The organism is Cellulomonas gelida, assembly GCF_006538725.1.
GTDB classification, from domain to species: Bacteria; Actinomycetota; Actinomycetes; order Actinomycetales; family Cellulomonadaceae; genus Cellulomonas; species Cellulomonas gelida.
Genome location: NZ_BJLQ01000024.1, coordinates 1 through 57,671, shown reverse-complemented (window position 1 = coordinate 57,671; position 57,671 = coordinate 1). Strand labels below are relative to the sequence as shown.

Genomic DNA, 57,671 nt, shown 5'->3' with positions numbered 1-57,671 from the left:
TCGACGACGAGGGTGCCCTCCAGGTGCCCCGGCGCGATCGTGCCCGTGACCTCGACGTCCGCGACGCGCGCGCGCACCGCGAGCGGCGCGTCGCCGCCGGGCAGTCCCGAGCGCTCGACCGTGACGTGGAGCTCGGCCCGGCCCGTGCCGTCCGCGGCGAGCGTGACGAGCGGACGCACCTGCGCCAGGCGCGCGACGCGCCAGCGCTCGACGCGCGCGGGGCGCCACAGCCCGGCCGTCTGCAGGTCGGGCCCCCAGTCCCAGCCGAACGAGCAGGCCATCTTGCGGACCATGTTGTACGGCTGCGGGTAGGCCAGCGGGCGGTGCCCGAGCCGGGCCTCGAGCGCCTGCGCGTGGTGCAGCGCGGAGGTCAGGTCCACCCGGAGCTCGACCGCGGAGCCCACGAGGTCACGCACGTCGAACCGGAAGGAGCGGTGCTGGTTCGCGGTCCGCCCGACCTCGTGCACCGCGCCGTCGGCGCCGACGAGCGAGATCGTCGCGACGGTGTCGATGCCGTCGAACGCGAGGTCGACGCGCTCGTCGCCGTCGGGCGCGGCCTCCACGAGCGGACGCACGTAGCGCCAGTCCACGTGCCGCATCCACGCGAGGGCCTCCTCGTTGCGGTCGAGGTACGGGTCCGGGATGAGGCCCGCGTCGAGCAGGGCCGTGTGGCTCGTGCCGGGGACGGCCGCGGGGACGCCGGCGGCCAGCGCCGCCGCGAGGGCGTCGTCCAGGTCGTCGGGGGTGCCGGCGGTGGCGGTCAGGCGCCAGCCGTCGACGAGGTCGGTGTGCGTCATCAGGAGAGCTCCGAGTGGTGCGCGGTGAGCGGGTGGGCCGGGGCCTCGTCGTCGAGGCGGGTGCGTGGGCGCTACTTGGTCGCTCCCGCGGTGAAGCCGTTGTAGATGAACCGCTGCAGGAAGAGGAACAGGACCAGGATCGGGACGATCGTGATGACCACGCCAGCCGAGATGACCTCCCACTGCGAGCCGAACGGGCCCTTGAACGCGAACAGGGCGGTCGAGATCGGGCGCTTGTCCGGGTCGGTGATGTAGAGGAAGGGCAGGAAGAACTCGTTGTAGATGCCGATCCCCTTGATGATCACCACGGTCGCGATCGCGGGCTTCAGGTTGGGCAGGATGATCGTGAAGAAGATCCGCAGGTGGCCCGCTCCGTCGATCGTCGCGGCCTCGTCGAGCGACCTCGGGATGCTGCGGACGAACTGCAGGAAGATGTAGATCGAGATGATGTCCGTACCCATGAACAGCAGGATCAGCGCGCCCTGGCTGTCGTAGAGGCCGAGCCAGTTGATGATCTGGAACGTCGCGACCTGCGTGGTCACGCCGGGGACCAGGGTGGCCAGCAGGAACAGGTTGAGCACACCGCGCCGCCCGGCGAACCGGAACCGGTCGAGCGCGTAGGCCGTCGCGGCGCCGATCAGGATCGTGCCGGCGATGGCGACGCCGAAGATGACGACGGTGTTGACGAACCCGCGCATCATCCCGCCTCGCGTGAACGCGGTCGCGTAGTTCGAGACGTTGGTCCAGCTCTCGGGTGCCGTGAACGGGCCGGTCGTCAGGAACTCCTGGTTCGTCTTGAAGGACCCGACGACGATCAGCACGATCGGCAGGAGCATCACGATCGACGCGAGCACGAGGCTGACGTACTTCACGGTGCTGGTGGCGGCGCGGATCATGCGAGGTCCACCTCGTCGTCAGGCAGCACGAGCCGCTGGATCCAGGTGATGACGAGCACGATCAGCAGCAGCACGACCGCCATCGCGGAAGCGAGCCCGACCATGCCGCGGTTGAACGCCATCCAGACCGTGCGCATCACGAACGTCTCGGTGCCGTTGCCGCCGTCCGTCATGACCTTCGGGATCTCGTAGACCGACAGCGAACCCGAGATCGCCAGGATCAGCGAGAGCCCGACGATCGGGCGGATCGACGGCAGGATGATGAACCAGAACTCGTGCCAGCGGCTCGCGCCGTCGATCTCGGCCGCCTCGTACACCTCGCTGCTGATCGACTGGATCGCGCCGAGGAACATCACGAAGTTCAGTCCCATGTACCGCCACACGGAGACGCCCGCGAGCGTGACGTTCGCGATGTCGGGGTCGCCCGTCCACTGCCGCACGAGCGACTCGAGCCCGACCGCTGTCAGCGTGGAGTCGAGCCCGCCCGCGGGGCGCAGGAAGTTGAGGAAGATCAGCCCGATCGCGACGCCGTTGATGAGGTACGGGAAGAACAGGATGCCCTTCCAGAGGTTCTTGAACCGGATCCGGAACGACAGGATCGTCGCGAAGTACAGCGCGACGACCATCTGCACGAACGAGCCGACGAAGTAGTACAGCGAGACCCAGAAGACCCGCACGTTGTCCGGGTCCGTGAACACCTCGCGGTAGTTGTCGGCGCCGACGAAGGTCTTGACCTTGTCGAGGCCGTCCCAGTCGGTCACGGAGTACCAGAACATGTTCACGACGGGGACGTACGTGAGCAGGACCAGCAGGCCGACGGGGATCGCGAGGAACAGGTAGGGGACGAGGCGTCGGCGTCGGCGGGCCCCGCCCGTGCCACCCGGGTGCGGCTCCCGGGCGGCACGGGCGTCGGGCGTGTCCGCCGCGGTCGTCGGGCCGCGCAGGCCCGTGGCAGCGGTGGTCATCCTGCGGGACCTCAGGAGCCGACCTCCGCGCGGCCCTTCGCCCACGCGGCGTTGAGGTCGGTGAGGACCTGCTCCTTGGTCCGGGAGCCCGACCGGGCGTCGTCGACGATCTTCTGCCGATACTTCGGGTCGGTCGTCACGATGCCGGACGCGGTGTCGATGTCGGCGAACAGCGACTCCTTGCCCGCCGGTGCCGCGTTCATCGTGAGCAGCTCGACCTCGTCGACGAAGCCCTGCAGCGCGGCGGGCACGGGGCCGTCGACGAGCGGCGAGAGGCCCACCTGCGACTCGGAGAAGCCCGAGTCGTGGTTGAACCAGTCGATCCACGCACGCGCGGTGACCTTGTTCGACGAGTGCACGTTGATGCCGAGGTTGTAGTCGCCGCCCGCGACCGCGTGGAACGTCCCGTCGACCTGCGCGGGGAACGGCATGTAGGCGATGTCGTCGGCGCTCGCCCCCGCGGCCTCGGCGGCCGCCGCCATCTGCGGGATCGCCCAGGAACCGAGCACCATCGCCGCGATCTTGCCCGTGCCGAGCAGCTGCTTGGACTGCTCCCAGTTGGTGGTCGTCGGGTCGGCCTCGGTCAGGCCCTGCGCGACCACGTCGTACAGCAGGCCGTCGATCACGCCCGAGTCGGACTCGTCGGTCCACGGGGTGTCCGTCTGCGTCATCTTGTTGACGTAGTCCGGGTCCGCGGTGACCGCGCCGCGCGCGCCGTCCCACTGGGTCAGCGGCCAGCTGTCCTTGTAGTTGGTGTAGAGCGGCGCGATCTCGATGCCCGCGTCCTTGATCGACTGCAGGTCGGCCAGGAACTCCTGCGTCGTGGTGGGGAAGGCCGTGACGCCCGCGGCGTCCCAGACCTTCTTGTTGTAGACGATGCCCTGCACGTTGCCGACGACCGGGATGCCGTAGGACAGTCCCTCGAACGACTTGTCGTTGATCCAGCGGTACTCCTCGCCGAGCTCGTCCTGCGCGCCGAGCGGCTCGAAGAAGTCGCCGAGCTGGTCGGGGGTGACCGAGCCGGGGATCGCGAGCACGTCGCCGTAGTTGTCGGTGTTCATGCGCGTCTTCACCTCGCCCTCGTAGTCGGTGATGCCCTCGACCTTGACGTTCGTGACGTCGGGGTACTTCTCCTTGAACGCGGTGACGTACTCGTCGAACGTGCCGTCCTCGACCAGGTCGGTGCGCCAGGTCAGGACCGTGATCTCGCCAGCCGGCTCGGCGTCCGCGCCGGTCGCCGGCGTGGTGGGCTCGTCACCAGAGCCGCTGCCGCACGCCGCCGCCAGGGTGAGCACGGTGCCGATCGCGGCGAGGGACACGTACCTGCGGCGTCGCTTCTGAGGGAACATCGGTGATCCTCTCGTGGTCCCGGCACGTGCGCGTGCCGGCCGTGGGTGGAGGGGCGTCCTTGCCTCGTCGGTCCGGGGACCGTGCTCCGTGTGGCATTCTTAATCCACTGAACTAAGTAAGTCAACGGGTCGTGTCGGTCCCGGCCGGGGCGCGACGCGGCTCGTTACCATGAGGCCCGGCGGCGCGAGTCCCGCGTCGCCCGGCGGACAGGAGGGCCGGTGAACAGCTCCCAGCCGGGGCTCGGCGCCGTGCACGCGAGCAGCAGGTCGGCGATCCTCGACCTCATCAGAGCCGCGGGGACGATCTCGCGGGTCGAGCTCACCCGCGTGTCCGGGCTCACCGGCGCCACGGTCTCGACCGTGGTGCGCAAGCTCATCGACGACGGCCTCGTCCTGGAGGTGGGCCGCGCAGAGTCCACCGGCGGCAAGCCCCGCATGCTGCTCGAGCTCGACCCGTTCGCGCGCTACGCCGTGGGGGTGCACCTCGACCACGCGGGCATCACCTACGTGATCGCCAACCTGGGCGGCGCGATCGTCGCGCGCTGGCGCCGGCCCGGCGCGGGCGCCGACGACCCACGCGAGGTCGTCGCGCGCATCGCCGCCGAGATTCGCGCGACCGTCGCGCGCATCGGCGTCGACCCCGCACGCATCCTCGGGCTCGGCGTCGTCTCGCCCGGGCCGCTCGCGGTGCGCACCGGCATGACCCTGACCCCGCCCGTCATGCAGGCGTGGACCGAGTTCCCGCTCGCGGGCGCGCTCGAGCACGCGGTCGGCCTGCCGGTCCTGCTCGACAACGACGCGACCGCGGCCGCGATCGGCGAGTACTGGTCCGGCGGCGTCCCGACCGGCTCGGCGTTCGCCGCGCTCTACATGGGCACGGGCATCGGCGCGGGCATCATCGTCGACGGCACGGTCTACCGCGGGTCGAGCTCGAACGCGGGCGAGGTCGGGCACATCTGCGTCGAGGTCGACGGCCCCGAGTGCTGGTGCGGGAGCCGGGGGTGCGTCGAGGCGCTCGCGGGCCCCGCCGCCGTGGTCGCGCAGGCGCGTGAGCAGGGCGTCGAGCTCGCCGGGCGCTCCGTGTCGGAGGACTTCGCGCAGCTCGCCCGGGCCGCCGCGCGCGGCGACGAGGTGCCCATGGCCCTGCTGCGGCGGTCCGCGCGCTACCTCGCGGTCGCCGCGCAGACCCTCGCGAACGTCCTCGACGTCGCGCACGTGGTGCTCACCGGGCCGTCGTTCGCGCTCGCGGGCTCGCTGTACCTGCCTGTGATCGAGGAGCGCCTGTCCCGCTCGTTCTTCGCGCGGGCCAGCCACGCCGTCCGCGTCGCGATCTCGTCGAACGCGCCCGAGGCGGCGGCGGTCGGCGCGGCCGCGCTCGTGCTGCAGGCCGAGCTCGCACCGAGGGTCGGCGGCATGCGCATGGCGCTCGACGTGACCGAGACGGTGACGGCGAGCGCCTGATCGTCGGCGCGGCCCCTCGTCGGGCGGTCAGGCGTAGAGGTGCGGTCAGGCGCCGGACGTCAGCCGGTCGAGGCCCGCGAGCGGGATCGGGAGCCAGGCGGGGCGGTTGCGTGCCTCGTACACCGCCTCGTACAGCGTCTTGTCGAGCTCCAGGACCCGCGTGAGCAGCTCGTCCGACGCACCCGGCTCCGACGCGCTCGCCTGGCCGTACCCCGCGAGCAGCGCGGCGCGCGCGCCGGTCGTCCACGCGTGGGCCTCGTCGCCGGTCAGCCCGCCGACCGCGGCGGCGTAGTCGAGCGAGCGCAGCAGTCCGGCGACGTCGCGGACGGCGAGGTCGGGACGGGTGCGGGCCTCGAGCGGGGCGAGAGGCTCGCCCTCGAAGTCGAGCACGAGCCAGTCGTCGTCCACGGCCAGCACCTGGCCCAGGTGCAGGTCGCCGTGCACGCGCTGGCGCGGCGGGGTGCTCGGCAGGGCGCGGACGCGCTGCGCGACGCGCTCGACGGCCGGGCGGTACCGTTCGAGCTCGTCGACCGCGTCCCGTGCCCAGGCGAAGCGCTCGAGCAAGGCTTGCGCGAGCCGGTCGGGGCCGTCGGCGTCCGCGACCGTGGGGTAAGCGCGCGCGAGCGCCGCGTGCATGCGCGCGGTCACCGCGCCCAGCCGGTACGCGCCTGCGTCGAAGGGCTCGCGCGCACCCGCGAGCTCGCACGCCAGCTCGAACCCGTCGCGAGCGCCCGGGACGAACTCGCTCGTCACGCCCAGGTAGCCGGTGACGAGGGCGTGCGGCGAGGCGAGGTCGGGCCACGACGCGCGCAGCCACGCGACCGGCGCGGGGACGCCCGTGTACCCCTCGTCGACGAGCCGGCGCGGGACGTCGATGTCCGGGTTCTCGCCGGGCTGCAGCGCACGCAGGACCTTGAGGATCGCGCGGCCCGGCGCGCCGCCCTCGGTCGCACCGAGCACGACCGACGAGTTCGACTGCTCGCTCGTGATCGCCGCGACGTGCTCGAGGTCGACGGGTCCGGGCGGCCCCAACGGGCCCTCGGCCCGGTCGAACCAGGCGCGCAGGAACGCGGGGTGCGCCACCCCGTCGAGCGCGGTCCGGCCGTCGCCGAGGGGGGTGCCGGCGGGCTCGTCGGACGGGACGACCACGAGCGGGACCTGCAGGAGCGTGTCGCCGCCCTGCGCCGAGCGGGCGGCCACCAGCAGCACGCGCACGTCGGCCGCACCGAGCGGGTCGACGAGCGGGACCACCGCGTGCACGGTCAGGTCCGCGGCCGCGCCCTTGACCGGGAACCACCGCCGGGTGGGCAGGTCCGCAGCGACCGCGGCGAGCAGCCGCTGGTCGGAGGCGTCCGGCGCGCGTGCCGTCAGCATGGTCACGTCTCGGCCGGGAGCCGTGGGTCGACGGACGAGGTGCGGGCCGACCGCGGAGCCCGGCGGACGGTGAGCCAGAAGAACTCGCGCGAGCCGAGCGTGAACCGCGCCGAGCCGGTCTCGTCGAGGCTCCCGAACGACGCACCGCCGAACACGTCGTGCAGCTCGGCGCCAGGGGCGTCCGCGATCGTGACGCGCGCGGAGCGTGCGGTGGCCGCGAGGTTCGCGACGACCAGCACCGTCTCCTCGGCGGTGCTGCGCGTGAACGTCAGCACCGACTCGTTGTCGCTCGGCACGACGCGGAACTCGCCGAGCCCCATCGCCGGGTGCTGCTTGCGGACCGACAGCATGCCGCGGACCCAGTGCAGCAGGCTCGTCGGCTGGGCGAGCTGGGCCTCGACGTTGGTGTGGCCGTAGTGGAAGACGAGCGACTGCACGAGCGGCAGGTAGAGCTTGCCCGGGTCGGCGACGGAGAAGCCGGCGTTGCGGTCGGGCGTCCACTGCATCGGCGTGCGCACCGCGTCGCGGTCCGGCAGCCAGATGTTGTCGCCCATGCCGATCTCGTCGCCGTAGTACAGGCACGGGCTGCCGGGCAGCGAGAGCAGCAGGGCGTGCGCGAGCTCGATCTCCTTGCGCGAGTTGTCCAGCAGCGGCGCGAGGCGGCGGCGGATGCCCACGTTCGCGCGCATGCGCGAGTCGGGCGCGTACCAGCCGTACATGGACGCGCGCTCCTCGGTCGAGACCATCTCGAGCGTGAGCTCGTCGTGGTTGCGCAGGAACGTGCTCCACTGCGCGCCCGCCGGGATCGGCGGGGTGTCGGCCAGGATGTCGACGATCGGCGTCGCACGCTGGTCGCGGATCGAGAAGTAGATGCGCGGCATCACCGGGAAGTGGAAGCACATGTGGCACTCGGGCTCGCGCTCGGTACCGAAGTAGTGCACGACGTCCTCGGGCCACTGGTTCGCCTCGGCGAGCATGATGCGGCCGGGGAACTCGCGGTCGAGCATCTCGCGCACCGTGCGCAGGAACGCGTGCGTCTCGGGCAGGTTCTCGCAGTTCGTGCCCTCGGCCTCGAACAGGTAGGGCACCGCGTCGAGCCGGAAACCGTCGATGCCCAGGCCCAGCCAGAACCGCGCGACGTCGAGCATCGCCTCGCGCACGCGCGGGTTCTCGAAGTTGAGGTCCGGCTGGTGGCTGAAGAAGCGGTGCCAGAAGTACTGCCGGCGCACGGGGTCGAACGTCCAGTTGGACGTCTCGGTGTCGACGAAGATGATGCGCGCGTCCTGGTAGCGCGTCGCGTCGTCGGACCACACGTAGAAGTCGCCGTACGGGCCCTCCGGGTCGCTGCGCGACGCCTGGAACCACGGGTGCGCGTCGCTCGTGTGGTTCATGACGAGGTCGACGACCACCCGCATGCCACGCGCGTGCGCCTGCTCGACGAGCTCGACGAAGTCCTCGAGCGTGCCGTACTGGCTGGCCACCGCGGTGTAGTCCGCGACGTCGTACCCGCCGTCGCGCAGCGGGCTCGGGTAGAACGGCGGCAGCCACAGACAGTCGATGCCCAGCCACTGCAGGTAGTCGAGGCGGTCGATCAGGCCGCGCAGGTCACCGCTGCCACTGCCCGTGGAGTCGGAGAAGCTGCGGAGCATCACCTCGTAGAACACCGCCGTGCGGTACCAGTCGGGGTCCTCGACCAGGCCGTCGCCCGGCAGCGGCGGCACGGCCGGCTGGCGGCCCGTGGGCAGCTTGATCTGCGACGTGGTGGGCGCGGGCTCGCGCACGCGCGGCAGCGACCCCGTCGGGGGGCGGGCCGGCGCGACCGCGGACGTGGGGGTCTCGGTCACGGGTGCTCCAGGACGACGACGTGTGCGGGCCGTTCGGCCGGGTCGATGCGGACGTAGACCTGCGGGCCCCAGGTGTAGTGCTCGTCGCGCAGGACGTCGTGCGCGACGACCGGTCCGTGCGCGGGCAGTCCGAACGACGCGAGGTCGAGCTCGACCACGCCCTCGCGCACGTTCCACGGGTCGAGGGACACGATCGCGACGACCGTGCTCGCCCGGCCCGTCGGCGAGTGCTCGGCCGCGAGGTGCCGGGAGAACGCGAGCGTCGCGTCGTCGCTCGTCGGGTGGACCTGCAGGTTGCGCAGCTGGTGCAGCGCGGGGTGCGCGCGGCGGATCTCGTTGAGCTTGCCGATCAGGTCCGCCATGCCCAGGTGCTGCGCGAGCGACCAGTCCCGCGGGCGGAACTCGTACTTCTCGTTGTCGATCTGCTCGTCGGCGCCCGGCCGCGGCACGTTCTCGAGCAGCTCGTACCCCGAGTAGACGCCCCACGTCGGCGAGCCCAGCGCGGCCAGCACCGCGCGGATCGCCCACGCCTGCCCGCCCGCGCCCTGCAGGTACGGCGGCAGGATGTCGTGCGTCGTCGGCCAGAACGCGGGACGCATCCACGCACCCTGGTCGCCCGAGACCTCCTGCAGGTAGTCGCCGAGCTCCTGCTTGGTGCTGCGCCACGTGAAGTACGTGTACGACTGGTGGAAGCCGATCTTCGCGAGCGTCTGCATCATCGCGGGGCGCGTGAACGCCTCGGAGAGGAAGATCACCTCGGGGTGGTCGCGCGCGACGTCCGCGAGCAGCCAGTGCCAGAAGTCGAGCGGCTTGGTGTGCGGGTTGTCGACGCGGAACAGCGTCACGCCGTGGTCGATCCACACCTGCAGCACCCGGCGGACCTCGGCGTACAGCCCCGCGGGGTCGTTGTCGAAGTTCAGCGGGTAGATGTCCTGGTACTTCTTGGGCGGGTTCTCCGCGTAGGCGATCGAGCCGTCGACCCTCGTCGTGAACCACTCGGGGTGCTCGGTGACCCACGGGTGGTCGGGCGAGCACTGCAGCGCGATGTCGAGCGCGACCTCCATGCCGTGCTCGCGGGCGCGGGCGACGAACGCGTCGAAGTCCTCGAACGTGCCCAGGCCGGGCTCGATCGCGTCGTGCCCGCCGTCGGCCGAGCCGATCGCGTACGGCGACCCGGGGTCGCCCGGGAGCGCGCCGAGCGAGTTGTTGCGGCCCTTGCGGTTCGTCAGGCCGATCGGGTGGATCGGCGTGAGGTAGACGACGTCGAAGCCCATCGACGCGATGCGCGGCAGCTGCTCGGCCGCGGTGCGCAACGTGCCGGTGCGCCACTCCTGCGCGTGGTCGTCCCACGTGGCGCCGTGCGAGCGGGGGAACAGCTCGTACCACGCGCCCGTGAGAGCCAGTGGCCGGTCGACGACGAGCGGGTAGCTGGGCGAGGCGCTGACGAGGTCGCGCAGCGGCTCGCGCGACAGGGCCTGGCGCACGTGCGGCGACAGTGCCCACGCCAGGCGCTCGCCGGGGAAGCGGTGCGTGTCGCGCAACGCCTCGACCGCCTCGCGCAGCGTCGCGGCACCGTGCTCGCTCATCGCGTCGTCGCCCGTGCGGTCGGCCGCGCGGGCCAGCAGGCGCGCACCCTCCGCGAGCATGAGCTCGACGTCGATGCCCGCCTCGACCTTGATGGCCGCGTCGTGGGCCCAGGTCGCGTACGGGTCCGACCAGCCCTCGACGTGGAACGACCACAGGCCCGTCCGGTCGGGGACCAGGCGCGCCTCGTACCGGTCGAGGCCGGGTGCGATGTCGACCATCGCCGCACGCGCGTGCACCGCGCCGTCCGGGTCCACGAGCACGGCCGTCGCCGCGACCGCGTCGTGGCCCTCGCGGAACACGGTCGCCCGGACCGGGAAGGCCTCGCCGACGACCGCCTTGGCGGGGAACCGTCCGGCCTCGGCGACGGGGAACACGTCCAGGACCGGGATGCGACCGACGGGCGGGGCGCCGATGACGGTCGTCGCGCGGGGGGCGGGGGCGACGATGGTCGGGACGGGCGCGACGGGCGTCGCGGAGGGGGTGGCAGGCGTCGGGGAGGGGGCGGCGGTGGCCGGTGCGTCGGGGGCGGTCGCGGTGCTCGTCTCGCGCTGCGGCTCGGCCTGCGCGGCCAGTGTCGAGGCACGAGCGGTCCTGCGGCGCCGACCCGGTGCGGCGGGGGAGGTCGTCACGTCCCGAACCTATCCGCAGGTGCCCGTCCCAGGCATCTGCAGCGCGCGAGTCCGACGCACGAGCCGTGCTGCTCGCGGCGCCGGAAGCGCGGGCGACGTCAGGACACGTCGGACGCGAGTGCGCGGCCCACCGTGCGGCCCGTGAACAGGCAGCCGCCGAGGAACGTGCCCTCGAGCGCGCGGTGCCCGTGCACGCCGCCGCCGCCGAAGCCCGACGCCTCGCCCACGGCCCACAGCCCGGGCAGCACCTCGCCGTCGGGCGCCAGCACGCGCCCCTCGAGGTCGGTGTGCAGGCCGCCGAGCGTCTTGCGCGTCAGGACGGACAGCCGCACCGCGAGCAGCGGGCCGTGCGCCGGGTCGAGCAGGCGGTGCGGCTTGGCGACCCGGATGAGCTTGTCGACGACGTAGCGCCGCGCCTGCGCGGTCGCGACGACCTGCAGGTCCTTGGCGAGCCCCGACGAGACCTGGCGGTCGCGCTCGACGATCGTGCGCTCGAGCGCCGCCGCGTCGATCCGGTCATCGCCGGTCAGCGCGTTCATCTTCGCGGCGAGCTCGGCGGGCGTGTCCGCCCACAGGAACTCGGGCGACTGCTCGGCGAACGCCTCGACCGGACCGACCGCACCCGGCTTGACGCGCTGCAGCAGGAGCTTGACGTCCTTGCCCGTGAGGTCCGGGTTCTGCTCCGAGCCGGACAGCGCGAACTCCGATCCGAGGATCGTCTTGTCGAGCACGAACCACGAGTGGTCGTCGCCGCGCTGCGTGAGGTGCTGGAGCGAGCCGAGCGCGTCGAAGCCGGGGAACAGCGGCACCGGCAGGCGCTGCCCGTCGGCGTCCAGCCACAGCGACGACGGTCCGGGCAGGATGCGGATGCCGTGGCGGGTCCACACCGGCGAGTGGTTGGTGATGCCCTCGGGGTAGTGCCACATGCGGTCCGCGTGCACCACCGCGGCGCCGGCGTCGCGTGCGGCGGCGATGCCCGAGCCGTCGACGTGGTCCGGCACGCCCGAGAGCATGCGCGCGGGCAGGCGGCCCGCGTGCGCCGGCCACGTGGCGCGGACGAGGTCGTGGTTCGCGCCGATGCCTCCGGTCGCGATCACGACGGCGCCCGCGCTGAGCTCGAAGGTGTCGACGACCTCGCGCGACGACGGCACGGCGCGGGCCACCGCGTCGTCGCGCAGCACGTCGCCCCGTACGCCGGTGACGCGGCCGTCGGTGACGACGAGACCGGTCACGCGGTGCCGGAACCGGACGTCGGCCAGGCCCGCGGCCCGCGCGTCGAGCAGCGTGCGCACGAACGGCTCGAGGATGCCCGGCCCCGTGCCCCACGTGACGTGGAAGCGCGGCACGGAGTTCCCGTGGCCGCCCGCGGTGTAGCCGCCGCGCTCGGCCCACTGCACGAGGGGGAACCACCGCACGCCCTGCGCGTGGAGCCACGAGCGCAGGTCGCCCGAGGCGAAGTCGACGAACCCCTCCGCCCACGCCCGGCCCCACCGGTCCGAGCCGTCGTCGGAGAACTGCGCGGAGCCGAACCAGTCGGCCAGGGCGAGCTCGGCGGAGTCGTGCACGCCGAGGCGGCGCTGCTCGGGGGAGTCCACGAGGAACAGCCCGCCGAAGGACCAGAACGCCTGGCCGCCCAGCGACGCGGCGTTCTCGGCGTCGAGCAGGAGCACGCGGCGACCGGCCCTGGTCAGCTCGGCTGTCGCGACGAGCCCGGCGAGGCCTGCGCCGACGACCACGACGTCGTGGGTACCCATGGCGCGCAGCCTAGCCCGGCTGGACGGCCGTCCAGAAGGTCGGTGCGCGAGGTTCGCCCGGTCGGTCCGCCCGGCGGTCTCCGGTCCTCGTCCCGGCTGGTCCGTCAGTGCACGGGCGAGAGCAGGTGCGCCGCGAGCGACCCGCCCCACGCGCGTGCGAGCTGGAGCTGGGCGTCGTCGATCGTCGCCCGGCCGTCCTCGCCACCCTCGATGCCGAACGCCTGCGTGGGGGCGATGATCTCGGCGCCCCGGCGACGCAGGAGCTTCTCGATGCGCGACCCCGCCGAACCCGCGAACCGCGACCACGAGCGCGTGTCGAACACCGCGGTCGACCGGCCGCTGAGCCCCGGCAGCGCGTCGAGCCACTCGTGGACGCCCAGGTCGCCCTGGCCACCCCGGGCGCGCGCGAGCGCCCGGGAGCGCGGCGTGCTCAGCCCGCGCATGTGCGTGGGTGCGCCGACGACGAGCAGCCGGGCGCGGGCCACGACGTCGTCGTGCGCCAGGACGTCGTCGACGTCGAGCACCACCGTCGGGAGCCCGGCGGCGGTCATGCCCTCGGCGATCGACTCCGCGACGGCGCGCGTGCACCCGAACATCGACTCGAAGACCACGACCCCTGACATGCCTCCAGGATGGTCCTGCCGGGCGCCGCGGGGGTGGGCCCGAGGTCCTGACGACGGTGGTCAGGACGGCGTCGTCGGGGGCTCCTGACCTGGGACATCGGGGCGGTCGAGCACGTAGACGCGCAGGCTCAGCGGCTCCAGCACGGTGAGCTCGCCGGCCTGCACGTGCAGCACGCCCGCGATGGCTGACGAGCGCTGGTCGTCGGGCCGCTCCCACACCGAGTCCCACGCGAGCCGGAACCGGTCGCCGTCCTCGCCCGCGATCGTCACCTCGGACTCGTGCAGCGCGCCGTTGACGACGACGAGCACGACGTCCGGCGTCGCCGCGGCGTCCTCGTCCACGGCGCGCACCATCTGCAGCGTGCGGATCTGCGGGTCGTGCCACCGGGCGTGGTCGAACGCGGTCCCGGTGGCGTCGAACCACGCGAGGTCGACGCGGCCACCCTCGCGGGCGGGACGTCCGGTGTAGAACCGGCGCGGGCGCAGCGCGGCGTGCTCGCGCCGCAGCGCGAGCAGCCACCGTGCGCTCGCGAGCAGGTCCCGGCGCCACGGCGCGAGGTCCCACGAGACCCAGGTGAGCTCGTCGTCGTGGCAGTACGCGTTGTTGTTGCCCCGCTGCGTGCGCCCCATCTCGTCGCCCGCCGTGATCATGGGTGTGCCGGCGGCCAGCACGAGCGTCGCGAGCAGGTTGCGGATCGAGCGGCGGCGCAGCGGGACGATCGCCGCGGCCGGCGAGTCGGGTGCGACGTGACCCTCGGCGCCGTGGTTCCACGAGCGGTTGTCGTCGGTGCCGTCGCGGTTGTTCTCGCCGTTGTCGAAGTTGTGCTTGTGGTCGTAGGCGACCAGGTCCGCCATCGTGAAACCGTCGTGCGCGGTGACGAAGTTGACCGACGCGTTCGGGCCGCGCACGAGGGGCGGGTCACCGTGGCCGAACAGGTCGACCGAGCCGGACAGGCGCGTCGCCAGGTCGCGCACGCGGTGGCCGGGCAGGCCGTGCGCGGCGCGGGCGGGGTCGGCGAGCCAGAACGAGCGCACCGCGTTGCGGAACCGGTCGTTCCACTCGGCCCACGGCGGGATGAACTGCCCCGTGCGCCAGCCGCCCGGCCCCACGTCCCACGGCTCGGCGACGAGCTTGAGCCCGTGCAGGGACGGGTCGGTGCCCGCGGCGACGAGCAGCGGGTGGCTCTGCGAGTAGCCGTCGGGGCCGCGGGCCAGCGTCACGGCGAGGTCGAACCGGAAGCCGTCGACCCCCACGACGTCCGCCCAGTAGCGCAGCGAGTCGAGCGTCATGCGCACCACCTCGGTGCGCCGGAAGTCGAGCGTGTTGCCCGTGCCCGTGACGTCCGCGAGGTTCGCGGGGACGCCGCCGTCGTGCCAGTAGTACAGCGTGTTGTCCAGGCCCCGCCACGAGACGTGCTGGCCGGGGTTGCCGCCCTCGCACGTGTGGTTGTAGACGACGTCGAGCAGCACCTCGATGCCGGCCTCGTGCAGCGCGTGGACCGCGCCGCGCAGCTCGGCGAGCACGGCCGCGGGACCGGCGGCGCGCGCGGCTGCGGTCGCGTACCGCGGCTCGGGGGCGAAGAAGCCGAGCGTGCTGTACCCCCAGAAGTTGCGCAGGCCGCGTGCGACGAGGTGCGGCTCGGAGGCGCTCGCGTGCACCGGCAGGAGCTCGACCGTGGTCACCCCGAGGCCGCGCAGGTGGTCGATGACCGCGGGGTGCGCGAGACCCGCGTACGTGCCGCGCAGCTCGGGCGGCAGCAGGGGGTGCAGCCTCGTCAGGCCGCGCACGTGCGCCTCGTAGACGACCGTGCTCTCCCACGGGACCCACGGCCGGTTGGCGGCCGGGTCCGGCCCGGGCAGCGCCGCCTCGTCGACGACGACGCCGTACGGCACCTGGCCGGCGGAGTCGCGGGGGTCGGCCGGGCCGTACACGTCCCCGCGACCCTCGTCGTCGACCACGTGACCGTACGTGGCCGGCCCGTAGCCCAGCTCGCCCTCGAGGCCCCGGGCCCACGGGTCGACGAGCAGCTTGGCGGGGTTGTGGCGCAGCCCGTGGACGGGGTCCCACGCGCCGTGCACGCGCAGGCCGTAGCGGTCGCCGGGCGCGACGCCGGGGACGAACGCGCTGAACACGCCCTGGTGGGGGCCGTCGAGCGGGATGCGGCGCTCGGTCGTGTGCGGCTGCGCGCCGTGGCCGTCGAACAGGCACAGCTCGACCCCCGTCGCGTGCGACGCGAGGACCGCGACCTCGACCCCGCCGTCGACCGGGCGCACGCCGAGGCGTGGGGGGCGGCGGGAGGTCGTCGGTCGCTGGTTCACGGCGCCCATTGTGGCCGACGAGCATGTCGGCGCCATGTCGCGCACGTGACAGCGGCGAGGGGCGGGCGTCCGCTGGGCGAACCGTCCGAGTTGCGCCCGACGGACGGAGGGTAACGTTCCGGGCGTGAAGATCGTCGTCTGCGTCAAGCACGTGCCGGACATCCAGTCGGACCGCCAGATCGCCGAGGGGCGCACCGTCCGCGACGGGGGTGACGGCACGCTGAACGAGCTCGACGAGAACGCGCTCGAGGCCGCGCTCAGCCTCGTCGAGAGCGCGGGCGAGGGCGAGGTCGTCGTCGTGACCGTGGGCCCGGACGACGCGGTGGACGCGGTCCGCAAGGGTCTGCAGATGGGCGCCGACGAAGCCGTGCACGTCGTCGACGACGCGGTCGCCGGCTCGGACGCGATCGGCACCGCACGCGTGCTGGCCGCCGCGATCACCCACATGGGCGGCGCGGACCTGGTCGTGACCGGCATGGCGGGGCTCGACGGCCTCACCTCGCTGGTCCCCACGGCGCTCGCGGCACTGCTCGACGTCCCCGCGCTGCCGCTCGCCGCGCGCCTCGAGGTGACGGGGTCGACGGTGCGCGTGACGCGCCACCTCGACCACGCGAGCGAGGTGCTCGAGGCCGAGCTGCCGGCGCTCGTCTCGGTGACGGACCAGGCCAACGAGCCGCGCTACCCCAACTTCAAGGGCATCATGGCCGCGCGCAAGAAGCCGGTGACGACGTTGACGCTCGCGGACCTCGGGCTCGACCCGACGCTCGTCGGCGCCGCGGGCGCGCGTACCGAGGTGCTCGAGGCCGCACCGCGTCCCGCGCGCGAGGACCGCGTGCTCGTGACCGACACCGGCGATGCGGGCGTGCGGCTCGCCGCCTACCTCGTCGAGAACCAGCTCGTCTGACGACGAGCCCGCCGAGCCCACCGCCGAACGTCACACCGATCTGAGGACCACCGTGAGCGACATCCTCGTCCTGCTCGACCACACCAGCACGGGCGCGCTGCGCACCCCGGTGCGTGAGCTCGTCACGCTCGCGCGCGACCTGACCGACGGCGGCGTGCACGGCGCGTGGCCCGCGGACGGTGCGGAGCCCGACGAGGCCGCGCTGGCCGAGCTCGGCGCGCTCGGCGTCACGCACGTGCACCGGCTGACCAGCGACGCCGACGTGCGTGTCCCCGCGGTCCTCGCCGAGGGCGTCGCGAGCCTGCTCGACGCCACGGGCGCGACGACGCTGCTCGCGGTCTCGTCGTTCGAGAACAAGGAGCTCGCCGCGTACCTCGCGGTGGCGACCGGCGCGGGCGTCGTGACCGACGCCGACGCGCTCGAGCGTGCCGACGGCGCGCTGGTCGCGGGCAAGACCGTGTTCGCGGGCACCTGGACCACGCGCACCGCGCTGCGCACGCCGCTCGCGGTCGTGCTGGTCAAGGCGAACAGCGTGGTCGTCTCGCCGGCGCCCGTCGCGGCTGCGCCGCAGGTCGGTGAGCACGCGTTCACCGCGAGCCCTGCGGCGTCGCGCGTGCGCGTCGTCGAGCGGACCGAGCGGCCCGCCACGGGACGGCCGGACCTGGGCAGCGCCCACATCGTCGTGACCGGAGGGCGCGGCACGGACGGCGACTTCTCGGCGCTCGAGGAGCTCGCCGACGTGCTCGGCGGTGCGGTCGGTGCGACGCGCGTCGCGACCGACGAGGGCTGGATCGGCCACGACGCGCAGATCGGCCAGACGGGCGTCACGATCTCGCCCCGTCTCTACATCGGCGCAGGCGTCTCCGGTGCGGTGCACCACCGCGGGGGCATGCAGGCGTCGGGCACGATCGTCGCGATCAACTCCGACCCGGACGCACCGATCTTCGAGATCGCGGACTTCGGGGTCGTCGGTGACCTCACGACCGTCGTCCCGCAGCTGACCGCCGAGCTCCGCCGCCTCAAGGGCTGACCCTCAGCGACGACAGGAGCCGTCATGACCGCACGGACGACGAAGCGCGTCGGGATCCTCACGGCCGGAGGCGACAGCCCCGGCCTCAACGCCGCGATCCGCGGCTTCGGCAAGACCGCGATCGGGCACTACGGCATGGAGCTCATCGGCTTCCGGGACGGCGTCACGGGACTCGTCGAGAACCGGTTCGTCGAGCTCGACGGCGCCGCGCTGTCCGGGATCCTCACGGTCGGCGGCACGATCCTGGGAACGAGCAGGGACAAGGTCCACCGCTGGAACGTCGACGGCGAGGTGCGGGACATGGTCCCGACCGTCGTCGAGAACTACGAGCGCAACGGGCTGGACGCGCTCATCATGCTCGGCGGCGGCGGGACCGCGAAGAACGCGATGCGCCTGGTCGACGCGGGCCTCAACGTCATCACGCTGCCGAAGACGATCGACAACGACATCGCCATGACCGACACCACGTTCGGGTTCGCGACCGCGATGGAGATCGCGACCGAGGCGATCGACCGCGTGCACTCCACGGCGCACAGCCACCACCGGATCATCCTCACCGAGATCATGGGGCACCGGGCGGGCTGGCTGACGCTCGGGGCGGGCATCGCCGGCGGTGCGGACATCATCCTCATCCCGGAGATCCCGTACACCGTCGAGTCGATCGCCGAGACGATCCGTGCGCGCACCGCGCGCGGCTCGACGTTCTCGGTGGTCGCCGTCGCCGAGGGGGCGCGCGACACCGACGACACCGCCGACTACGAGGCCGCGCAGCTGCTGGTCAAGGCCGCCAAGACCCCCGAGGCGGTCCGCGCAGCCAAGTCGCACCTGCGGCACGTCGAGGACACGCAGCGCGAGCACACGTTCCGGCTCGCGCGTGAGCTCGAGGCCGCCACCGGCCTGGAGTCGCGCGTCACGATCCTGGGCTACGTGCAGCGCGGGGGGACGCCGTGCGCGGCCGACCGCCTGCTCGCCTCGCGGCTCGGCGCGGCCGCAGCGGACCTGGTCTCGCGCGGGGAGTTCGGGGTCATGGTCGCCTCACGCGGTGAGGACACCGAGGCCGTGCCGCTCGCGCAGGTCGCGGGCAAGGTCAAGCTCGTCCCGCAGGACCACGCGTGGATCGCGGCCGCACGGCAGGTGGGCACGGGCCTGGGCGACTGACCGGGCCGGGTGCGGCTACAGCGTGCGCAGCCAGCTCAGGGTCGCGTACGCCTGCGCGCGCTGGAACGCCCGCAGGTTGGGGATCCCGGGCGGGGGTGGCTGCACGCTCCCGAACGCGAAGTAGCCCGCGAGCCCCGCGAGGCAGGACCGCAGCTCGTCGTCGGACACCCCGATCGACAGCTCGTGCCCGCGGAACAGGAGCGCGGGGTCGCCGCCGCCCTGCAGTGCGACGCTCGGCAGCATGAACGCGAGGTCCAGCCACGGCGCGCCGACGCTCGCGTGCGGCCAGTCGATGAGCCAGACCCGGCTGTGGTCGTCGTCGATCATCACGTTGTCCGCGCGCAGGTCGCCGTGCACGAGCGCGTCCCCCGCGCACGCCGGCAACGAGTCCTGCTCGAGCAGGACGAGGCGCTCGAGCGAGTCGACCGCCCACCGGCCTGTCGTGCCGCCCTCGCGCGCGAGCTCGTCGAGCGCCGCGCCGTCGCCCGCGGCGAGGTGGCGCCAGCCCTGGAAGTCGTCGGCGAGCTGGTCGTCGGTGCGCGGCAGGCTGTGGCCGACGAGCGGCTCGGCGTCGGCGAGGCGGCCGATCGTGGCGAGCACCTCGCCCAGGTCGTCGGGCCGCCAGGGCAGCACGGGCGAGCGTCCATGCACGGCCTCGAAGCCGAGGACCACCCAGTCGCCGTCGTCGTGCGACCACAGCAGGCGGGGGGCGGGGACCTCGGGCGGCAGAGCGGCCGCGTTGCGGATCTCGGCGCGCGCGAGCTCGGGCGAGTGCGGGTTCTGCTCGGGGGAGACCGCCTTGACGAAGACGTCCCGACCGTCGGCCAGCTCCAGGACCGCCGCGAAGCCGGGGGAGAACCCGCTCGTCGCGTCGGTCTCGGCGCTCACCTGAGCGCCTGCGAGGTCGCCGATCCGGGCTCGTACGGGTCGGGGGAGGTCGCGCCAGGTCAGACGCTGCCCGCTGAAGGCGAGCGGCATGGCCAGGACGTCGTCGTCGGCGCTCACGGCGGACATCCTGCCAGGTCTTCGCGATGGTGCGCGGGATGTCCAGGTGCGCGCGGACCACCCGCGGCGCGGCCGTTCGTAGACTCGTGGGGTGACTGCTCGCCCGGCGGCGGCTGCCGCGTCGTATCTCGACCACGCGGCGACCACGCCCATGCTCCCCGCGGCGGTCCGGGTGCTCGAGTCCGAGCTCACCCGGACCGGTAACCCGTCGTCCCTGCACGCCTCCGGACGGGCCGCGCGACGCGTGGTCGAGGAAGCACGCGAGCGGTTCGCGGCGGCGCTCGGCGCGCGTCCGAGCGAGGTGCTGTGGACGTCCGGTGGGACCGAGGCGGACAACCTCGCGATCAAGGGGCTGTTCTGGGCACGGCGCACGCACGACCCGGGACGGCGGCGCATCCTCGTCTCCGCGGTCGAGCACCACGCCGTGCTCGACCCGGCCTTCTGGATGGCCGAGCATGCGGGCGCCGAGCTCGTGCTGCTCCCCGTCGACTCGGACGGCGTGCTCGAGGTCGACGCGCTGCGCGCCGAGCTCGAGGCGAACGGCGAGCACGCCGCGCTGCTCTCGGTGATGTGGGCCAACAACGAGGTGGGCACGCTGCAGCCGCTCGCCGACGTCGTCGCGCTCGCGCGGCGCCACGGCGTACCGGTGCACGCCGACGCCGTGCAGGCCGTCGGCCAGGTGCCCGTGGACTTCGCGGCGAGCGGGCTCGACGCGATGACGGTCTCCGGGCACAAGCTCGGCGGCCCGGGCGGCACGGGGGCGCTCCTCGCGCGGCGCGGGCTCGAGCTGACACCCGTGCAGCACGGCGGCGGCCAGGAGCGCGGCGTGCGGTCCGGGACGCTCGACGCCGCGCTGCTCGCGTCGTTCGCGACCGCGGTCGACGAGGCCGTCGCGGCCCGTCCCACGCACGCGCCGCGCGTGGCCGCGCTGCGCGACACGCTCGTCGCCGGGGTGCGCGCGATCGACCCGACCGCGGTGCTGCGCGGCCCCGCCGACACCGAGCGGCGGTTGCCGGCGAACGCGCACTTCACGTTCCCGGGCTGCGAGGGCGACTCGCTGCTGTACCTCCTGGACTCGGCGGGCGTCGAGGCCTCGACGGGCTCGGCGTGCCAGGCGGGAGTCCCGCGGCCGTCGCACGTGCTGCTCGCGATGGGTGTCGACGAGGACGACGCGCGTGGGGCGCTGCGGTTCTCGCTCGGGCACACCTCGACGTCCGACGACGTCGCGGCGCTGCTCACCGCCCTGCCGGCGGTGCTCGAGCGGGCGCGCGCCGCGGGTCTCGCGGGCTCGTCGTCCGCGCGGGTGGGGGTGGCCTGAGTGCGCGTGCTGGCCGCCCTGTCCGGCGGGGTCGACTCGGCCGTGGCCGCGGCGCGCGCGGTCGACGCGGGCCACGAGGTCGTCGGGGTGCACATGGCGCTGTCGCGCACGCGCGACCAGTTCCGCACCGGGTCGCGGGGGTGCTGCTCGATCGAGGACGCGGGGGACGCGCGGCGCGCCGCGGACGTGCTCGGCATCCCGTACTACGTGTGGGACCTGTCGGAGCGGTTCGAGGAGACGGTCGTCGCCGACTTCCTCTCCGAGTACGCCGCGGGTCGCACGCCGAACCCGTGCGTGCGGTGCAACGAGCACATCAAGTTCGCGACGTTGCTCGACAAGGCGCTCGCGCTGGGCTTCGACGCGGTGTGCACCGGGCACTACGCGCGCGCCGTCGAACGGCCCGACGGCACGCGTGAGCTGCACCGAGCGCTCGACGCCGCCAAGGACCAGTCGTACGTGCTCGCGGTGATGGGCCCCGAGCGCCTCGCGCGGTCGATGTTCCCGCTCGGGGACGTCGCCTCGAAGGAGGAGACGCGCCGCGAGGCGGCCGCGCGCGGGCTGTCTGTCTCGGCCAAGCCGGACTCCTACGACATCTGCTTCGTCGCGGACGGCGACACGCAGGGGTTCCTGCGTGACCGGCTCGGTGCGCAGCCCGGTGAGGTCGTGGACTCCTCAGGAGCGGTCGTCGGGACGCACGACGGCGCGTACGCGTACACGGTCGGTCAGCGGCGCGGGCTCGCGCTGGGCCGTCCCGCGCCCGACGGCAGGCCGCGGTACGTGCTCGCGGTCGAGCCCGTGCGCAACCGCGTGGTCGTCGGCTCGTCCGACGAGCTCGTCGTGGACCTCGTGCACGCGGATCGGGCCGTCTGGTACGACGACGTGGCGCGGGATCCGGCGCGGTGGGCAGCGGCCGCGCTGAGCGTGCAGGTGCGCGCGCACGGCGCCCCGGTGCCGGCCGCGTTCGAGCTCGCCGAGCCCGACCGGCTGAGCGTGGCGCTGCGCGCACCGCTGCGCGGCGTGGCGGCGGGCCAGTCGGTCGTCGTGTACGACGGCACGCGCGTGCTCGGCCAGGCGACCGTGACCGGGGCCGAGCGGACCTCGCACGTGCTGGCGGGCTCCGCCGCCGTGGACACCGCGTGATCGGGGTCAGCGGCACCGGGGGCTGGCCCGGCCAGGACGTGCTCGAGGCGCAGACGGTCGTGGTGGGCGACCTGGTCGACACCCCGTCGGAGGTGCAGGGGCTGCCGTTCGAGGTGCACCTGCCCGCGCGCGGGCCGGGGGCCACGCTCGTCGGACGTGCGCTCGGCCTGCTCGTCGAGCTGCCGGCCGAGCTGGGCCCGCACGGCTGGAAGCTCGCCGACCGGCCCGGGAGCGACCTCACGCGCACGCGGGCGCTCGCACGTGAGGACCTCGACGCGCTCGCGGTCGCGGGCCACGGGTACGTCGGGCCGCTCGTCGTGCCGGTGCTGGGCCCGGTCACGCTCGCCGCGTCGGTCTACCTGGCGCGCGGCGACCGCGCTCTCGCGGACCCCGGCGCGCTGCGCGACCTCGCCGACTCGCTGGCCGCGGGGCTCGTCGAGCACCTCGCCGCGATCGCGCGTGCGGTGCCGGGTGCCGAGCCGGTCGTGCTGCTGCACGAGCCGATGCTCGCGCAGGCGGTCGCGGGCGTGCTGCCCTCGTTCTCCGGGTATGCGCGGCTGCGCGCGGTGCCTGGTCCGTCGGCCGCCGAGCGGATCGGCTCGGTCGTGTCCGCGGCGCGCGGGGCCGGGGCGCGCGCGGTCGTGCACGGCGGCGCCGCATGGACCACGGTCCCCGCGATCCGCGCGACGGGCGCCGACGGGATCGCGCTCGAGGTCGAGCCCTTGGGCGAGCGCGGGTGGGAGCGGGTCGCCGAGGCCGTCGAGGCCGGGCTGCAGCTCTGGGCGCACGTCCCGCCGCAGCGCTCGTCGCAGTGCGCGGGACCGGACGCCGTCGGGCAGGCGCGCTCGGTGACGGGGCCGTGGCGCTCCGTGGGACTGCCCGCCGCGGGGCTCGACGACGTGGTGCTGCTCGTGGGGGACCAGCCCGGGGGAGCCGACGACGCGCGCGGCGCGCTCGCGGGAGCGGTCCGTGCGGCGCGGGTCGTCGCGGAGGCCGTGCACGGGTGACGGGCGCACGGGTGAGCGCGCACGGGTGAGCGCCGGTGGGACGTAGGCTGCTGCGGCGCGAGAGACGCGCGACGAACGGGGTGAGGCGTGAGCGAGCGACGTGACGGTACGCGCAGGGGCAGGCTCGGCGGGGCGGCGGCGCTCCGGCTGGACCTGAAGCACCCGGGCACGCTGCTCCTCGCGAGCGGCGCCGCGATCGCCGGGATCGTGCTGCTCCTGATCACGCTCGTGACGCTCGGCGCGCAGTCGATCGAGGCGTCGGGGCTCGGGAACGTGCCGTGCCTGGTCGCCGTGAGCGACGAGGTCGAGGGTGCGTCGGTCGACAACCACGTGCTCCCCCCGAAGACGACGTGCACGTGGCAGCCCGACGGCGGCGCGAGCGAGACCGTGGTCGTCGCGGAGCCCTCGGCGGCGATGTTCTGGACGGGTGCCGTGCTGTTCCTCGGCGGCGCCGGGACGTGCGTGGGCGTGCTGGCCGCACCGCGTCTGCGTCGCTGACCCCCGCGCGTCCACAGGTGCGGCGCGAGGTGCCGCGTGTCGGTGGGGACGGCGACAATGGGCGCGTGACCGACGCGCAGCCCGCCGAGACGACCGACACCACTGTGCCGCCGCACGAGCCGCCACCGGACGCGGTGCCCGCAGAGGCCCGGCACCGGTGGGACGAGCTCGCGGAGCGGGTACGCGCCGACCAGTTCGCGTACTACGTGCGGGACGCCCCGTCGTCGTCGGACGCCGAGTACGACGCGCGGATGCGCGAGCTCGCGGAGCTCGAGGACGCACACCCCGGCCTGCGCACGCCCGACTCCCCGACGCAGATGGTCGGCGGGACGTTCTCGACCGAGTTCGCGTCGGTCGACCACGTCGAGCGCATGCTCTCGCTCGACAACGCGTTCTCCGACGAGGACGTCCACGCCTGGGCCGAGCGCGTGCAGCGCGACCTCGAGACCGACGAGCCGCCGCACTACCTGTGCGAGCTCAAGATCGACGGCCTGGCGATCGCCCTGCTGTACGAGAAGGGCCGCCTGGTGCGCGCCGCGACGCGCGGTGACGGGCGCACGGGCGAGGACGTGACGCTCAACGTCCGCACGATCACGACCATCCCGGACGTCCTGGCGGGTGATCCCGCCGCTCATCCGGAGCTCATCGAGATCCGCGGCGAGGTGTTCCTGCCGGTCGAGGCCTTCGCCGAGCTCAACGCCGCGCAGGTCGCGGCGGGCAAGCCCCCGTTCGCCAACCCGCGGAACGCGGCGGCGGGCTCGCTGCGGCAGAAGGACCCGCGGGTCACCGCGTCGCGCCCGTTGCGGATGTACGCGCACGGCATCGGCGCGCTGCGCTGGGCGCAGGGCACGCGCCCGGCCGACGTGCTTCGCCAGTCGCAGGTGTACGACCTGCTGAGCGGCTGGGGCGTGCCGACGTCGTCCCACACGCGCGTCGTGCAGGGCCTCGACGGCGTGCGGGAGATGATCGCGTACTACGGCGAGCACCGGCACGACGTCGAGCACGAGATCGACGGCATCGTCGTCAAGGTCGACGAGATCACGCTGCAGCGTCGGCTCGGGGCGACGAGCCGTGCGCCGCGCTGGGCGATCGCGTACAAGTACCCGCCCGAGGAGGTCAACACCCGCCTGCTGGCGATCGAGGTGGGGATCGGGCGCACCGGGCGAGCGACGCCGTTCGCGGTGATGGAGCCCGTCGTCGTCGCCGGCTCGACCGTGCGCCAGGCCACGCTGCACAACCAGGACGTGGTCAAGGTCAAGGGCGTGCGCATCGGGGACATGGTCGTGCTGCGCAAGGCAGGTGACGTGATCCCGGAGATCGTCGGCCCTGCGCCGCGCGCGCCGGGTGACGACGTGCCACGCGTCGAGTGGCAGATGCCGAGCGACTGCCCGGCGTGCGGCACGCCGTTGCGCCCGATGCGCGAGGGCGACGTGGACCTGCGGTGCCCGAACGCCGAGACCTGCCCGGCGCAGGTGCTGGGCCGCGTCGACCACATCGGCTCCCGGGGTGCCCTCGACATCGAGGCGCTCGGTGAGGTCACGGCCGCGGCCCTCACCCAGCCGGACGTCCCGACGACACCCCCGCTGCGCACGGAGGCCGACCTGTTCGACCTGGTCGGGTACCCGGCGGACGCGCCCGACGAGGTGCGGGATCGCGTGCGGGCGGAGAGCCTGGCCCGCCTCGCCGAGATCGAGGTCGTGGTGCGGGACCCGGAGACGGGCCTGCCGCGCGAGGACGAGGACGGCAACGTGCGGCGCCGCACGCCGTTCCGCAGGCGCCTGACGTGGACCAAGGCGCAGCGCGCGCGGGCCGACGCCGAGGGTCGCGAGCTGCGCGACTGGGAGCCGTCCGAGGCGGCGCGCACGCTGCTCGACCAGCTCGACCTGGCCAAGGGCAAGGAGCTGTGGCGCGTCATCGTGGCGCTGAGCATCCGCAACGTCGGCCCGACGGCCGCTCGTGCGCTCGCTCAGGAGTTCGGCTCGATGGCCGCGCTGCGCGAGGTGCTCGAGGGCGACCCGGCGGCGGCGGCCGAGCGCCTCGCCGCGGTCGACGGCGTGGGGCCCACGACCGCCGCGTCGCTCGTCGACTGGTTCGCAACGCCGTGGCACGCCCAGATCGTCGACCGCTGGCAGGCGGCGGGCGTCGTGATGGCCGACGAGGCGGTCGAGGGCGCGCCCCGCACGCTCGAGGGCCTGACGGTCGTCGTCACCGGGAGCCTCGAGCGCTTCTCGCGCGACGAGGCCAAGGAGGCGATCCTCGCGCGCGGCGGCAAGGCGTCGGGGTCGGTCTCGAAGAAGACCGACTTCGTGGTCGTCGGCGAGAACGCGGGGTCCAAGGAGACCAAGGCGCGCGAGCTCGGGCTCACGATCCTCGACGAGGCCGGGTTCGGGCGTCTGCTCACCGACGGGCCGGAGGCACTCGCGTGACCGCGCCGACCCTGACGTCGCCCGGGCCGCCCGGCGCCACGACCGAGATGGCGTGCTGGCCACCGCTGCGCACGGCGACGACGTCCGACGGATGGCGCGTGGGCCTGTCCCGTGGCGTCACGCGGCGCGCGAACAGTGCGGTCGCGCTGCAGGCTCCGGCCGACGTGTTGCGCGCTGTCGACGAGGTCGAGGCGCTCTTCGCGGGCGAAGGGCTGCCGGCGGTGATGCGCACGGGCATGAGCGCGCTGGACCGGGTGGTCGACGCCGAGCTCGACCGTCGTGGCTGGACGACGCGCGCCGTGACGGACGTCCTCGCGCGCGGGCAGGACCGTGACGGCCGGGACGCGGACGCCGGGGCTCGGTCGGCGCTGGCCGTGACCGTCGCGCGCGAGCCCGACGAGGACTGGCTGGACGCCTACCTCGCGGTCAAGAGCGCGGGCCGGCACCGGGAGGTCCTCAGCGCGATCCTCGCGGGTGGCGACGCGTGGCACCTCACTGCGCGGCAGGGCGAGGAGGTCGTCGGGGTGATCAGGGTCGCGCGGGCCGACGGCTGGGCGGCCCTCTCGTGCCTCGCGGTGGCACCCGGTGCGCGCCGGCGTGGGATCGGGCGTGCGCTCACCGCCGACGGCGTGCGCCTCGCGCGTGAGCACGGTGTCACGCGCACGTTCCTCCAGGTCGAGCGCAGCAACGCCGGGGCGCGTGCCCTGTACGACGCCCTGGGCTTCGTGCCCGTCGACTCCTATCGCTACCGCGAACAGCCGAGCACCATGGCGTGAGCGGTGGCGCTCGGGGTACCCGCGCCCTGCAGGCATGACCCGTGGCGCGGCCGGCCGCCCGGCGGCGCGCTGGTCCGCTCCGAGAAGTCGATCCACAGACCGCCCACGGCGTCGGCACCGGCTCTGCCATACTGCTCCGTTACTCACGTCAGGGGTGGTCTTGGCATTCGCCGGCGCCCCAGGGGTCTGACAAGCAGGAAAGGGACAGTCGTGACGGTCTTCTTCGTGGTCGGCGCCATCGGTCTGGTGCTGCTCGTGCTCTCGCTCGTCGTGGGCGAGGTCTTCGAGTCGTTCGAGATCGGCGACGGCGGCATCTCCGGGCTGGCCGTCGGGATCGGCGCCGTGGTGTTCGGCGCCTCGGGCGTCCTTGCGCTGTCCTCGGACCTCGACGTGATCTGGGCGTACGTCATCGCGGTCGCGTTCGCGATCGCGGCCGGTCTCGTCGCCCAGCTCATCGTCAACCGGCTCGCGGACTCCGAGGACGCCCCACCGCCCCCGCTCGAGGGGGCGTACGGAGTGCTCACGGCGACCACGGGCCCTGAGGGCGGCGAGGTACGGCTCGAGGGCGTACGTGACCTGGAGAGTCGTCTGGCCTGGGCCGACGAGCCGCTCGAGGCGGGCACGCGCGTCGTCGTCGTGGGTGTGTCCGGATCTCGCGTGCACGTGACGCGGGCCTGACGCCGCCCGCGGCCGGGTCCATCGCACCACCGGGACGCTGCCCCACCGGCACGTCTCGCCATCGAGTCATCGACCGAACCCACCCACCCACGGGGTTGCCGTGGCAGGACAGGAAGGAGCCCGGGGCGACCCGGACACCATGCCCGACTTCATGCAGGACGGCTCGGCGGTCATCGCCGTGCTCGCTCTCGTCATCGCGTTCTTCGCGGTCATCGCCCTCGTCACCAAGCGCATCCGTCGCGTGCCGCCGAACGAGGCGCTCGTCATCGTCGGTCGCGGAGCCGGCAAGAACGCGGGAGACGGTGGCCAGCGCGTCGTCGTCGGCGGTCGCGTCTTCATCTGGCCCGTGCTGCAGCAGGGGTTCCCGATCTCGCTCGAGCAGCGTCAGATCGGCATCACGGTCGAGGGCGTCGACAAGAACCGCATCAAGCTCGCCATCAAGGCGTCCATCAACTTCAAGGTCCGGGGCGACGAGGAGGGCGTGCGTCGCGCGGCGCAGCGCTTCCTGTCGCAGCAGGCGACGCTGACCGACGTGATCAAGGAGTCGCTCGAGGGCTCGCTGCGCTCGATCATCGGCGACATGACGATCGAGCAGATCATCAGCGACCGCAAGTCGCTGCAGGACGGTGTGGTCGCCTCGACCAAGACCGACCTCGCGGAGCAGGGCCTGCAGGTCGACCTGCTCAACATCTCCGACATCTCGACGCCGGGCTCGGACTACCTCGCCAACCTCGGTCGTGCCGAGGCGGCGCGTGCCCGCCAGGTCGCCGAGGTCAAGGAGGCCGAGGCGCAGCAGGTCTCCGAGTTCGCGAAGATCGTCGCGGCCGAGGCGATCGCCGAGCGTCAGCGCGACCTCGCTCTGAAGCAGGCGACGATCAAGGCCGAGACGGACCGCGCCAACGCCGAGGCCGACGCGGCCGGCCGGCTCGCGCGGGCCGAGCAGGACAAGCTGGTCGCGCTCGAGGAGCGCGCGGCGCTCGCGGAGAAGGCGAAGGTCACGGAGGAGCAGCTCGACATCGACGTGCGCAAGCCGGCCGAGGCGGCGGCGTACGCCGCGGTCCAGCAGGCGGCGGGTGAGCGCGACGCGGCCAACGCGGCGACCGAGGCGGACGCGTTCAAGCGCACGCGCATCGCCGAGGCGAACAAGGTCGCGGCGGTCAACGACGCCGAGGCAGCCGCGCAGGCCACGATCCGCGCGGGCAACGCCGAGCGCGACCGTCAGCTCGCCGAGGCGCAGGCGCTCGAGGCGCTCGGTCTGGCGCGCGCCGCGGCGGCGAAGGCCGAGGGTCTGGCGACGGCCGAGGCGACCAAGGCCCAGGCCGAGGCGCTGCGCGAGCAGGGCGAGGCGATCCTCGCCCAGCAGGTCATCGCGGTCCTGCCCGAGATCGTCAAGGCTGCGGCCGACCCGATCTCGGCGATCAAGCAGCTCACGGTCGTCTCCACCGACGGCGCCTCGGCGGTCACGAAGACCGTCGGGCAGGTGCTGGGCGAGGGCCAGGAGGTGGTCAAGTCGCTCACGGGCATCGACATCGCCTCGGTGCTCTCGGGCGCGGCGGGCGGCATCGCCTCGGGCGTGCTCAGCACGCACGCGGGCAGCAGCAGCAACGGAGCCTGACCGGACGAGCGACGAGGGGCTCAGCCCGTGCGGCGGGCGAGCCCCTCGTCGAGCTCGTCGAGGATGCGTCGGCACTCCTCGACGTCCCAGGGCGTGCCGGCGAGCTCGAACTCGAAGAGGATCGGCCGCCCGGAGCGCTGCGCGATCTCGCGCGCGGCCTTCTGGTAGTACCGGCCGAAGTTGCGGTTTCCCGAACCCATGACACCGACGAGCGCACGGCGGTTGCGCTCGGAGCGCAGGAATCGGCGCACGGCCTCGGGGATGGTGTCGTTCGCGTCGTTCCCGGTCTTGTACGACGGGGTGAGCAGCACCCACGGCCCGTCGACCTCGCTCAGCCGGTGCTCGCGCTCGGCGAGGTTGAACGCTGGTCGCTCGAGCCGCTCGGCGAACGTGGCGACGAGGCCGCTGGAGGACGAGTAGTAGTAGACGGGGGTGCGACGCACGCCTGCGAGCATCGCCGCCAGTGCGCCGCGTCGCTCGGGCACATGGTCCCGGTCAGGTCGATACTGGGCGCGTGATCACACGTGAGCTCGCCCTGCGCCTGCGGGGCACCGGCCTGCACTGGCACCCGGCGTCGGGTGACCGGTTCGGCGTGCTCGTCGACGGCGTGGACGAGATCTTCACGGTGAGCGACATGACCATCCAGGCGCACGACTACCCGACGGGCACGGTGCTGGGGTTCAACGGCACCACCGAGTGGGCGCTCGACTCGGTGTCGCTGCAGGACGCGGTCTGGCTGCCGCGCGAGGACCAGCTGCGTGACCTGCTCGGCGGCACGTTCCGCTCGCTCGCGCGGTCGACCGACGGTTCCTTCCAGGTGCTCGTCGAGCTGGCAGGGCGCCCGGAGCAGGTGTTCACCGCCGACCGCGCCGAGGACGCGTACGCCCTCGCGCTGCTGTCTCTGATCGAGGCGGCCGTCGACCGACGGTGAGGCCCCACTAGACTCTCGGCCATGTCCACCCTCTCTCGCGACGAGGTCGCGCGTGTGGCGGGGCTGGCCCGGATCGACCTGACACCCGCCGAGCTCGACCGGCTCGCGGGTGAGCTCGACGTCATCGTCGAGTCGGTCGCGCGCGTGAGCGAGATCGCCACGCCGGACGTGCCGGCCACCAGCCACCCCCTGCCGCTGACGAACGTGTTCCGAGCCGACGTGCCCGAGCCCCCGGTCGACCGTGACGCGGTGCTCGCCGCGGCGCCGGCCGCGCAGGACGGCAAGTTCCTGGTCCCGCAGATCCTGGGGGAGGACGCATGAGCGCCGACCTGACCCGGATCTCCGCGGCGGCCCTGGCCGACAAGCTGCAGGCGGGCGAGGTGTCGAGCGTCGAGGCGACGCGCGCGCACCTGGACCGCATCGCGGCCGTCGAGCCCGCGGTCCACGCGTTCCTGCACGTGTCCGACGAGGACGCGCTCGCGACGGCGGCCGACGTGGACGCGCGCCGCGCCCACGGCGAGCAGCTGCACCCGCTGGCCGGCGTGCCGATCGCCGTCAAGGACGTCGTGGTGACCAAGGGCGTCCCGACGACCGCGGGCTCGAAGATCCTCGAGGGCTGGGTCCCGCCGTACGACGCGACGCTGGTCGAGCGCATCAAGGCCGCGGGCCTGCCGATCCTCGGCAAGACGAACATGGACGAGTTCGCGATGGGCTCGTCGACCGAGCACTCCGCGTACGGCAACACGCACAACCCGTGGGACCTGGACCGGATCCCGGGTGGCTCGGGCGGCGGGAGCGCCGCGGCCGTGGGCGCGTACGAGGCCCCGCTCGCGATCGGCACGGACACCGGCGGCTCGATCCGCCAGCCGGCCGCGGTCACGGGCACGGTGGGCGTCAAGCCCACGTACGGCTCGGTGTCCCGCTACGGGCTGATCGCGCTCGCGAGCAGCCTGGACCAGGCGGGACCGGTGACGCGCACGGTGCTCGACTCGGCGCTGCTGCACGAGCTCATCGGCGGGCACGACCCGCGTGACTCGACGTCGATCGCCGAGCCGCTGCCCGACCTCGTCGGCGCGGCGCGCCTCGGTGCGCTGGGCGACCTGTCCGGCGTGCGCGTGGGCGTCATCACCGAGCTGCAGGGCGAGGGGTACCAGGCGGGTGTGCTGGCCCGGTTCCACGAGTCGCTCGAGCTGCTGCAGCGCGCAGGCGCCGAGGTCGTCGAGGTCTCCTGCCCGCACTTCACGTACGCGCTCGCGGCGTACTACCTGATCCTGCCCGCGGAGGCGTCGAGCAACCTCGCGAAGTTCGACGGCATGCGGTTCGGCCTGCGGGTCGAACCCAGCGAGGGACCGGTGACGGCGGAGCGCGTCATGGCGGCGACCCGCGGCCAGGGCTTCGGCGACGAGGTCAAGCGGCGCATCATCCTCGGCACGTACGCGCTGTCCGCGGGCTACTACGACGCCTACTACGGCAGCGCGCAGAAGGTGCGCACGCTGATCCAGCGCGACTTCGCGGCCGCGTTCGCTCAGGCCGACGTGCTCGTCTCGCCCACGGCGCCGACGACCGCGTTCAAGCTGGGCGAGAAGCTCGACGACCCGTTGGCGATGTACCTCAACGACGTCGCGACGATCCCCGCGAACCTCGCGGGGGTCCCGGGCCTGTCGCTGCCCGCGGGCCTGTCGGACGACGGCCTGCCCGTCGGCTTCCAGGTGCTCGCACCGGCCAAGGCCGACGACCGCCTCTACCGGGTGGGTGCGGCGCTCGAGGCGCTGCTCGAGAACGAGTGGGGCGGCCCGCTGCTGGCCAAGGCCCCGGAGCTGGAGGTGGCGCGATGAGCCACGCAGTCGTCGACCTGGTCGACTACGACGACGCGATCGCACGCTTCGACCCCGTCATCGGGATCGAGGTGCACGTCGAGCTCGGCACACGCACGAAGATGTTCGACGCGGCCCCGGCCGGGTTCGGCGAGGAGCCGAACACGTCGGTCACGCCCGTCTCGCTGGGCCTGCCGGGCAGCCTGCCGGTGGTCAACGGCACCGCGGTCGAGTACGCCATCCGGATCGGGCTCGCACTCAACTGCTCGATCGCGCAGACCTGCCGGTTCGCCCGGAAGAACTACTTCTACCCGGACGTCCCGAAGAACTTCCAGACGTCGCAGTACGACGAGCCCATCGCGTACGACGGCCACGTCGACGTCGAGCTCGAGGACGGCACGGTGTTCCGCGTCGAGGTCGAGCGCGCGCACATGGAGGAGGACGCCGGCAAGAACACCCACGTCGGCGGCAGCACGGGCCGCATCCACGGCGCGGAGTACTCGCTGGTCGACTACAACCGCGCGGGCATCCCCCTGGTGGAGATCGTGACGCGACCCATCACGGGTGCGGGTGAGCGGGCGCCCGAGGTGGCGCGCGCGTACGTGCAGACCCTGCGTGACCTGTTCCGTGCGCTGGAGGTCTCCGAGGCGCGCATGGAGCGCGGCAACGTCCGTGCGGACGTCAACGTCTCGCTGCGCCCGACGCCGCAGAGCCCGCTGGGCACGCGGACCGAGACCAAGAACGTGAACTCGTTCCGCTCGGTCGAGCGCGCGGTCCGCCACGAGATCTCCCGGCAGGCCGCGGTGCTGGACGCGGGTGGCGCGGTCGTCCAGGAGACCCGGCACTGGCACGAGGACACCGGCACCACGACGAGCGGGCGCGTGAAGTCCGACGCCGAGGACTACCGGTACTTCCCGGAGCCCGACCTCGTGCCGATCGCGCCGGACCGGGCGTGGGTCGAGGAGATCCGTGCGGCGCTCCCGGAGCTGCCCGCGGCTCGTCGTCGTCGCCTGCAGGGCGAGTGGGGCTTCGCGGACGCGGAGATGCGCGACGTCGTCAACGCGGGTGCGATCGAGCTCATCGAGGCGACCGTGGCGGCCGGCGCGGCACCGGCCGCGGCGCGCAAGTGGTGGATGGGTGAGCTGGCCCGCACCGCCAAGGAGCGCGAGGTCGAGCTCGCCGAGCTACCGATCACGCCCACGCAGATCGGTGCGCTGCAGGCCCTCGTCGACGCCGGACGGATCAACGACAAGCTGGCGCGCCAGGTGCTCGAGGGCGTGCTGGCGGGGGAGGGCGACCCGGAGCAGGTCGTCGTCGCGCGCGGGCTCGAGGTCGTGTCCGACGACGGTCCGCTCCTCGAGGCGATCGACGCCGCGCTCGCCGCGCAGCCGGACATCGCCGAGAAGATCCGGTCGGGCAACCTCGGGCCGGTCGGCGCGATCATCGGTGCGGTGATGAAGGCGACGCGTGGCCAGGCCGACGCGGGCCGCGTGCGCGAGCTCGTCCTCGAGCGCGTGTCGTCATGATCGAAACTTTCTAGATCGCCGCGGCTGGCGCCGCTCGATCGCCACGAAGCCCCCGGTCGGCCGTCAGCCGATCGGGGGCTTCTTCGTGCACCCGCCACCCACGTCGGGTCGCGACGCATGCCTGGAACATGCCGAGTTGTGCGTGCTTGGCCGCGTGCTCGTGACCTCGTCGATGTCAGCGCGGCGCATGTCGCCCTGGAACGGTATCGAAATCGTTACCGAAAGATCGCCCCGCCAGGAGCGATACCGGGCTAGCCTCGCGCCACCGAGAACGGTCCACGTCACGCAAAGGAGCGTCGATGTCTACTCATTCCCAGGTACGCGGAAGGCGAAGGGTGGCGAGTCTCGCCGCTCTAGCCCTGCTGGCAGCACCGCTGACAGCCGTGGTGGGCGCGGGTGCCGCGACCGCGGCGGACGGTCCGACCGCCTTGCTCGCGGCCGACTTCGACGACGGGACCTCCGGCGGACTCGTGCAGTCCGGTGCGGACGGCACCTACGTCGACCTCGGCGACGGCAACAAGGTCTACCAGGTGGTCCGCGGGGCCAGCTTCGACGGTCTCGAGACGCCCGAAGGCCTGCTCGCGGGCCTCGAGCCCGGGACGGTCGTGACCATCTCGGCCGAGGCACGCATCGTCGACGGCGACACCAACGTCGGGGCGCGCTGGGTCACCAAGCCTGCCTACGAGTGGCTGGCGAGCAGCACGTTGACCGACGAGTGGACGACTGTCACCGCGGCCTACACGGTGCCGGAGACCGGCGCCCAGTCCTCGTTCTTCTTCGGCACGGGCCCCTACCCGGAGCCGGAGCCCGCGCTGGCGTTCACCTACCAGCTCGACGACGTCGTCGTGACCGCGACCCCCGTTCCGGCGAGCGAGCCGACGGTCATCCTCAGCAACGACTTCGAGTCGACCATCGCCCCGTGGGGCGGCCGGGGATCGACCGTTGTCGCCACGGACACCGAGAAGCACGGCGGAGCCAAGAGCCTGTCCGTCTCCGCGCGCAGCGCGAACTGGGCGGGGACTCAGGCGACGCTGACGTCCACGCTCGTCGAGGGCACGCCCTCCACCGTGTCGGCCTGGGTCAAGCTCCCGGCGGGCACTGCGGGCACCACGTCGATCAAGCTGACGGCGCAGACCAACAGCGGCGGCGACGACTCCTACGCGACCGTGGCGACCGCGACCGACGTGACCGACCAGGAGTGGGTCGAGCTCTCCGGGACGTACACGCGCCCGGCGGGTCTCACGTCGGTCATCCTGTACTTCGAGGCCGAGGACATCGGCGAGGCTCACCCGAGCTTCCTCGTCGACGACGTGCTGATCACCGGGCAGGCTGGCGACGACTACGTCGAGACCGACCCCGACTTCGTCAAGGGTGGTGCGCTCAACCCGGTCACGACGCCCGTCGAGGCCGCGCGCGGCACGACGAAGACGAGCGCGCTCACGTTCGACGACGGCCCCAACGGCGCGGCGACGACCGAGCTCCTGGACTTCCTCGCGGCCAACGACGTGCACGCCACGTTCTGCGTGATCGGCCAGAACGTCCAGGCCCCGGGCGGCGCCGACATCCTCAAGCGGATCGTCGCCGACGGCCACACGCTGTGCAACCACTCCACCGACTACGACTCGATGGACGCACTGAGCAAGCAGCAGGTCGCTGACAAGCTCAAGCAGAACCTGCAGATCATCCGCACGGCGCTCGGTGACCCGAACGCCGAGGTCCCCTACTTCCGCGCACCGAACGGCGCGTGGGGGCAGACGAACCAGGTCGCGGTCGCGCTCGGCATGCAGCCGCTCGCGGTGACGAACCTGATCTTCGACTGGGACGGTGCCGAGAACGCCGGTGACGAGGCCAAGCTCACGGCCGCGCTGCGCAGCACGATCACCTCGAACCCGGGCGAGATCGTCCTGGTCCACGACGGCGGTGGCAACCGCACCGCCGGGGTCAACGCGGTCAAGACGGTCGTCGCCGAGCTCCTCGCCGACGGCTGGACGTTCACGCTGCCGGCCGGCGGCGCCGCGCCCAAGGGCGTCACGCTCGTCGAGTCGGACTTCGAGGACGGCACGCTGCAGGGCTGGTCGGCACGCGACGACGGCAACGGTGTCGCGACGCTCGCCGTGCAGGACGAGGTCGCGCACGAGTCGACCTACGCCGCGCGCGTCTCCGACCGCACGTCACAGGGCCAGGGCCTGCAGTTCCCGGTCACCGAGAAGGCGACCCCCGGCGCGACGTACGACGTCTCGGCGTGGGTCAAGTTCGAGGGCGCGCCCGGTGACATGACGCTGTCGTCCCGGACGCTCACGGGGGAGACCCAGAGCTTCTCCAACCTCGTGCAGTTCACGGGCCTGTCGTCGAGCCAGTGGGTGCACCTCACGGGCACGTTCACCATGCCGGCGTTCGCGGACGCCGCGGAGCTCTACTTCGAGACCGCGTGGGCGCAGGGTGAGGCGGGCAACACCTCGACGTTCGTCATCGACGACATCCTGGTGCGCTCGACGCCGCCGTCGCAGATCGAGGACCTCACCCCGCTCAAGGACACGGTGACGTTCCCGGTGGGCGTGGCGATCGACTCGCGCGAGATGGCGGGCTCGGCCTCCGAGCTGCTGCTCAAGCACTTCAACCAGGTCACGGCCGAGAACTACATGAAGGTCGAGGCGTGGTACGCCGAGGAGGGCGGTGTGGACACGTTCCGCATGCACTCCGAGGCCAAGGCGCTGCTCGACTTCGCGCAGGAGAACGACCTGCGGGTCTACGGCCACGTGCTCGCCTGGCACGGCCAGACGCCGCAGTGGTTCTACGAGGACGACGAGGGTGCGCTGCTCGCTCCGGACGCGATGCGTCAGCGGCTGCGGGACCACATCTTCAACGTCGCACGCACGATCGCGGAGCAGTACGGGCCGTTCGGCTCGGACACCAACCCGATGGTGGCGTGGGACGTCGTCAACGAGGTGATCGACGACGGCACCGGGTACGCGGACGGCATGCGCCGCTCCACGTGGTACCAGATCCTCGGTGAGAGCTTCGTGGACTCGGCGTTCGAGTACGCGAACGAGGCCTTCAACGACGAGTACGCCGCCGAGGGCGTCGAGCACCCGGTCGCGCTGTTCATCAACGACTACAACACGGAGCAGACGGGCAAGCGCGGGCGCTACAGGGCGCTCGTCGAGCGCCTGATCGACCGCGACGTGCCGATCGACGGCGTGGGCCACCAGTTCCACGTCGCCCTCTCGACGCCGGTCAGCACGCTCGGCGCCGCCCTGGCCGACTTCGACGGCATGAAGAAGGCCGACGGCACGAACCTGCTCCAGGCGGTCACCGAGCTCGACGTGTCGGTCGGCTCGGCGGACACGGCCAAGGCCATCGACCAGGGTTACTACTACCAGGCGGCGTTCGACTCGTTCCGTCAGTACGCCGAGGACCTGTTCTCGGTGACGGTCTGGGGCCTGACCGACAGCCGGTCGTGGCGCGCGTCGAACAACGGCAAGCCGCTGCTGTTCGACGACTACTTCAAGGCGAAGTACGCCTTCTACGGTGCCGCCGGCCTCGACCTGCCGCCGGCGCTCCGCAGCGCGAACGCGTTCGCGGCCGACGCCGGTGGCGACTACACGGCGACTTCCGCGCAGTGGAAGCGTCTGCCGCTGCACACCGTCGGTGAGAACGCGAGGTTCCAGCTGCGCTGGTCGGCCGACCGGCTCACGGCGTACGTCGACGTGGACGACACGACGGTGGACGCGACCGACGCGGTGACGTTCGTGACCTCCGAGGGTGCGGTGAGCTTCGGCCGTGACGGCGAGGGTGACCTCGACGGTGTGGCGACCGAGCGCGAGGGTGGCTGGACCGCCGTCGTGCAGGTGCCGCTCAGCGGTGCCGAGCGCGGGGATGTGGTCGACCTCGACGTGCAGGTGGTCGACGGCGACGACAGGGCGACGTGGAACACGCCGGGTTCGCTGGGTTCGGTGTCGCTCGTCGAGGAGCTGTCGTACCTCGAGGTGCCGGCCACGACGACGGCGCCGACGATCGACGGCACGGTCGACGCGGCCTGGGCCGGCGCGAGCTCGGTGCAGACACTGAAGGCGACGTCGGGCTCCGGCGGTGCCATCGGCACCTTCCGCACGCTGTGGAAGGACAACCTGCTGTACGTCCTGGCGGACGTCGCAGACCCGGTCGTCGACACCACGGGCAGCGACCCGTGGATCAAGGACTCGGTCGAGATCTACGTCGACGGCGGCAACGTCAAGAACGGCTCGTACCGGTACGACGACACCCAGATCCGGATCGACGCGGCCGGTGCCGTGTCCTTCGGCGCGGGTGACGAGCCGTTCCAGCGCAACCGGCTGACCAGCGCGGTCGTCCCGACGGCGACCGGCTACCGGGTCGAGGCGGCGATCAGCCTCCTCGAGTACGGCGGTCTCGGGACGTTCCACGGCCTGGACTTCCAGGTCAACGACGCCGCGAGCGGCAGCCGGCACGCGATCACCAACTGGGCCGACCCGACGGGTGCGGGCTACCAGAGCACCGCCCACTGGGGTGTCGGCCGACTCGTGGAGGCGAAGGTCGTCCCGCCGGCGACCGTCAAGCCGAAGGTGACGACGAACCCGTCGTCGGCGACGGTGGACCGCGGTACCACGGTGGTGCTGCGTGCGGCGGCGACGGGGACCCCGACGCCGACCGTCCAGTGGCAGCGACGCGCTGCCGGCACGACGAGCTGGGCGGTCGTCCCGGGTGCCACGAAGACCTCGCTCGCGGTGGTCGTCGGGGCGGCCAACCACGGCGCGTCCTACCGGGCGGTGTTCACCAACACCGCCGGTTCGGCGACCACAACGGCGGCGACGGTCAAGGTGAAGCCGTACGCGCCGAAGGTCACGAAGAACCCGAAGTCGGTGACGACGGCCAAGGCGGGCACGAAGGTCACGCTCACGGCGGCGGCCTCGGGCTTCCCGACCCCGTCCGTGCGCTGGCAGCAGCGCGGCGTCGGGTTCTCGCAGTGGAAGACGATCGCCGGTGCCACGGGGACGTCGCTCACGGTCAAGGTGCCCGCCACCAGCGGGGGTGTCGAGGTGCGCGCGGTGTTCACGAACTCCGCGGGCTCGGCGACGACCAAGACCGCGCTGGTCCGCAAGGCACGCGTGGCCCCGAAGGTGGTCACGGCGCCGCAGTCGGTCACGGTCCAGCGGGACTCGGTCGCGACGTTCACGGTGCGGGTCTCCGGCACGCCGGCCCCGTCGGTCCAGTGGTACGAGCGCCGGGCCGGTGCGAGCTCGTGGGTCACGCTCACGGGTGCGACCGGGACGAAGCTCCAGGTCGTGGCCACCAAGGCCCGGAACGGAGCCCAGTACCGGGTGGTCGTGACCAACGCTGCGGGTCGTGCGACCAGCACGGCGGCCACGTTGACCGTGCGCTGACCCCGGGCCGGACCTGTCCGGCCCGGAACAGGACGACGGCGGCGACGCCGCGGAGACTGGCTGAGCTCCGCGGCGGCGCCGCCGTCGCACGTCCGGCCCGTCGGGGGTGAGACCCGGTGCGTGCGACACCCCGCAGGCCCCGAGTCCCTGCCGGAGGGCCGGGCGCGGCACTACCCTCGGGTGAGCGACCGGGGAGGGCCGATGACGAGGCAGCGCGTCGACACGCCGACGTTGCAGGGCGAGATGCTCACGCTCCGCCCGATCCGCGTCGACGACGCGCAGGCCCTGTGGGAGTCGGTGAGCGACCCCGAGGGCATGCGGCTGACGGGCACGACCCGCCGCTTCACGCTCGAGGAGGCGCGGGACTGGTGCGCGAACGTCGGGGAGCTGCCCGGCCGCGTCGACCTCGCCATCACGCTCGTCGGCCACGACGAGTACCTCGGGGAGATCGTCCTCGACGACATCGACGAGCACCTGCAGAGCGCGTCCCTGCGCCTCGCGATGCGACCCGGGTACCGCGGTCGCGGCTACGGCACGGAGGCGATCGAGCTGGTCCTCGGGTTCGCGTTCGACGGGCTCGGGCTGCACCGGGTCGGGCTCGACGTCCTGGCGATCAACCCGCGTGCGCAGGCGCTGTACGAGAACCTCGGGTTCCGGGTCGAGGGGCGCCGGCGGGACGCGTACCGCGACGGCGAGCGCTGGTGCGACGCGATCGACATGGGGCTGCTCGAGGACGAGTACAGAGCGGGACAGTTCGGCGACGCGGCCCGCTGAGCCCCCACGCCGTTATCACGGCACCGCCCGTCCCCGGTGGTGAGGGGGTCCCGGGGGCCCCACGATGGGCGGATGGACGATGGCGCCATGGATCGCGGTGACCTCCCGGAGCAGAACCCCGTCGACCCGACCCGGGGTGACGGTGCACTGAGCAGCGACGGCCCGGCGGTACGCGTGGGCGAGGCCGACGCCCGGCCGCCGCGGGACCGCGCGTTCTTCGGCCACCCGCTCGGCCTGATGACGCTGTTCGGCACCGAGCTGTGGGAGCGTTTCAGCTACTACGGCATGCGCGCGATCCTGCTGTACTTCCTGACCGACACGATCGCCAACGGCGGGCTCGGGCTCGACGACGCCCTCGGCAACGCGGTCGTCGCGGCGTACGGCGCCTCGGTGTACCTGCTGTCGGTGATCGGCGGCTGGCTCGCCGACCGGATGATCGGCGCGCGGCGGTCGGTGCTGTACGGCGGAGTGGTGATCGCCGCGGGTCACGTGAGCCTGTCGGTGCCGAACGCGTCGTTCTCCTACCTCGGCATCGTGCTCGTCGCGCTCGGCACGGGACTGCTCAAGCCCAACGTCTCGAGCATGGTCGGCGACCTGTACTCGCGCGACGACGTGCGGCGCGACTCGGGATTCTCGATCTTCTACATGGGCATCAACATCGGCTCGCTGTTCGCGCCGATCCTCGTCGGCATCGCGCGCGAGATCGGCGGCTACCACGCGGGCTTCGCGGTCGCTGCCGTCGGCATGGCGATCGCGCTGGGGTTCTTCGTGGCCGGGCGCCACCTGCTGGGCGGCGCGGGGGACGTGCCGCCCAACCCGCTCACCGCGGCCGATCGTCCGGGTGTGGTGCGGCTGGTCCTCGCGGTCGCGATCGGCTGCCTCGTCGCGCTCGGCATCGCGGCGCTCGTCTCGGGCGGCTTCACGACGACGACGCTGATCGACGCGCTCTCGTACATCGCGCTCGCTGCGCCCGTGGCGACGTTCTGGGTCATGTTCCGCTCGCCCAAGGTCACCGACCGCGAACGGTCCCGGCTGCGCGCGTACATCCCGCTGTTCGTCGCGGCGATGCTGTTCTGGATGATCTTCGAGCAGGCCGCGAGCACGCTGTCCGCCTACGCGCGCGACAACACCGAGCTGACGATCTTCGGGTTCGAGGTCTCGCCCGCGTTCTTCCAGTCGGTGAACCGGGCCTCGATCATCCTGCTCGCGCCGGTGTTCGCGTGGCTGTGGGTCCGGCTCGACGACCGGCCGCCGACCGCCGTCAAGTTCGCGATCGGCCTGTCGTTCGCCGCGCTGTCGTTCCTGTTCCTCGCGGGCGCGTCCGCGCTCGCGGGCGACGGGAAGTCGCCCTGGTGGGTGCTCGTGGTGGTCTACGTCATCCAGACGATCGGCGAGCTGTGCCTGTCGCCCGTCGGCCTCGCGGCGACGACGCTGCTCGCGCCCCGGGCGTTCAAGGGTCAGGCCATGGCGCTGTGGTTCCTGGCGACCAGCGCGGGCAACGCGATCACGGCGCAGCTCGTGCAGGCCACGAGCGGGGCGAGCCCGACCGCGTACTTCGGTGGGATCGGCGCGGTCGCGCTGGTGTTCGCGATCGCGATGTTCGCCATCGCGCCCTGGGTCACGCGGCACATCTACGAGGGCACGGAGGTCGTCGGGGCCACGAGGACGGCCGCGCACTGACCGACTGGCCCGCGCCCCGGGCGGGGCGGGACCGCCGCCGTCGGGTCAGGGGGCGTCAGCCGAGAGGCCGGCAGGACGCACGCTCGACGAGCGCGGTGGGCAGGCGCAGGTGCGTCGGCACGTCCCTCTCGGCGAGCAGGTCGATCAGCAGCTGGAGCGCGCGGGCGCCGATGTCGCGCAGCGGCTGGCTCACCGTGGTGAGCGGCGGGTCGCACAGCGCGGACTCGGGGACGTTGTCGAAGCCGATCACCGACAGGTCCCGGGGCACGTGCAGCCCGAGCTCGCGCGCGATCTCGACCGTCCGGATCGCCGACAGGTCGTTCGCGGCGAACACGGCGGTCGGGCGGTCGGGGCGGTCGAGCAGGTCGCGAGCGGGCTGGGTCGCCGTCTCCGGGCGGTACCCACCGTTCACGACGAGCGTCTCGTCGACCGGGAGGCCGGCGGACGCCATCGCCGAGCGGAAACCGGCCTCGCGCAGGCGCGCGGACTCGAGGTCGGGCCGTCCGCCCATGAGCCCGATGCGGCGGTGGCCGAGGGCCAGGAGGTGCTCGGTGGCCATGACGCCGCCGGCGAAGTTGTCGGAGTCGACCGTCGGCAGCCCGGACGGACCGGTGTGCGGGTCGATCGCGACGACGGGGATCACGCCGCGTGCGTCCACGACCGTCGGGGTCACGATGATCGCGCCGTCGATGAGCGTGCCGCCGAGGCGCGAGAGGTACCGGCGCTCCCAGCCGACGTCGGCGCGCCGACCGCCCGCCGAGTACGCGAGCAGCTCGTACTCGGTCGACCCGATCGCGTCCGAGGCGCCCTTGAGCAGCTCGGTCGAGAACGGCTCGAACTCCGCGACGAGGATCCCGACGACGTGCGTGCGGTGCGAGCGCAGGCTCGACGCGCCGAGGCTCGCCTCGTAGCCCAGGTCGGAGATGACCTGCTGAACGCGGTCGAGAGTCGACTGCGCGACCCCGTACCGACCGTTGACGACCTTCGAGACGGTCGCCACCGACACTCCCGCCTGGCGGGCGACGTCGGCCATCTTGACCCGGCCCGTGTGCTCCACGGCGCGATCCTATGGCATCGGTTTCATAACGGTGTCGATAACGGTGTCGATATCGATTGACTAGTTCTCCGAAACTTTGTCATGCTCCTCCCGTCCAGGTGGGTCAACGAAGACTGAAGGGACCAGACATGGCACGCATGCGTCGTGCAACGGCGGGCATCGCGCTCGCGACGACGATCGCTCTCCTCGCCGCCTGCAGCAGCGGAGGTGACTCCCCGTCGGGTGACGGGAGCACCGGTGGTGGGGACGGCGGCAAGAAGGAAGACGTCACGATCTCGTGGTGGCACAACTCCAACACGGGTGACGGCAAGGTCTACTACGACAAGGTCGCGGCGGACTTCGAGGCCGCGAACCCGGGCGTCACCGTCGAGGTGAGCGCCATGCAGCACGAGGACATGATCACCAAGCTCGAGGCCGCGTTCCAGGCCGGGGACGCCCCGGACATCTACATGGAGCGTGGTGGCGGCGAGCTCCGCGACCACGTCAACGCGGGCATCACGAAGGACCTGTCCGAGTCGGCTGCGGACACGATCGCCAAGCTCGGTGGCTCCGTCGCCGGCTTCCAGGTCGACAGCAAGACGTACGCCCTGCCGTTCTCCCTCGGCGTGGTGGGCTTCTGGTACAACAAGGCCCTCTTCGCCCAGGCCGGCATCACGGCGCCCCCCACGACGTGGGACGAGATGTACGCGGCGATCGACAAGCTGAAGGCCGCGGGCATCGTCCCGCTGTCCGTCGGCGCCGGCGAGGGCTGGCCGGCCGCGCACTACTGGTACTACTTCGCGCTGCGCCAGTGCTCGCAGGACGTCCTGACGGGCGCCGTGTCGTCGCTCGACTTCTCGGACCCCTGCTTCGTCCGTGCGGGCGAGTCCCTGCAGGAGTTCCTGGACGCCGAGCCCTTCAACGACGGCTTCCTGAGCACCGTGGCCCAGAAGGGCCCGTCGAGCGCCTCGGGCATGCTCGCGACCGGCAAGGTCGCGATCGAGCTCCAGGGTCACTGGGAGCCCGGCGTGATGCAGGGCATCACCGACGAGCTCGGCTCCGAGGGCATCGGCGCCGACCTGGCGTGGTTCGCGTTCCCGGCGGTCTCCGACGGTGACGGCGACCCGGCCGCTCAGCTCGGTGGCGGCGACGCCTGGGCCGTCAGCAACGACGCGCCCGACGCTGCGGTCGACTTCGCGCAGTACCTGCTGTCCGACGAGGTCCAGAAGGGCTTCGCCGAGCTCGACATGGGTCTGCCGACCAACCCGACGGCGTCGAAGTACGTCTCGGACGCCGCGCTGGCGAGCCTCCTCGAGGTCCGTGACGCGTCGCCGTTCATCCAGCTCTACTTCGACACGGCGTTCGGCAAGGCGATCGGTGACGCGATGAACTCGAAGATCGTCGACCTGTTCGCCGGCAAGGCCACCCCGCAGGACATCGTCGACGCCACGCAGGCGGCGGCTGACGCGGAGAAGTGATCGACGTGGCAGACGAAGCGACCGCCCGCCTGGGCGTCCCCGCCTCGCCTGCGACGTCCACCCCGACCGTCCCGGTCGCCGGTCGCGCTTCGGCGCGGCCGGCGACCGGCCGGTCGGCCGGACGCCGCGGGAGTGGTCCGTTCCGCAAGGGTCTCGAGATCACGCTGTTCGTGGCGCCCGCCCTCGCACTCCTTGGCATGTTCGTGGTCGTACCGATCGCACGAGCAGTCCAGATCTCCTTCTTCAAGTGGAAGGGGTACGGCGACTTCGAGAAGTTCGTCGGCCTCGAGAACTACCGTCGCGTGCTGGACAACCCCGAGTTCATCGAGGCGTTCCAGCACAACATGATCATCGTGGTGGCGTCGATCGCCATCCAGCTCCCGCTCGGCCTGGCCATCGCGCTGCTGCTCAACCGCAAGATGCGCGGCCAGGGGATCCTGCGGACGATCATCTTCGTCCCGTACGTGCTGTCCGAGGTCATCGCGGGTGTCATCTGGTACCAGATGTTCGTCCCCAACGAGGGCATCATCGACACCGTCCTGTCGAGCATCGGCTTGAGCGGACCGAAGCAAGGCTTCACCGGAAGTCTCGAGTGGGCGTTGCCGGCGGTCATCGCGGTGCTGACGTGGAAGTACCTCGGGATGGCGATCATCCTGTTCCTCGCCGGCCTGCAGGGCGTGCCCGAGGAGCTCTACGAGGCGGCCCAGCTCGACGGCGCCTCGTGGTGGCAGATCCAGCGTCGCGTCACGATCCCGATGCTCGGCCCGACCCTGCGCACGTGGGCGTTCCTGTCGATGATCGGCTCGCTGCAGCTGTTCGACATGGTCTGGGTCCTCACCGGTGGTGGCCCCGCCAACGCGACCAGCACGATGGCGACGTTCCTCATCCAGCAGGGCACCCAGCGCTCCAACTACGGCATCGCCTCGGCGGCCTCGGTGATCCTGTTCATCGTCGCTCTCGTCCTGGCGCTGCTCTACCAGCGATTCATCATGAACCGTGACAACACGGAAACGGTTGTCCGCCGGAAGAAGGTCTCCCGATGAGCACCGCCACCGCCGCTCCGAAGGGCGCAGCCGCGGCCGCCGCCACCCGGAACGCGCGTCGCACCGGCTCCACGAACGTCATGCGCGGCGGAAGCCCGCTGATCTACTTCGTGGCGCTGATCGTCGTGGCGTTCACCCTGGGCCCCGTGCTGTACGGCGTGGTGTCCGGCTTCCGGACCAACGGGGACCTCGTCCTGAACCCGTCGGGTCTGCCCGACCCGTGGGTGCTGAAGAACTACTCGGGGATCCTCACGGACTCGAACTTCTGGCGCTACACGCTCAACTCGACCGTGATCGCACTCATCACCACGTTGCTCGTCGTGGTCTGCGGGGTCATGGCTGCCTACCCGCTCGCGCGGTACAAGTTCAAGGGTCGCGAGGGTCTGTACATGATCTTCGTCGCGGGCCTGCTGTTCCCCGCGACGGTCGGCGTGATCCCGCTGTTCATCCTCATCCGCGACCTGAACCTCAACAACACGTGGTGGGGCATCGCGCTCCCGCAGGCCGCCTACGCGCTGCCTCTGACGGTCGTGATCCTGCGGCCGTTCCTCCAGGCGATCCCGAACGAGCTCGAGGAGGCCTCGCAGCTCGACGGCGCGAGCCGGCTCGGCTTCTTCTGGCGGATCCTGCTGCCGCTGTCCGGTCCCGGGCTCGTGACGGTCGGTGTGCTGGCGTTCGTCGGCTCCTGGAACGCGTACCTGCTCCCGCTGCTCCTGCTGCTGGGGGACAACAAGACCCTCCCGCTCGGAGTCGCCGACTTCTCGGCAGAGCACTCGACCGACATCGCGGGCGTCTTCGCCTTCACCTCGCTCGCGATGATCCCAGCCCTCATCTTCTTCCTCGCGATGCAGAAGCGGATCGTCAGCGGCCTGCAGGGCGCGGTCAAGGGCTGATCCACGATGACGGAGAGGACCATGGGTACCCCTATGTCTGCAGCCGACGCTCCGGCGACGGACGCCGAGCGGGTCGCAACGATCCTCGAGCGGCTCACGCTCGAGCAGAAGACGGCGCAGATCGTCGGCTTCTGGGAGAAGGGCGACGGCGAGGTCGTCGCTCCGCTCCAGGGCGAGTTCACGCGTGACGGCGGGCTCGACGACGCGATGCGGCACGGCCTCGGCCATCTGACGCGTGTCTACGGCACGCGGCCGGTCGACCCGGTCGAGCGTGCGCGGTGGCTGTGGCAGCGCCAGCGTGAGCTCGTCGCGACCGTCGGCATCCCGGCGCTCGTGCACGAGGAGTGCCTGACCGGTCTGTCGGCGTGGCAGGCCGCGACGTTCCCCACGCCGCTGGCCTGGGGCGCGTCGTTCCACCCGGAGCTCGTGGGGCGGATGGCCGAGCTGATCGGCCAGTCGATGAGCGCGCTCGGCGTGCACCAGGGCCTGGCCCCGGTGCTCGACGTGATCCGTGACCCGCGCTGGGGCCGGGTCGAGGAGTGCATCTCCGAGGACCCGTACCTCATCGGGACGATCGGCACGGCGTACGTGCGCGGGCTGCAGTCGGCCGGCGTGCACGCGACGCTCAAGCACTTCGTCGGCTACTCGGCGTCGCAGTCGGGCCGCAACTTCGGGCCCGTGCACGCCGGTCCGCGCGAGATCGCGGACGTGCTGCTCGTGCCGTTCGAGATGGCCGTGCGGGACGGCGGCGTGCGCTCGGTGATGCACGCGTACACCGAGATCGACGGCGTGCCGACGGCCGCCGACCCGACCTACCTCACGCACGTGCTGCGTGGGCAGTGGGGCTTCGACGGGGTCGTCGTCGCCGACTACTTCGGCGTGGCGTTCCTCGACATCCTGCACCACGTCGCCGAGGGCCTCGGCGAGGCCGCGGGCCTCGCACTGGCCGCGGGCGTCGACATCGAGCTGCCCACGGGGGACGCGTTCCTCGAGCCGCTCATCCAGGCGATCCGCGACGGCCTGGTGGACGAGGCGCTCGTCGACCGGGCGGTCACGCGTGCGCTGCTGCAGAAGGCCGAGCTGGGGCTGCTCGACGCGACGTTCGACGAGCCGCCGACCGAGATCGAGCTCGACTCTCCCGCGCACCGTGCCGTCGCGGCGCAGCTCGCGGCGGAGTCGGTGGTGCTGCTCGCCAACGACGGCGTCCTCCCGCTGCTGGGCGGGTCGCGGCCCGCTCCGCGCCGCGTGGCGGTGCTCGGCCCGAACGCCGACCAGCACGAGGCGATGTTCGGCTGCTACTCGTTCGTGAACCACGTCCTCGAGCACCACACCGAGGTGCCCGTGGGCATCGAGGTGCCGACGGTGCTGGCTGCGCTGCAGGCGGAGCTGGACGGCGTCGACCTCGTGGCGACCAGCGGGTGCGCGATCGACAGCGACGACCGCTCGGGCTTCGCCGACGCGGTCGCCGCGGCGAGCGCCGCGGACGTCGCGGTGGTCGTGGTCGGCGACAAGGCGGGCCTGTTCGGCCGCGGCACGGTCGGCGAGGGCTGCGACCGCGACGACCTCGAGCTGCCGGGCGTGCAGCGCGAGCTCGTCGAGGCCGTGCTCGGCACCGGGACGCCCGTCGTGCTGGTGCTGCTCACCGGTCGGCCGTACGCGATCGACTGGGCGCTCGAGCGCTGCGCCGCGGTGGTGCAGGCGTTCTTCCCGGGCGAGGAGGGCGGTCCCGCGGTCGCGGGCGTCCTGACCGGGCGGATCAACCCGTCCGGGCGGCTCCCCGTGAGCCTGCCCCGCCCGGCCGGCGCGCAGCCGTACTCGTACCTGCACCCGGCACTCGGAGGGGACGGCGACGTCACGAACCTCGCGACGGCACCCGCCCGGCCGTTCGGCTTCGGCCTGTCGTACACGACGTTCGCGTACGACGAGCTCGTGGCCGCCTCCGCGCAGGTCCCGACGGACGGGCGCGTGCGTGTCGCGGTCCGCGTGACCAACACGGGGGAGCGCGCGGGCGACGACGTCGTCCAGCTCTACGCGCACGACACGGTCGCGACGGTGACCCGCCCGGTGGCGCAGCTCGTCGGCTTCCGCCGCGTGAGCCTGGCCGCGGGGGAGTCGGTCGTCGTGCACTTCGACGTCCCCACGACGCGCGTCGCGTTCAGCGGCCGCGACCTGACCCGGGTGGTCGAACCGGGCGAGCTGGAGCTGTGGGTCGGCACGTGTGCGGACCGCGCCGCCTCCACCAGCGTTCGCCTGGTCGGGCCCGTCCACGCGATCGGCGACGACGACCGCTGGACGAGCACGGAGGTCACCGCGTCCTGACCTCGTCGGACGCGGCAGCCGCCGCGACGGCCCCGCACCTCGCCACGTCCTCCCGGGGCGCGAGGTGCGGGGCCGGTCGGCGTACCGCGGCCGAGTCGTGGACGCACGGCCTCGACCAGTGGCGACGCACGTAGGCTGACCTGCGGCGCGCCTGCCCACGCCCTGCTCCCGCACGACCTGGCGCGCCACGAAGGAGTCACACGCGATGAGCCGTCCGCTGCGCTCTCGGACCTCGACCCACGGCCGCAACATGGCCGGTGCCCGCGCCCTGTGGCGCGCGACCGGCATGGGCTCCGAGGACTTCGGCAAGCCGATCATCGCGATCGCGAACTCGTACACGCAGTTCGTCCCCGGGCACGTGCACCTCAAGGACATGGGCGACCTCGTCGCGGGCGCCATCCGCGAGGCCGGCGGTGTGGCCAAGGAGTTCAACACGATCGCCGTGGACGACGGCATCGCGATGGGCCACGCGGGGATGCTTTACTCGCTGCCCAGCCGCGACCTGATCGCCGACTCGGTCGAGTACATGGTCAACGCGCACTGCGCGGACGCGCTCGTGTGCATCTCCAACTGCGACAAGATCACGCCCGGCATGCTCAACGCGGCGCTGCGGCTGAACATCCCGGTGATCTTCGTGTCCGGCGGGCCCATGGAGGCCGGCAAGGCCGTCGTCGCGGACGGCGTGGCGGCCACGCCGCTCAACCTCATCAACGCGATCAACTACTCGGCCGACGACAACGTCTCGGACAAGGCGCTCGACGCCGTCGAGGAGAACGCGTGCCCCACCTGCGGGTCGTGCTCGGGCATGTTCACGGCGAACTCGATGAACTGCCTCACCGAGGCGCTCGGCCTGTCGCTGCCGGGGAACGGCTCGACGCTGGCCACGCACGCGGCCCGTCGTGAGCTGTTCCTGGAGGCCGGTCGCACGATCGTCGACCTGGCGCGCCGCTACTACGACGACGAGGACGACACGGCGGCGCCGCGCGGCATCGCGACCAAGGCGGCGTTCGGCAACGCGATGGCGCTCGACGTCGCGATGGGCGGCTCGACCAACACCGTGCTGCACATCCTCGCCGCCGCGCAGGAGGCGGAGATCGACTTCACGCTCGCGGACATCGACGCGATCTCGCGCCGTGTGCCGTGCCTGGCGAAGGTCGCACCGAACCATCCGAGCTTCCACATGGAAGACGTCCACCGCGCCGGAGGCATCCCCGCTCTCCTCGGCGAGCTCGACCGCGGCGGCCTGCTCGACCACGACGTGACGTCGGTGCACACGCCGACGCTGCGGGCCTGGCTCGACGACTGGGACATCCGCGGCGGCAGGGCTACGGACCGTGCGCGCGAGCTGTTCCTCGCGGCGCCGGGCGGCGTGCGGACCACGCAGGCCTTCTCGACGACGAACGTGTGGGCATCGCTCGACACGGACCCGGTGGACGGCTGCATCCGCGACGTCGCGCACGCGTACACGGTCGAGGGCGGGCTCGCGGTGCTGCGCGGCAACCTCGCCGACGACGGCGCGATCATCAAGACCGCGGGCATCGACCCCGACGTCTTCCACTTCGTGGGGACCGCGCTCGTGTGCGAGTCGCAGGACGAGGCGGTCGAGAAGATCCTCACCAAGCAGGTCCAGCCCGGCCACGTGGTGGTCGTGCGGTACGAGGGCCCCGCGGGCGGCCCGGGCATGCAGGAGATGCTCTACCCGACGTCGTTCATCAAGGGTCGCGGCCTGGGCAAGGTCTGCGCGCTCATCACGGACGGCCGGTTCTCGGGCGGCTCGTCGGGCATCTCGGTCGGCCACGTGTCGCCCGAGGCCGCGGCCGGCGGCACCATCGGCCTGGTCGAGGACGGCGACGAGATCGAGATCGACGTCGAGTCCCGGCTCATCCGCGTCAACGTGCCCGACGAGGTGCTCGCTGAGCGCCGCGCCAAGATGGAGTCCTCCGAGACGCCGTGGCAGCCGAAGGACCGCGACCGCTACGTGTCCCCGGCGCTCCAGGCGTACGCCGCGATGGCCACCTCCGCCGACCGCGGCGCCGTCCGGGACGTCACGCGCCTCCGCCGCGGCTGACCCGATCCGGTCCGTCCCGCGGTCAGGCGCTGCCGGTCAGGCGCTGCGCGTCCTGCCCCGGGGCGCCGTGCTGCGACACGCGCCGCGCACGTCGGCCCCGGGCGACCTCGGTCGCGAGCGCGTCGAGCGGCTGGGCGAGCGGCGCGAGCGGGTCGACGAGCTCGTCGAGCCACGCGCGCACGTCGGCGAGCCCCTCGTGGTCGAGCCCGTGGATCCGTCGCGTGCCCTCGGTCCGCACGGTCAGCAGGCCCGCCTCGCGGAGCACGCCGAGGTGCTGCGACACGGCGGGCTGCGACACGGGCCGCACGGGCTGCACGCGGTGCACGAGCTCGCCGACCGACTGCTCCTGCGCCGCGACCAGGCGCAGGAGCACGCGGCGCAAGGGGTGGCCGAGCGCGTCGAGTGCCGCCTCGGCCGGGAGTGGACGCGCGTTCACGCGGTCGGCGTCTCCTCGGTCGGCGTCTCCTCGGTCGACGGCTGCGAGGGGTCGACGGTGTAGAAGGTGACGGTGCGGTCCCCGGCCGCCTGCATGGCCCGGGCGTCCTCGCCCGCCGCGACCGCTGCTGCGGTCCACCCCAGGGCGGCCGTGCGCACGAACGCCCTGCCGTCGGCCGTCAATGCGTACCCGGCGCCGTCGTCGGGGTCGACGGGCTCACCCGTGTCCAGGTGCAGGCCCAGACCGAGCAGCGCGAGGTCCCACCCGACACCGACGGCACCCGGGCCGTACTGCGCCCAGAACCCGGGGTCGACGGGCGCCTCGTGGCGAAGCTCGAGGGTCGTCCCGGCGCCGTCGTCGACCGGCGTGAGCTCGACCTCGACCCACGACACCTGCGGCCCCATCTCCCACGTGAGCGCGAGCACCCGCGGCGCGGCGCACCGCTCGACCACGCCCGAGGCGTTCCCCGTGAGCGAGTAGCGCCCGCCGACGCGCAGGTCACCGCTGACGGGCAGGAACCACCGGGGGATGCGCTGCGGGTCGGTGAGCGCGTCCCACAGGTCGGCCGGGTCGGTGGCGTACGCGCGGTGGGCGACCGCGACGCGCGTCGGCGCACCGGCACGCTCGCCGGTGCGCACCTCGCGCGTGACGAGCCCCGCGGTGGCGATCGGATCGACCGAGATGGTCATGGCGAACCCCTTTCATAAGCAGCGCCTTATGATTGCACGCCCGGCCGCGCGACGGAAGGGGTCGGTCCCCGGTCGGCCGGGCTTCACGTGCTCGTCACCGGCCGCTCGCTCCCCGCTACGCGGACGGCGTCGGGCTGTGCAAGGACCGCGTGCTCCCACGCACACCGGACGGCAGGCTCGCGCCGCCCACGTCGGTCGTCCGCGACGCGCACCGCGAGCACCTGACCGTGCACGCGTGGACGTTCCGCCGCGAGAACACGTTCCTGCCGACGGACCTGCGTCGCGGCGACGACCCCGCGGGCACGGGCGACCTCGCGGCCGAGCTGCGGGCGTTCGTCGGCGCAGGCGGCGACGGGCTGTTCACCGACAACCCGGACGTCGCGGTCGCGGCGCTCGGCGCCCGCCCGTAGCGCGGTGCGGCCCCTGCTCCTACGGTGGGCGCATGACCGATCTGGGTGCACCCGACGTCAAGCCACGCTCGCGGCAGGTGACCGACGGGATCGAGGCGACGGCGGCGCGCGGCATGCTGCGCGCCGTCGGCATGGGCGACGACGACTTCGCGAAGCCGCAGATCGGCGTCGCGAGCTCATGGAACGAGATCACGCCGTGCAACCTCTCGCTCGACCGGCTCGCCAAGGCGGTCAAGGCGGGGGTGCACGCGGGCGGCGGCTACCCGCTCGAGTTCGGCACCATCTCGGTTTCGGACGGCATCTCGATGGGCCACGAGGGCATGCACTTCTCGCTCGTGAGCCGCGACGTGATCGCCGACTCGGTCGAGACCGTGATGATGGCCGAGCGGCTCGACGGATCGGTGCTCCTGGCCGGGTGTGACAAGTCGCTGCCCGGCATGCTCATGGCCGCGGCGCGGCTCGACCTCGCGTCGGTGTTCCTGTACGCGGGCTCGATCATGCCGGGCTGGGTCAAGCTGTCCGACGGCACCGAGAAGGACGTGACGATCATCGACGCGTTCGAGGCCGTCGGCGCGTGCGCGCGCGGTCTCATGAGCCTCGAGGACCTCGACCGCATCGAGCGCGCGATCTGCCCGGGCGAGGGGGCGTGCGGCGGGATGTACACCGCCAACACGATGGCGTCGGTCGCCGAGGCGATGGGCATGTCGCTGCCGGGCTCGGCCGCGCCGCCGTCGGCGGACCGGCGCCGCGACCAGTTCGCGCAGCGCTCGGGGGAGGCGGTCGTCGAGCTGCTGCGGCGCGGGATCACCGCGCGCCAGATCATGACGAAGGAGGCGTTCGAGAACGCCATCGCGGTCGTCATGGCGTTCGGCGGCTCGACCAACGCGGTGCTGCACCTGCTCGCGATCGCGCACGAGGCCGAGGTCGACCTCACGCTCGACGACTTCTCGCGCGTCGCGCGTCGCGTGCCGCACCTCGGCGACCTCAAGCCGTTCGGCCGGTACGTCATGAACGACGTCGACCGCGTGGGCGGCGTGCCGGTGATCATGAAGGCGCTGCTCGACGCGGGCCTGCTGCACGGCGACTGCCTGACGGTCACGGGTCGCACGGTCGCCGAGAACCTCGCCGAGCTCGCCCCGCCCGACCCCGACGGGAAGATCCTGCGCGCGCTCGACAACCCGATCCACCGCACCGGCGGGATCTCGATCCTGTCCGGCTCCCTCGCGCCGGACGGTGCGGTCGTGAAGTCGGCGGGGTTCGACTCCGACGTGTTCGAGGGCACCGCGCGCGTGTTCGAGCGTGAGCGGGCGGCGCTCGACGCGCTCGAGGACGGCACCATCCAGGCGGGCGACGTCGTCGTGATCCGGTACGAGGGCCCCAAGGGCGGGCCGGGCATGCGCGAGATGCTCGCGATCACGGGGGCGATCAAGGGAGCGGGGCTCGGCAAGGACGTGCTGCTCGTGACCGACGGGCGGTTCTCGGGCGGTACCACGGGCCTGTGCGTCGGGCACATCGCACCCGAGGCGGTCGACGCCGGCCCGATCGCGTTCGTGCGCGACGGCGACCGCATCCGCCTCGACGTCGCGAGCAGCCGCCTCGACCTGCTCGTGGACGACGACGAGCTCGCGGCCCGCCGCGAGGGCTGGGCGCCGCTGCCGCCGCGCTACACGCGCGGCGTCCTGGCGAAGTACGCCAAGCTCGTGCAGTCGGCCAGCAAGGGCGCCGTCCTGGTCTGACCGCCCTGGTCCACGGCCTGGTCTACGGCCTGCTCTACGGCCCTGGTCCGAGCCGCCCTGGGACGGGAACGCCGGGTCGTCAGCCCGTCGCGGACCGGATCAGGCCCCACGCCGCGAGCACGACGGGGGCGCCCTCGTCGCCGCCCGGGAGGTCGAGCCACGGGTCGATCGCGCCCGAGGCAGGGTCGACGAAGCACGCGTCCACGTCGCAGCCCGCGGTGAGCGGTCCGCGGACGGTCAGCCGGCCGCCGACGTACCCGAGCAGGTTGGCGAGCCCTGCCACCGCGAGCGGCGTCTTGGTGCCCGTGACCACGTCGAGCAGGGCGTGCGCGCCGGGTTCGGTGGGCGCGACGGCCTCGTCCCACACGAGCACGGTGCGGGCGTCGCGCCACGGGTCGCCGTACACGACGTGGGTGTCGTCCCACGTGAACGGCGCCGTCCCGTCGGTCGCGACCGTCCTGACGGCGTACGCCTGGTCGGACGACGAGAAGCCGGTGACGACGTGCGCGTCGTCGGGCGAGTAGCTCGGGTAGGACTCGCTCGGGTAGCCGTCGACCCGCTCGACCGTGCGCGCGCGGCCGTCCGTCAGGGACGCCTCGCGCAGGACGTGCGTGTGCGCCTCGGCGAGCTCGCGGCGGCTGCCGAACGTCAGGCAGCCGAACGTCGCGGCGATGCGTGCGCCGTCGCGCGACCACGCCGCGTCCTGCACCAGGCAGTCGGTGTCGGGGCCGGCGGGCAGCCCTGCGTCGAGCTCGATCCGGGTGGGCGAGCCGCCCGCGAGCGGGATCGACTCGAGCCGGGGGTAGGTGCGCAGCAGGCGCGTCCCGTCGGGCGACAGCCGGACGTTCTCGAGCCGCACGTCGGCGGGCAGGACGAGCCGCACCCAGGTTCCGGTGTCCGCGTCGAGCGCGATCGTCGGGGACGACGCGACGACGAGCGCCGCTCGCTGCACGGTGCGTCGCTCGAGCGAGCCCGGGTCGAGCACCACCGGCCCGCGCACGGCCGCGAGGACCTTCGCGCGCACGTCGTCGGACAGCCCCACCCCGTCGGGGCCGGTGCTGGCGGCACCGGCGCCTGGGCTGGTCGTGCCGGGTGCGCCCGGTGCCGGTGCGGTCGGCTGTCGCGTCGTCGGCCCAGCGGACGGGGCGGACGCGACCCCCGGGTCGGGCGCCCACAGCGGCTGGGTCGCGTACACGGCGCACGTCGCCGCGATCGCGACGCACGCCCCGATCGCTGCTGCGCGCACGTCGACTCGCCCCACCCCGTCGTGGTCGGCACCCCGGCGCCCCAGCTTGAGGCCCGCGCGACGTGACCGACGCGACGCGTGCGGCCCTCCCGCCTACGGTGGGCTCATGGCCCTGACGCAGCGGGACGCGCCGTGGTGGACGAGAGCTGTGGTGTACCAGGTGTACCCGCGCTCGTTCCAGGACTCGGACGGTGACGGGGTCGGTGACCTGCGCGGCGTGCTGCAGCGCGTCGACCACCTGGCCGAGCTGGGCGTCGACGTCGTGTGGTTCTCGCCCCTGTACCGCAGCCCCCAGGACGACAACGGCTACGACATCAGCGACTACCAGGACGTCGACCCGCTGTTCGGGACCCTCGCCGACCTCGACGAGGTCATCGCGGCGCTGCACGCGCGCGGCATCCGGGTGGTCATGGACCTCGTCGTGAACCACACGTCCGACGAGCACGCGTGGTTCACGCAGTCGCGCTCGTCGAAGGACAGCCCGAAGCGTGACTGGTACTGGTGGCGACCCGCGCGTCCCGGGATGGAGCCCGGCGGACCCGGTGCCGAGCCGACGAACTGGGCGAGCTTCTTCTCGGGCCCTGCCTGGGAGTACGACGAGGCGTCGCAGGAGTACTACCTGCACCTGTTCAGCCGCAAGCAGCCCGACCTCAACTGGGAGAACCCGCAGGTCAGGGACGCGGTCTACGCCATGATGCGCTGGTGGCTGGACCGGGGTGTGGACGGGTTCCGGATGGACGTGATCAACGCGATCTCGAAGGTCGTGCGCCCCGACGGCTCGTTGCCGGACGGCATCACGCACGACGGCCGGCTCGGTGACGGCAGCCCGCACTACCTGTCCGGACCGCGCATCCACGAGTTCGTCGCGGAGATGCGGCGTGAGGTGTTCGCGGGCCGCGACGGCGCGTTCCTGACGGTCGGCGAGACGCCGGGCGTCACGCTCGAGGACGCGCTGCTCTTCACCGACCCGGAGCGCGGCGAGGTCGACATGGTGTTCCAGTTCGAGCACGTCGGGCTCGACCACGGTCCGGGCGGGAAGTTCGACCCGCGACCGCTGCGGCTCACGGACCTCAAGGCGAGCTTCGGGCGGTGGCAGGCGGGCCTGGCCGCGGCCGGGTGGAACTCGCTGTACTGGGACAACCACGACCAGCCGCGGATCGTCTCGCGCTGGGGTGACGACGGCGTCCACCGGCGCGAGTCCGCGACGATGCTCGCGACCGTCCTGCACCTGCACCGGGGCACGCCGTACGTCTACCAGGGCGAGGAGCTCGGGATGACGAACGCGAACCTGACGTCGTTCGACGAGTATCGCGACATCGAGACCCTGAACTACCTCGCGCAGGCGCGCGCCTACCGCACCGACGACGAGCTGCTCGCGGCGTTCGCGGCCATGAGCCGCGACAACGCGCGCACGCCCGTGCAGTGGGACGCGTCGCCGCACGCGGGCTTCACCACCGGGACGCCCTGGCTGGCGGTGAACCCGAACCACGTCGAGATCAACGCGGCGGCCCAGCGTGCGGACCCCCGCTCGGTGTTCCACCACTACCGCCGGCTGATCGCGCTGCGGCACGACGACCCCGTGGTCGCGCTCGGGGACTTCACGATGCTGCTGCCCGACGACGAGCACGTGTACGCGTTCACGCGCGCGCTCGACGACGTCGAGCTGCTCGTGCTGGGCAACTTCACGGGGGAGGACCGCCTCGCGCTCGTCGACCCCGTCTGGACCGACGCCCCGGTGGTGATCGGCAACTACGACGAGGCCCGCGTCGTCGAGGTGCCCGTCCGGCTGCGGCCGTGGGAGGCCCTGGTGCTACGCCGCACCCGGTGAGACGCCCGGGCGGCGCGAGGTACGTCAGCCGCTACGGTCCTCGGCATGGGAAAGGTGCACGAGCGGATCGACGACCGGCTCCGGCGCTTCATCGAGGCGCAGCACGTGTTCTTCGTCGCGACCGCCCCCAGCGGACCCGACGGCCACGTCAACGTCTCGCCCAAGGGGGTCGGCGGCACGTTCGCGGTGCTCGACGACCACACGGTCGCGTACGTCGACGTCACCGCGTCCGGCTCCGAGACGATCGCCCACATCCGCGAGAACGGCCGCGTGACGATCATGTTCTGCGCCTTCGAAGGGCCGCCGAACATCGTGCGCCTGCACGGCCGCGGGCGTTTCGTGACGCTGTACGACGAGGGCTTCGACGAGCTGCTCGCGCGCTTCGACGGCGGAGTCGACGAGTCGCTCGGCGCGCGCGCCGTCGTCGTCGTCGACGTCGAACGCGTCTCGGACTCGTGCGGGTACGGCGTCCCGTTCATGAGCTACGAGGGCGAGCGTGACCTGCTGCCCGCGTACATGGCCCGCAAGGGCGTCGACGGACGCGCCGAGTACCGGCGGCTGAAGAACCGGACGAGCATCGACGGCCTCCCCGCGTTCGACATGGACGCCCCGGCCGGCGGATAGCGACCCGTCGGCGGTCGGGCGAGGCAGGCGGGTGGGGCGCGGACGCCGGATCGGGTGAACCGGGCCGGACCTGCGCGTATGCCGCCTTGCCGACACGTCGCAACGGCTACGGTTCGCGTGCGGTCCCGGTCCGGGGCTGGGCGGCGAACAGGGGCTGAGTCGATGACCTCCACGCACGAGCTCGCGATCTCCACGCGCGGGTTGCGCAAGACCTACCGGCGGCGCGGCAAGCGCCAGGTCGCGGTCGAGGGTCTCGACCTCGACGTGCCGATCGGTGGCGTGCACGGCTTCCTCGGGCCCAACGGCGCGGGCAAGACGACGACGATCCGCATGCTGCTCGGCCTGGTCCGGGCCGACTCGGGCACGATGCGCGTGTTCGACCAGCCGGTGCCTGACCGGCTGCCGGACGTCGTCCGCCGGGTGGGTGCGATCGTCGAGCAGCCGAAGTTCTTCCCCACGTTCTCCGCGCGCCGCAACCTGACGCTGCTCGCGGGCGGCATCGGTGCCGACCCGAAGCTGGTCGACGTCGTCCTCGCCGACGTCGGGCTCGCCGACCGCTCGCGCGACCGGTACCGGACCTACTCGCTC

45 protein-coding genes (1 of these 45 running past the window's edge) are annotated in these 57,671 nt (G+C 72.7%); 29 read left to right on the top strand and 16 right to left on the bottom strand.

All coding sequences use genetic code 11. The features are described 5' to 3' along the window. The 4 genes from CGE01nite_RS11470 to CGE01nite_RS11455 all read right to left on the bottom strand — a co-directional run. Positions 1–797: the 5' portion of a glycoside hydrolase family 2 protein gene (locus CGE01nite_RS11470; RefSeq protein ID WP_174773446.1), read on the bottom strand. Its footprint begins 1,735 nt before the window's first position; the window shows 797 of its 2,532 coding nt (coding positions 1–797); its start codon is at positions 795–797; its stop codon lies beyond the left edge, outside the window. 71 nt (positions 798–868) lie between these two features. Then, positions 869–1,693 carry a carbohydrate ABC transporter permease gene (locus CGE01nite_RS11465; RefSeq protein ID WP_048343761.1) on the bottom strand — a complete coding sequence of 275 codons (825 nt, stop codon included), beginning with the start codon at positions 1,691–1,693 and terminating at the stop codon, positions 869–871. Beyond that, positions 1,690–2,658 (bottom strand): carbohydrate ABC transporter permease, encoded by a 969-nt coding sequence (locus CGE01nite_RS11460; protein WP_141371050.1) that lies wholly within the window; start codon positions 2,656–2,658, stop codon positions 1,690–1,692. Before CGE01nite_RS11460 ends, CGE01nite_RS11465 begins: the two co-directional genes overlap by 4 nt. An 11-nt stretch (positions 2,659–2,669) precedes the next feature. Next, the gene (locus CGE01nite_RS11455; RefSeq protein ID WP_048343763.1) at positions 2,670–4,007 is read right to left on the bottom strand and encodes an ABC transporter substrate-binding protein; all 1,338 of its coding nucleotides are present in this window, start codon (positions 4,005–4,007) and stop codon (positions 2,670–2,672) included. A 219-nt stretch (positions 4,008–4,226) separates the two neighbouring features. On the opposite strand from CGE01nite_RS11455, the gene CGE01nite_RS11450 reads away from it, so the two are divergent. Then, positions 4,227–5,468, top strand: coding sequence for an ROK family transcriptional regulator (locus CGE01nite_RS11450; protein WP_141371048.1), 1,242 nt, complete (start codon positions 4,227–4,229; stop codon positions 5,466–5,468). 45 nt (positions 5,469–5,513) lie between these two features. Here the strand turns inward: CGE01nite_RS11450 and CGE01nite_RS11445 are convergent, their stop codons facing one another. The 6 genes from CGE01nite_RS11445 to glgX form a co-directional block, all read right to left on the bottom strand. Next, positions 5,514–6,842, bottom strand: a complete 1,329-nt coding sequence (locus CGE01nite_RS11445; protein WP_048343801.1) for a maltokinase N-terminal cap-like domain-containing protein — start codon at positions 6,840–6,842, stop codon at positions 5,514–5,516. A gap of 2 nt (positions 6,843–6,844) precedes the next feature. Beyond that, complete coding sequence (gene treS, locus CGE01nite_RS11440; protein ID WP_229747481.1) at positions 6,845–8,587, bottom strand: maltose alpha-D-glucosyltransferase; 1,743 nt, start codon at positions 8,585–8,587, stop codon at positions 6,845–6,847. A 95-nt stretch (positions 8,588–8,682) separates the two neighbouring features. Then, positions 8,683–10,902 (bottom strand): alpha-1,4-glucan--maltose-1-phosphate maltosyltransferase, encoded by a 2,220-nt coding sequence (locus CGE01nite_RS11435; RefSeq protein WP_417282010.1) that lies wholly within the window; start codon positions 10,900–10,902, stop codon positions 8,683–8,685. 98 nt (positions 10,903–11,000) lie between these two features. Then, a complete protein-coding gene (locus CGE01nite_RS11430) occupies positions 11,001–12,656 on the bottom strand; it encodes an FAD-binding dehydrogenase (protein WP_141371046.1) in 1,656 nt (551 codons plus the stop codon). A 104-nt stretch (positions 12,657–12,760) separates the two neighbouring features. Beyond that, entirely contained in the window at positions 12,761–13,279 is a 519-nt protein-coding gene (locus CGE01nite_RS11425) for a flavodoxin family protein (protein WP_048343766.1), read from the bottom strand. Between the two features lie 60 nt (positions 13,280–13,339). Next, the gene (gene glgX, locus CGE01nite_RS11420) at positions 13,340–15,607 is read right to left on the bottom strand and encodes a glycogen debranching protein GlgX (RefSeq protein ID WP_141371044.1); all 2,268 of its coding nucleotides are present in this window, start codon (positions 15,605–15,607) and stop codon (positions 13,340–13,342) included. Positions 15,608–15,722: 115 nt separating this feature from the next. Between glgX and CGE01nite_RS11415 the strand changes: the two genes are divergently transcribed. From CGE01nite_RS11415 to CGE01nite_RS11405, 3 genes are read left to right on the top strand one after another with little or no spacing between them, the layout of a single operon-like run. After that, entirely contained in the window at positions 15,723–16,502 is a 780-nt protein-coding gene (locus CGE01nite_RS11415) for an electron transfer flavoprotein subunit beta/FixA family protein (protein ID WP_141371042.1), read from the top strand. A 52-nt stretch (positions 16,503–16,554) separates the two neighbouring features. After that, positions 16,555–17,532, top strand: coding sequence for an electron transfer flavoprotein subunit alpha/FixB family protein (locus CGE01nite_RS11410; RefSeq protein WP_048343769.1), 978 nt, complete (start codon positions 16,555–16,557; stop codon positions 17,530–17,532). 24 nt (positions 17,533–17,556) lie between these two features. Next, positions 17,557–18,690: an ATP-dependent 6-phosphofructokinase gene (locus tag CGE01nite_RS11405; RefSeq protein WP_141371040.1), complete on the top strand. Its 1,134-nt coding sequence runs from the start codon at positions 17,557–17,559 to the stop codon at positions 18,688–18,690. A 15-nt stretch (positions 18,691–18,705) separates the two neighbouring features. On the opposite strand, the gene CGE01nite_RS11400 is transcribed toward CGE01nite_RS11405, so the two are convergent. Next, entirely contained in the window at positions 18,706–19,704 is a 999-nt protein-coding gene (locus CGE01nite_RS11400) for a phosphotransferase family protein (protein ID WP_048343770.1), read from the bottom strand. Between the two features lie 82 nt (positions 19,705–19,786). Between CGE01nite_RS11400 and CGE01nite_RS11395 the strand changes: the two genes are divergently transcribed. The 8 genes from CGE01nite_RS11395 to CGE01nite_RS11360 all read left to right on the top strand — a co-directional run bounded on the left by CGE01nite_RS11395 (position 19,787) and on the right by CGE01nite_RS11360 (position 29,153). Continuing rightward, positions 19,787–21,013, top strand: a complete 1,227-nt coding sequence (locus CGE01nite_RS11395) for a cysteine desulfurase family protein (RefSeq protein WP_255318504.1) — start codon at positions 19,787–19,789, stop codon at positions 21,011–21,013. Then, a complete protein-coding gene (mnmA, locus tag CGE01nite_RS11390; RefSeq protein ID WP_141371038.1) occupies positions 21,014–22,153 on the top strand; it encodes a tRNA 2-thiouridine(34) synthase MnmA in 1,140 nt (379 codons plus the stop codon). Continuing rightward, positions 22,150–23,160 (top strand): uroporphyrinogen decarboxylase/cobalamine-independent methonine synthase family protein, encoded by a 1,011-nt coding sequence (locus CGE01nite_RS11385; RefSeq protein ID WP_141371036.1) that lies wholly within the window; start codon positions 22,150–22,152, stop codon positions 23,158–23,160. Before mnmA ends, CGE01nite_RS11385 begins: the two co-directional genes overlap by 4 nt. An 87-nt stretch (positions 23,161–23,247) precedes the next feature. Then, a complete protein-coding gene (locus CGE01nite_RS11380) occupies positions 23,248–23,658 on the top strand; it encodes a hypothetical protein (protein ID WP_141371034.1) in 411 nt (136 codons plus the stop codon). A gap of 104 nt (positions 23,659–23,762) precedes the next feature. Further along, the gene (ligA, locus tag CGE01nite_RS11375; protein WP_141371054.1) at positions 23,763–26,084 is read left to right on the top strand and encodes an NAD-dependent DNA ligase LigA; all 2,322 of its coding nucleotides are present in this window, start codon (positions 23,763–23,765) and stop codon (positions 26,082–26,084) included. Beyond that, a complete protein-coding gene (locus CGE01nite_RS11370; RefSeq protein WP_141371033.1) occupies positions 26,081–26,860 on the top strand; it encodes a GNAT family N-acetyltransferase in 780 nt (259 codons plus the stop codon). Before ligA ends, CGE01nite_RS11370 begins: the two co-directional genes overlap by 4 nt. 210 nt (positions 26,861–27,070) lie before the next feature. Continuing rightward, on the top strand, positions 27,071–27,538 hold the full coding sequence (locus CGE01nite_RS11365) for an NfeD C-terminal domain-containing protein (RefSeq protein WP_048343775.1): 468 nt from the start codon (positions 27,071–27,073) through the stop codon (positions 27,536–27,538). 151 nt (positions 27,539–27,689) lie between these two features. Then, entirely contained in the window at positions 27,690–29,153 is a 1,464-nt protein-coding gene (locus CGE01nite_RS11360) for a flotillin family protein (RefSeq protein WP_053071737.1), read from the top strand. A gap of 20 nt (positions 29,154–29,173) precedes the next feature. Here the strand turns inward: CGE01nite_RS11360 and nrdI are convergent, their stop codons facing one another. Continuing rightward, positions 29,174–29,596, bottom strand: coding sequence for a class Ib ribonucleoside-diphosphate reductase assembly flavoprotein NrdI (gene nrdI / locus CGE01nite_RS11355; RefSeq protein ID WP_141371031.1), 423 nt, complete (start codon positions 29,594–29,596; stop codon positions 29,174–29,176). A 71-nt stretch (positions 29,597–29,667) separates the two neighbouring features. Between nrdI and CGE01nite_RS11350 the strand changes: the two genes are divergently transcribed. From CGE01nite_RS11350 to CGE01nite_RS11320, 7 genes are all read left to right on the top strand, one after another. Next, on the top strand, positions 29,668–30,084 hold the full coding sequence (locus CGE01nite_RS11350) for a pilus assembly protein CpaE (protein ID WP_141371029.1): 417 nt from the start codon (positions 29,668–29,670) through the stop codon (positions 30,082–30,084). A 21-nt stretch (positions 30,085–30,105) separates the two neighbouring features. Beyond that, positions 30,106–30,405, top strand: coding sequence for an Asp-tRNA(Asn)/Glu-tRNA(Gln) amidotransferase subunit GatC (gene gatC / locus CGE01nite_RS11345; RefSeq protein ID WP_048343778.1), 300 nt, complete (start codon positions 30,106–30,108; stop codon positions 30,403–30,405). Continuing rightward, entirely contained in the window at positions 30,402–31,919 is a 1,518-nt protein-coding gene (gene gatA / locus CGE01nite_RS11340) for an Asp-tRNA(Asn)/Glu-tRNA(Gln) amidotransferase subunit GatA (protein WP_141371027.1), read from the top strand. The genes gatC and gatA overlap by 4 nt, the downstream gene beginning before the upstream one ends. Next, entirely contained in the window at positions 31,916–33,424 is a 1,509-nt protein-coding gene (gene gatB / locus CGE01nite_RS11335) for an Asp-tRNA(Asn)/Glu-tRNA(Gln) amidotransferase subunit GatB (RefSeq protein ID WP_141371024.1), read from the top strand. Before gatA ends, gatB begins: the two co-directional genes overlap by 4 nt. A gap of 335 nt (positions 33,425–33,759) precedes the next feature. After that, entirely contained in the window at positions 33,760–38,823 is a 5,064-nt protein-coding gene (locus tag CGE01nite_RS11330; RefSeq protein ID WP_170210952.1) for an endo-1,4-beta-xylanase, read from the top strand. 201 nt (positions 38,824–39,024) lie between these two features. After that, on the top strand, positions 39,025–39,597 hold the full coding sequence (locus CGE01nite_RS11325; RefSeq protein ID WP_048343783.1) for a GNAT family N-acetyltransferase: 573 nt from the start codon (positions 39,025–39,027) through the stop codon (positions 39,595–39,597). Between the two features lie 87 nt (positions 39,598–39,684). Beyond that, positions 39,685–41,277 carry a peptide MFS transporter gene (locus tag CGE01nite_RS11320; RefSeq protein WP_141371020.1) on the top strand — a complete coding sequence of 531 codons (1,593 nt, stop codon included), beginning with the start codon at positions 39,685–39,687 and terminating at the stop codon, positions 41,275–41,277. Between the two features lie 55 nt (positions 41,278–41,332). Here CGE01nite_RS11320 and CGE01nite_RS11315 read toward each other — a convergent pair whose 3' ends face one another. After that, complete coding sequence (locus CGE01nite_RS11315; protein ID WP_048343808.1) at positions 41,333–42,310, bottom strand: LacI family DNA-binding transcriptional regulator; 978 nt, start codon at positions 42,308–42,310, stop codon at positions 41,333–41,335. A 152-nt stretch (positions 42,311–42,462) separates the two neighbouring features. Here CGE01nite_RS11315 and CGE01nite_RS11310 point away from each other — a divergent pair, with 152 nt between their 5' ends. The 5 genes from CGE01nite_RS11310 to ilvD (CGE01nite_RS11290) all read left to right on the top strand — a co-directional run bounded on the left by CGE01nite_RS11310 (position 42,463) and on the right by ilvD (CGE01nite_RS11290) (position 50,114). Continuing rightward, positions 42,463–43,791 carry an ABC transporter substrate-binding protein gene (locus CGE01nite_RS11310; RefSeq protein WP_141371018.1) on the top strand — a complete coding sequence of 443 codons (1,329 nt, stop codon included), beginning with the start codon at positions 42,463–42,465 and terminating at the stop codon, positions 43,789–43,791. Positions 43,792–43,796: 5 nt separating this feature from the next. Continuing rightward, the gene (locus CGE01nite_RS11305; protein WP_141371016.1) at positions 43,797–44,834 is read left to right on the top strand and encodes a carbohydrate ABC transporter permease; all 1,038 of its coding nucleotides are present in this window, start codon (positions 43,797–43,799) and stop codon (positions 44,832–44,834) included. Continuing rightward, a complete protein-coding gene (locus tag CGE01nite_RS11300; protein ID WP_048343785.1) occupies positions 44,831–45,727 on the top strand; it encodes a carbohydrate ABC transporter permease in 897 nt (298 codons plus the stop codon). Before CGE01nite_RS11305 ends, CGE01nite_RS11300 begins: the two co-directional genes overlap by 4 nt. Before the next feature lie 33 nt (positions 45,728–45,760). Next, positions 45,761–48,046: a beta-xylosidase/alpha-l-arabinosidase gene (locus tag CGE01nite_RS11295; protein ID WP_048343786.1), complete on the top strand. Its 2,286-nt coding sequence runs from the start codon at positions 45,761–45,763 to the stop codon at positions 48,044–48,046. A 205-nt stretch (positions 48,047–48,251) separates the two neighbouring features. Continuing rightward, positions 48,252–50,114, top strand: a complete 1,863-nt coding sequence (ilvD, locus tag CGE01nite_RS11290) for a dihydroxy-acid dehydratase (RefSeq protein ID WP_048343787.1) — start codon at positions 48,252–48,254, stop codon at positions 50,112–50,114. 22 nt (positions 50,115–50,136) lie between these two features. Here the strand turns inward: ilvD (CGE01nite_RS11290) and CGE01nite_RS11285 are convergent, their stop codons facing one another. After that, a complete protein-coding gene (locus tag CGE01nite_RS11285) occupies positions 50,137–50,550 on the bottom strand; it encodes an ArsR/SmtB family transcription factor (protein ID WP_141371013.1) in 414 nt (137 codons plus the stop codon). Continuing rightward, positions 50,547–51,239 carry an SRPBCC family protein gene (locus CGE01nite_RS11280; protein WP_141371011.1) on the bottom strand — a complete coding sequence of 231 codons (693 nt, stop codon included), beginning with the start codon at positions 51,237–51,239 and terminating at the stop codon, positions 50,547–50,549. Before CGE01nite_RS11280 ends, CGE01nite_RS11285 begins: the two co-directional genes overlap by 4 nt. A 32-nt stretch (positions 51,240–51,271) precedes the next feature. On the opposite strand from CGE01nite_RS11280, the gene CGE01nite_RS11275 reads away from it, so the two are divergent. Together CGE01nite_RS11275 and ilvD (CGE01nite_RS11270) are read left to right on the top strand one after the other, a co-directional pair. Beyond that, positions 51,272–51,649 (top strand): glycerophosphodiester phosphodiesterase family protein, encoded by a 378-nt coding sequence (locus tag CGE01nite_RS11275; protein WP_141371009.1) that lies wholly within the window; start codon positions 51,272–51,274, stop codon positions 51,647–51,649. A gap of 32 nt (positions 51,650–51,681) precedes the next feature. After that, on the top strand, positions 51,682–53,385 hold the full coding sequence (gene ilvD / locus CGE01nite_RS11270; RefSeq protein ID WP_141371007.1) for a dihydroxy-acid dehydratase: 1,704 nt from the start codon (positions 51,682–51,684) through the stop codon (positions 53,383–53,385). 79 nt (positions 53,386–53,464) lie between these two features. Here the strand turns inward: ilvD (CGE01nite_RS11270) and CGE01nite_RS11265 are convergent, their stop codons facing one another. After that, entirely contained in the window at positions 53,465–54,631 is a 1,167-nt protein-coding gene (locus tag CGE01nite_RS11265) for a TolB-like translocation protein (protein ID WP_141371005.1), read from the bottom strand. Positions 54,632–54,737: 106 nt separating this feature from the next. Between CGE01nite_RS11265 and CGE01nite_RS11260 the strand changes: the two genes are divergently transcribed. The 3 genes from CGE01nite_RS11260 to CGE01nite_RS11250 all read left to right on the top strand — a co-directional run. Then, positions 54,738–56,459 carry a glycoside hydrolase family 13 protein gene (locus CGE01nite_RS11260; protein ID WP_141371003.1) on the top strand — a complete coding sequence of 574 codons (1,722 nt, stop codon included), beginning with the start codon at positions 54,738–54,740 and terminating at the stop codon, positions 56,457–56,459. Between the two features lie 45 nt (positions 56,460–56,504). Beyond that, a complete protein-coding gene (locus CGE01nite_RS11255; protein WP_141371001.1) occupies positions 56,505–57,083 on the top strand; it encodes a pyridoxamine 5'-phosphate oxidase family protein in 579 nt (192 codons plus the stop codon). A 162-nt stretch (positions 57,084–57,245) separates the two neighbouring features. Continuing rightward, positions 57,246–57,671, top strand: a 426-nt coding sequence (locus tag CGE01nite_RS11250) for an ATP-binding cassette domain-containing protein (RefSeq protein WP_141370998.1), incomplete at its 3' end; no start/stop codon positions are given.

What these genes read in the sequence shown, in the direction of transcription:
- CGE01nite_RS11260 (WP_141371003.1), top strand. Translation starts at nt 54,738, where the DNA reads ATGGCCCTGACGCAGCGGGACGCGCCGTGGTGGACGAGAGCTGTGGTG.
- gatC (WP_048343778.1), top strand. Translation starts at nt 30,106, where the DNA reads ATGTCCACCCTCTCTCGCGACGAGGTCGCGCGTGTGGCGGGGCTGGCC.
- CGE01nite_RS11325 (WP_048343783.1), top strand. Translation starts at nt 39,025, where the DNA reads ATGACGAGGCAGCGCGTCGACACGCCGACGTTGCAGGGCGAGATGCTC.
- CGE01nite_RS11400 (WP_048343770.1), bottom strand. Translation starts at nt 19,704, where the DNA reads ATGTCCGCCGTGAGCGCCGACGACGACGTCCTGGCCATGCCGCTCGCC.
- CGE01nite_RS11320 (WP_141371020.1), top strand. Translation starts at nt 39,685, where the DNA reads ATGGATCGCGGTGACCTCCCGGAGCAGAACCCCGTCGACCCGACCCGG.
- CGE01nite_RS11255 (WP_141371001.1), top strand. Translation starts at nt 56,505, where the DNA reads ATGGGAAAGGTGCACGAGCGGATCGACGACCGGCTCCGGCGCTTCATC.
- gatA (WP_141371027.1), top strand. Translation starts at nt 30,402, where the DNA reads ATGAGCGCCGACCTGACCCGGATCTCCGCGGCGGCCCTGGCCGACAAG.
- CGE01nite_RS11465 (WP_048343761.1), bottom strand. Translation starts at nt 1,693, where the DNA reads ATGATCCGCGCCGCCACCAGCACCGTGAAGTACGTCAGCCTCGTGCTC.
- ilvD (WP_141371007.1), top strand. Translation starts at nt 51,682, where the DNA reads ATGACCGATCTGGGTGCACCCGACGTCAAGCCACGCTCGCGGCAGGTG.
- CGE01nite_RS11315 (WP_048343808.1), bottom strand. Translation starts at nt 42,310, where the DNA reads ATGGCCGACGTCGCCCGCCAGGCGGGAGTGTCGGTGGCGACCGTCTCG.
- CGE01nite_RS11405 (WP_141371040.1), top strand. Translation starts at nt 17,557, where the DNA reads ATGACCGCACGGACGACGAAGCGCGTCGGGATCCTCACGGCCGGAGGC.
- CGE01nite_RS11360 (WP_053071737.1), top strand. Translation starts at nt 27,690, where the DNA reads ATGCAGGACGGCTCGGCGGTCATCGCCGTGCTCGCTCTCGTCATCGCG.
- CGE01nite_RS11425 (WP_048343766.1), bottom strand. Translation starts at nt 13,279, where the DNA reads ATGTCAGGGGTCGTGGTCTTCGAGTCGATGTTCGGGTGCACGCGCGCC.
- CGE01nite_RS11445 (WP_048343801.1), bottom strand. Translation starts at nt 6,842, where the DNA reads ATGCTGACGGCACGCGCGCCGGACGCCTCCGACCAGCGGCTGCTCGCC.
- gatB (WP_141371024.1), top strand. Translation starts at nt 31,916, where the DNA reads ATGAGCCACGCAGTCGTCGACCTGGTCGACTACGACGACGCGATCGCA.
- glgX (WP_141371044.1), bottom strand. Translation starts at nt 15,607, where the DNA reads ATGGGCGCCGTGAACCAGCGACCGACGACCTCCCGCCGCCCCCCACGC.
- ilvD (WP_048343787.1), top strand. Translation starts at nt 48,252, where the DNA reads ATGAGCCGTCCGCTGCGCTCTCGGACCTCGACCCACGGCCGCAACATG.
- CGE01nite_RS11455 (WP_048343763.1), bottom strand. Translation starts at nt 4,007, where the DNA reads ATGTTCCCTCAGAAGCGACGCCGCAGGTACGTGTCCCTCGCCGCGATC.
- CGE01nite_RS11430 (WP_141371046.1), bottom strand. Translation starts at nt 12,656, where the DNA reads ATGGGTACCCACGACGTCGTGGTCGTCGGCGCAGGCCTCGCCGGGCTC.
- CGE01nite_RS11295 (WP_048343786.1), top strand. Translation starts at nt 45,761, where the DNA reads ATGTCTGCAGCCGACGCTCCGGCGACGGACGCCGAGCGGGTCGCAACG.
- CGE01nite_RS11460 (WP_141371050.1), bottom strand. Translation starts at nt 2,658, where the DNA reads ATGACCACCGCTGCCACGGGCCTGCGCGGCCCGACGACCGCGGCGGAC.
- CGE01nite_RS11300 (WP_048343785.1), top strand. Translation starts at nt 44,831, where the DNA reads ATGAGCACCGCCACCGCCGCTCCGAAGGGCGCAGCCGCGGCCGCCGCC.
- CGE01nite_RS11310 (WP_141371018.1), top strand. Translation starts at nt 42,463, where the DNA reads ATGGCACGCATGCGTCGTGCAACGGCGGGCATCGCGCTCGCGACGACG.
- CGE01nite_RS11280 (WP_141371011.1), bottom strand. Translation starts at nt 51,239, where the DNA reads ATGACCATCTCGGTCGATCCGATCGCCACCGCGGGGCTCGTCACGCGC.